Origin of the sequence: Thermogemmata fonticola, from assembly GCF_013694095.1 — a bacterium.
GTDB lineage: Bacteria > Planctomycetota > Planctomycetia > Gemmatales > Gemmataceae > Thermogemmata > Thermogemmata fonticola.
Window position 1 is genome coordinate 1 of the sequence record NZ_JACEFB010000009.1, and the last position, 57671, is coordinate 57671.

Sequence of the window (57671 nt, forward strand, 5' to 3'; positions counted from 1 at the left end):
TGGTTATTGCTGGGAGTGGCTTGTCCGCGTCCGGTCCAGTTTGTCCTGTGGGGCCGGTATTATCGCCAGCCGCTTTTGCGCTGGCTGCTTTCCTGGGGCCGCCATCACACGATTCGGATCGACGACGAAGTCCAGCGGCCGCATACAGTGGAAGCCTGCTTGCAGCAGATAGCCGCCGCGCTGCGGTCCGGTCAGGCGGTGGTTCTGTTTGCGGAGGGGAAGCTGACACGGTGCGTGGCCATGCGCCGCTTCGGGCGAGGGCTGGAACGGGTACTACGCTTGGCTCCGGAGGCGGTGGTGGTCCCGGCGGGGATTTACGGCCTGTGGGGGAGCTGGTGGGCGCCCAGCGGCGGGCGGGCCTTTGGCAAACTTCCGCGCTGGCGCCCCCGCGTCTGGATCGGCTTTGGTTCCCCCTTGCCCCCGACCCTCTCCGCGGCGGATTACCGCCAGGCTGTGCAGGAGGTGCTCTGCGAGCTAGCCATCCGGGACAGCGATTACCTCCTGGCCCTGCCGCGGGTTTTCGTGCGCCAGGCGGCCCGGCTCCGCTTGCTGGGGCGGCCCTGCATCATCGATCATGCCTCCGGCAGCCGCCGGGTCTTGAGCTGGGGGAAAACTTACGCCGCCGCCTGCTGTGTTGCCGACTATCTCCGGTCCCGCCTCGGCTCGGACCCGCATGTGGGTGTGTGGCTGCCGACCGGTCTGGGCAGCGCGCTGGCCAATCTGGCGATCGCTCTATTGCACCGCGCCGCGGTCAATCTGAATTACACCGCCGGGGCCGCCGCCGTGCACTCGGCCATCCGGCAAGCCGATCTCCGCCTGATCGTTACGGCCCGGCGCTTCCTCGAACGTTGCCCGCTGAGCATACCAGAGGGTGTCGCCCTCGTGACACTGGAGGAGATTCTCGACAGCGTGACGTCATGGCAGCGGCTGCGGCATTTCCTCGCCGCTCTACTCCTGCCGGGCTGGCTCCTGGAGCGCCGCCATCGCTTGCACCGCCTCCGCCTCGATGACGTCCTCACCATCGTTTTCTCCAGCGGCAGCACCGGGGAACCGAAAGGAGTGATTCTGACGCACCGGAACGTGGGATCGAATGTGTTCGCGGCCATCCAAACGATCGAGATTCAGCGGCAGGATCGGCTCTGCGGCGTGTTGCCTTTTTTCCACAGTTTCGGCTACACCGTCTGCCTCTGGGCGCCCCTGGCGGCAGGATGCCGAGCGATCTATTACCCCGATCCGCGAGCGGCTCAGGAAGTCGGGGCGATCGTGCGCCAGGAGCAAGCGACCATTCTCTTGAGCACCGCCACTTTCCTGCGGTTTTACCTGCGGCGCTGCGGTCCGGACGATTTTCGCAGTATCCGCATCCTCATCTGCGGCGCGGAGAAGCTGCCCGTGGCGCTGCAAAAGGAGTTCGAGGACAAATTCGGCGTCCGCCCACTGGAAGGGTACGGCTGCACGGAGCTGTCCCCGGTGGTCTCCACCAATCTGCACGACCTGATTGTGGGAGACGATGTGCAGGTGCGGAATCGGCCCGGCACGGTCGGCCAGCCGATTGTGGGCGTCGCGGTACGAGCCTGTGCGGTGGAGCTGCCGCATCGCCCGCTGCCTGTGGGAAGCGAAGGGGTGCTCTGGGTCAAGGGGCCTAACGTCATGGCCGGTTACTTGCATCAGCCCGCCAAGACGGCCGAGGTGATCCAGAACGGCTGGTACTGCACGGGAGACATCGGCTGCCTCGATGCCGACGGGTTCATCCGCATTACGGGCCGGCTGTCCCGCTTTGCCAAAATTGGCGGGGAAATGGTGCCTCTGGAGCGGCTGGACGAAGAGCTGCACGAGATTCTGGAGGCGCGCGGCGAACGCTATCTGGCGGTGGCGGCCATCCCGGATGCCCGGCGGGGGGAACGCCTCGTCGTCTTGTACCTGGCCAGCATCGCCGACCGGTTGGAAGCTACCCTCTCCGCCCTGGCACAGCGCGGCCTGCCGCCCCTGTGGATCCCCGACCGGCGGGATTGCTTCCTCGTGGACAGCATGCCCGTTCTGGGCAGCGGCAAGCTGGACCTCAAACGGCTCAGCGAAGTCGCCCAGGAACTGGCCAACCGCTGAGGGAAACCGCGGGAGCTTCGCCGCTCGGCTGTCCGCTCTGGACTGCCCGGATGGTTCCGATGGCTCTCCCGATGCTCCTGGCGGTGCCCCCCTCTCCCCTCGTTCCCCTCGCTGCCTCGAGCCGGGCATTTCCGGCACAATTTCCTGGGGCGACGAGTTCACCCATGCTAGCCGATTTGGCCAGGAGACTAGGTCATGGGAAACCTGCGCGACGATGAGCCGCCTGCCGCTTCGGAGAGGGCTGCTTCCCCGGAGTCGGAGAGGGCTGCTTTTCTGGAGCGTCTCCGCCGTTGCCGGGTGGTGCTGGTCCGGCCGCATTACGCCGGCAATCTGGGGGCCGTGGCGCGCATCCTGCGCAATTTCGACCTGCACGATCTGGTGCTGGTGGCTCCACGTGCCACACCGCAGGACCTGGAAGCCCGGCGCCTGGCGGTGCATGGCCTGCCGATCCTCGATGCCGCCCGGATCGTCCCGGACCTGGGGGCAGCGCTGAGCGATTGCGTCTACACGCTGGCCACCTCCGCCGAGACCGCTGGCTTACAACGCCGCGGGCGGATCGCACCCCCGCGCCAGCTCATGCCCGTGCTCTGTCAGGCTGCCGCTGCGGGACCCGTGGCCCTGGTCTTCGGCCCGGAACCCCACGGCCTGACGCTCGAAGAGGTCAATCGCTGCCACGGCCAGATTTTCATCCCCGCTTCCCCGGCCTATCCCGCTCTCAACCTGGCTCAAGCCGTCGCCATCTGTTGCTACGAATGGTACATCCACTGTCAGGAGCAGGTCGCCGTACCCTCCGCTCCTCATCCCGACCGCCAGGCGGCCACGCATGCCGAGTTGGAACGGATGTTCCGCCATCTCCGCCAGGGGTTGGAAGCGGTGGGTTATCTCTTCGGCGACCGGCAGGAGGTGTTGATGAGTGCGGTCCGCCATCTCTTGGGGCGTGCCCAGCCTACCAAGGCAGAAGTCCGCATGCTCCACGGCCTGGCGCGACAACTGCTCTGGATTGCCCGCCGAGCCGGACGGCCGTTACCGCCTGATCTGCCGGAGTCCTTTCCTCCCGACCCCCTGGCCGGCGAGCTGTCCCCCTCTCCTCCTTCGGACTCCGCTTCACCTCCGACCCCGCCTTCTTGATACCGCTCAGCGCATCCCGTTACTCACCGTGCATCTCTCTGCTTCGCCGATCTTCCTGCTTCCGCCTGACGCTGGAGGGAAGAAGATGCGCGAAGGGAGCCACTGAAGAAGAAGATCAGCGATGGAAACCACTGACGGAGGGCGCAGCGGCGGCAGAGGGTGGCGGGAGTTGGTCGTAGGCGTACCAGCCGAGGGCGGCACGCAAGCGGACGCGGGCTTGATGCCAGGCGGCCACCTGTTCGATCAGTTCGGCTTCGGCGAGGAGGCGTTGCCAGCGGATTTGGGCTTCGTACACCTCGGCGTTGGGTTGGCCCGCTTCCCGGCGGCGCAGCGCTTGCTCCAGCCGCTGGTCCCACAGTTGCAAGCGCTGACGGGCGGCTGCCACCCGGCGTGTCTGCTCCGGCAAAAGCAGGGCGGCGGTTCGGGCCTCATCGGCGATGGCCCGCTCCCGTTGTTCCAGCAGGAGGCGGACCTGTTCCCGCCAGCGCTCGACCTGGTTGGCCAGGTCAGGTTGGGGCCGCTTGTGCCGCAGGACGAGGGCGAGCCAGCCGCTTCCTCCGCCCTCTCTCCCCCGGCGCAGTCCGCCAAAGGGGCGCGGCTCCGCTGCCATCCCCCCCAGCTCCCGCCATTGGGCCGCCGTCTGGACCGTGAGATGATCCCGGACGAGCCGCCAGGCGCGCAATTCGGGCCGATCCGCCAGAGCCAGGACCGCCGCCTGGTCCGGAGGCAGGCTTTCCTCACTTACGGCAAAGTCATCCACTGGCCAAAATTGCTCGCTCAACGGTTCCGCCGGCCAGTCCAGGCGCCGCTTCAACTCGATGTTCAACAGCCGAATGCCCAGCTCCAGTTGTTCCACCTGATCGCGTAACTGGCTGCGTTGCAAGAGGAGGTCTTCCGGTTCCAGAGGGTAAGGGATTTTCTCGGCGCGGGCGATTTGGGCTTTGGCCAACAGGGACTCCACCACGGCCAGGCTCTGGCGCAGAAGGGGCCGGCGCGCCTCGGCGGCCGCAAGCTGATAGTAGAGGCTCAGGGCGTCGGCCACCGCTTGATTGCGGCTTTCCAGAGCAGCCAGGTAGCGGAAGCGCGCATCGAGGCGATCTCCCGCGATGGTGCGGTTGGCCGCATCCCAGGAGTTGGCCAAGGCTGCGGCTGCTGCCGCCCGCTGCTGGCACTCCCGGACGCTGAGCAAGCGGTAACTGGAGGCGGGGCGCTCCTCGGCTGCCGCTGCTTCTCGTTCTGGCAAGCCGCGGCCATCCAGCACAGGCGGGGCGGGGCGGGTCAGCACGCGGGGCAGTTCGCGGCTGACGGGTAAGGCCGTCGCCGGCAGCGGAGCGGTGGGCAGCATGTCCCCTTGGGGCGTCCAGCATCCCCCCAGCGCGATCAGCCACCAGCCGCTCCAGCCTCTGGCGCGCATCGACCATCCATGCCTTCTCGGACCGCTCGGCGCAGTCGATCCCCGTGTTCTTCTTTTCGGCCAGTATTACGCGACGATTTGAACTGTTTTGCCCAACACTCCGCTTCTACCGCCTTTGCGGAAACGAGAACCTGTTCTGGAGCGGCGGTTTTGTGCTGGCGAGCGGGTGGAAAAGGGTGTACAAAGAAGGGGGAATGAGGGATGGGATGCCGCCACCGTTTAGCACTGTGGCATTACACCTGGGGCCATGATGCCGCTTCGATCCGCGCTCTTTCCAACTCCAGCCAGCGGGGAAACGGCGGGGTCGCAATGCCATAATCTGATCCTGTGCTGGCAACGAGGTACTCTGTCATGACGACTCCGGATGCCTATGATGATGCGGGCCGCTCCAGCGGCCTGTCGGCGGATTTTCGCGCTGCGGTCACGGCGGAATTGCTAGAGCGCGACTACACGGTGGTGGAATGGGAAACGGAAGGGGTCCATGTGCGGGGACCCGACGACGAGGGGGAACAGTACCTGGGACTGTCCAATCTCTATCGCCGGGCGCAGGGGGTCGCACGGGCGGACTGGCCTCAACTCATCGGCGATTTCCTCGACCACCTGGCCAGTATCAGCGAAGGCCCCAAGCTCCCGCAGTCGCTCGATACCTTGACCGCGCAACTCCGCCCCCGCTTAGGTCCCCCCTTCACCCGCGAGCTGAAGGCCCAGCCCTGGAGCATCCCGCTGCCCGGCACGCCGCTGGTCATCTCCTTGGTCATCGACTTTCCCCATGCTATGGCTTACGCCACCGAGGAGATGGTGCAGAACTCCCAAGCGTCCGCCGAGGAACTGCTCGAGTGCGCCCTGGACAATCTCCGCCAGGATACACCGGAAGATTTCCTGCAACCGCTGAGTGAAAACCTGGAGCTGTTGCTCGGCCACACCGGCGATGGATACGATGCCAGCCGTGCTCTGATCGTCGAGGAGCTGCTCCCGCAGGACGCCCCCGCGGGTCTGTGGCTGGCCCTGCCGAGCCGCGATGAACTCTACGTCTGGCCCGTCAGCCCCCAAGGCCTTCAGCACCTTCCCTATCTCAAACTCTTCGCCCAGGACAACTACCATAAGCATCCCTACCCCATCAGCGATGAGATTTTCTGGCTCTACGAGGGACGCTGGCATACCTTTACCATCCGCTTCCAGGCACCGGACACGGTCTCGATCAGTCCGCCGCCGGAATTCATCGAACTGCTGGAAGACTGGGCCGGTTCCGACGACTTGGAGAACAACCCCTAGCCGCCGCTTCTCCTCGGTTTCTGACCTTTTGGGTCTCTGGTTCCACGCCAGTGTAGCTGCGGGGCTAGTCGCGGTGGGTCCTTGACGGGGCATCAAGAGTCCGCTTTGTCACCCTGAAGTCCGCGGAACCTTGCTACCTCCCCTGCGGTGTGAGATACCTTCCGCTGGCCGGGTAACTTGTGACACGCCGGCCCTTTATTGCTTAGCGACCGGCTGATATAATGAGGCTGCTTTGTCAGGTTTGCCGGAACAAGGGAGGCAGGACCATGCACAGGCCAGGCGACTCTCCCCCCCCTCGCCGTTATTGGTTCTGGATGATTGCCCTGCTGGCCGGAGGCAGCGGCCTGGGCAGCTCCGGGGCGTGGGCAGCGGCGGAGCCTTCCCCGACGCCGAAGGCCCTGGAGGTTCAGCCGGAGGACCTGCAACGGGCGCGGGCCTTGGTGCAACAGCTCGGCAGCGACAGCTACACCCAACGGGAGCAAGCCCAGGCGGAACTGGCAAAAATGGGCCGCCTGGCCCGCACCGCTCTTCAGGAGGCTTTGGCGGCGCATCCAAGCCCGGAAGTGCGCCAGCGGTGTGCTAGCTTGCTGCCCGCCGCCATCGAGGACGACATCAAAGCCCGCCTCGAAGTTTTCCTGGCCGACACCGCTGGCCGCTATCAGCATCAGCTTCCCGCCTGGGACCAATTCCGGGCCGTGGTGTGTGACGAGTGGCGTTGGTGCGGCTGGACCCTCGGACGGCGGGCAGACCTCGAACCGGCCGCACGCAAACTCTACGCTGACATGCTCCGCTCACCCGCCAATCGCCAGCTTCTCTTTTTATGGGATGATTCTCACGGCAGCCTTAGGAGCGCTTTGGCGGAGCGCCGCCTGGAGTTGATCAATCGGCGAAACGCTCCGGGGGTCATTATCAACAGCCAACTGGTGAGCATGCCCCGGTGTTCGCCCGGACTGGTGGACTGGCTCACGGTGCTGTTTCTGGACTATCTCCATCCCACTCCCCCAGGGGGGCGTTCCTCCCTGGCGGCAACGATGATGAATAGTCCTGTGCGTGACGCATTGCGCCAGAATGACGCGATTGGGGAGGCCGTGCGCCACCTCACGCTGGCCTGGGCTGTGAACCAACGCGATCCCCAGGAGCTGTATTACCTGGTGCTCAATGCGGACAATCTGGGGTTCCCCGCCTGGACTGTTCCGCTGGCCCAACGCCTGCTCCGTCATCCGGCCGCGCCAGTCGGCTACAAGCTCCAGGCGTTCAACCGCCTCCTCCAGCAGCCCCACCCGCGGCTCCTGCCCTTGCTCGAATCCCTCTTCCGAGATGAAACCGTCGTGGCCAATATGACTATCATCCGCACGGTCAATGGCCAACAACTGCGGGAGAATATCCTGGTGCAAATGCGCGATGCGGCCCTGGCCGCCGCCTTGCAAATCTGCCAAATCTCCCCGACCGATTATGGCTTCATCGACCGCCTGCCGCAGCAACAGAAGACGGCCTTTGTGCAAAGCCGTTTCTACTTCCCGGATGACAAGGTCCGGCAGCAAGCTTTCGCGCGCTGGCAACGGGAACGGCCCCAACCTCCGCCGTCCCCCTGAAGGTCCGCCGCTCTGAAAGTCCGCCCTGGGATCGTAGGGTCTCCTTGGAATGCCACAAACGTGTCCGGCTGGGCTAACCGATGCTGACGGGTAAAACTTCTCAAAACTCTCCACATCCTGCACCTTTGGAAAGGATGAGTCTTCCCATGAACTGGCGTTACGGTGCTCTTGTGCTGGCTGGGGCGTTGGCCCTGAACCTGGCTGGAATTGGCGGGCTGGGCCGCGCTGCTTCCCCGGACCCGAAAGATTTGGCCGTTCCCCCCGAAGTGCTGTCGAAGGCGCGGCTGCTGATCCAGCAATTGGGCAGCGACTCCTATCGGGAACGGGAGCAAGCCCAGGCGGAACTGGCGAAGATGGGCCGCCTGGCTCGACCTGCCCTGCTAGAAGCGATGGACCAGCATCCCAATCCGGAGGTCCGCTTCCGAGCTTCCCTGCTCCTGCCGCGCGCTAGTGCGGAGGACCTCAAGGCCCGCCTGGAGGCCTTCCTGGCCGACACCGAGGCCCGCTATGAACATGCCCTGCCGGGTCTGAGCCGCTTCCGCAAGCTGGTCGGGACCGATGTCAAGGCCCGCAATCTCTTCGCGGAGTTTGTCAAGTCCCCGTCCAATCTCGAATTGCTCACGACGCTGGAACAAGGGGATGCCGCTGCGGGGCGCGCCGTCGCAGACCGCCGCTATCTTCTCTTTGCCCAGATGCAAGGCCAGCGCATCCTGCCGAACGGCCAGATCATCCACGAACCGCGGCAAGTCAGCTTTGCGGACATCGCCTGCCTGCTCTTTGTCGAAGCGCTGGTACCGAGCAAGTACATTCCCTCCACGCCGGTGTTCGGCCACGTCGGCGGCTCGATGTTCTTGCAGCAACCGGCTTCCCATGCTGTGCTCAACAACCCCTCCGCCGCTCATCACGAAGCCTACCGTCGCCTCGTGGGAGCCTGGCTGGCCAGCCGCGACGATCCGAACGAATGGAACAATCTCGTCCACATGCTGGGACCGGGCGGCGTGCTCCAGAACTTTCCCCAGGCCCAGGTGCTCCTGCGCCGCATTGCGAACAGTGACACCGTCCCCGGCTGGTCCAAAGCTCAGGCTTTGATCCACCTGGTCCGGCGCAATGGCCGGGCGGAAATCCCCACGCTGCTGGCGTTGTTCCAGGACGACACCACCATCACGCAGGTCTGGTTCGGTAATCCGGGCCTGCCGAATCAACCGCCGATCCAACACGAATTGCGGCTGCGTGACTTCGCCCTGGCCTGCATGCTGTATCTGACCAATCAGAGGCTGGCCGACTACGGCTTCCGCTTCCCGCCGGGGCAGGCCCTACCGGCCAATCAGCTCTCTTACGGCAACTATGCGTTTGACAGTGAGCAGGCGCGGCAGGCCGCCTTTGTCAAATTCGGCTTCTGGCTGCTGAAAAACGGGATGCCCGAGGCGAACACGCCGCCAACTCCGCCGTCCGGCTCCGGGAGAGAAACTCCGCCGGCTCCGAGCGTGCCGCCCCGCATCAAGGTGCCCCCCGGTGGCATCAATCCACCCCCCGTCATCAAGCCGGAGCGCTGATCTCGGCCCAACCCTCGGCCTGTCCTCCGCTTGATCTCTGGCTGGCCTTCCCTCTGAAGTGGCTCCCCTGATTGCCGATCACGGGGCCTTGCCGGAGCTTACCCGCGCTCGGAGGGGGAGCGTTAGGGCTGGCCTAGGGGAGCGTTAGTGGCTGGTGTTAGGCCAGGGGACTGTCAGGGGCCGGTGCTGGCTCAGGGGAGCGTCAGTGACCGATGTTGGTCCAGGCGGGAGGAACCACCTGGCCGCTGGCGGCTAAGGCCCGAGCGCTGACCTGGAGCACGCGGACAAACCCTTCGCTATCGGCGTGGTCGAATTCCCCTACTGCTTCCATGCTGGCGTTGCTTTCCGAGTACAACTGGTGGGGCACATCCTCGGCGGCGAGGAACTCCACGCGGCCTTTATAGAGCTGGACGGTGATGGTGCCGGTGGCCAGGCGGGTGAGCGGGGCGAGGGCGGCGCGGGCCATGTGTGAGGCCAAATCGAAGCCGTAACCCTGGTAAATCTGCCGGGCCATAAACAGGGACAATGGATCGAACAGTTCCCGTCCCCGGCGGTCCAGGATCAACTGCAACAGGAAGGCATAGGCGCTGCCGAGCAACTCCATGCCGGGAGCCTCGTACACGCCGCGGGACTTGATCCCGACAAAGCGGTTCTCGACGACATGGGTGCAGATACCCACGCCATGCCGTCCTGCTAGGGCGTTCGCCCGGCGGATCGCCTGGAAGGGACTGAGCAACTGGCCGTTGATCGCCGTGGGCACCCCCTGGACGAAGCGGATAGTGACGGCTTCCGGTTCCGCCGGTCCCTGGGACGGCAGCACGCCCATGCCCGGCTGCACAAACCAGGGGCTAGTCGTCAGATGTTCCAGTTTTCCCGCTTCGTGGGTCAGGCCGAGGAGGTTGGCATCCGTCGAGTAGGGGGCCTCCTTGCTGGCTTTGATGGGCAGCTTGCGAGCGAGGCAGTAGTCGATCATTTCGGCCCGTCCGCGGAACTGCTGGAGGAAGGCGGGGTCGCGCCAGGGGGCATAGACGGTCAGCTCCGGGGCGAGCATGTTGGTGCACAATTGGAAGCGGACCTGGTCGTTCCCGCGGCCCGTCGCACCGTGTGCCAGCACGCGGATGCCTCGGCGGCGCAGCTCCGGCACCATCCCGGCCACGATGACGTGCCGGCCGATCCCGGTCGTGTTCCAGTACGCCCCCTCGTACTTGGCCTGGAACTGGATCACCTCGATCCCCGCGGCGGCGATCATGTCATGCAACGGTAGAGCGACGAAGTCCGCGGCTCCGCACGCCCGCATCCGCTCCTCGATCGCCCGGAAATCCGTCTCGTCCGGCTGGGCCATATCCGCCGTGAAGCACACCACGCGCACGCCTTGCTCCGTCAGCCAGCGGGTGATCGTGCAGGAATCCAACCCGCCGGACGCGGCAAACCCCACCGTCTGGCCCTTCAAATCGGCTACACTGGTCATGACTCGGCTACCCTCACCTTCGGACTCTTACGGTAGCGGACCGCCTCCTGAACGCGGACCGCCCCGGCTTGTCCTGTTTCCCACCATCTCCGCTTCCACGGGACCCAGGCCACCCCGTAGCACCGCGGCGCTCCGTCACGATATGATTACATAAACCGCCGCTTCTGGCATCACACGCCCCGCTCCTTTCCTTCGAGGAACCGCTGTCCACCACCGTCCATGAACCGCTGTCCATCACGAACCATTTTCTTCCAGGAACCGTCATCGTCCATGAACCATCCCTTCTCCCCCGATCCTTTCCCCTCCTATCCTTTTGACCAACTGCTGGTACCGCAAGGGCTTCACTTCCAACTGATCCATCACGCTCGGCTTGCTCTGCCCCACGAATGCTGTGGCCTGCTGGCGGGGCGCATCCACCGCGGCCAGGCATTTGTCACCCATGTTTTCCCCTTGGGTAATGCTTTGGCCAGTCCCACGGCGTATCTGACCGATCCCCGCGATCTGCTGCACGCCTTCCGAAGCCTGCGGCAACTCCGCTGCGATTTACTCGCCTTCTACCACTCGCATCCGACCAGTCCGCCTTGGCCGAGCCGGCGGGACCTGGAGCAGAACACCTACGGCTCGGAAGTGCTGCATGTCATCGTCAGCCTGGCGGAGGAAGAACCGGAGATCGCAGCTTGGCGGCTGTTTCCGGCGAGCTATCAGGCCGTACCCTACCACCGCCTGGCTAGCTGATCAGGCACACGGTTCGTCCTCTGCTGGGGAAGAAGGCGCTGGACTCGTCGGTCCCTCTGGCTCAAGCAGCCATTCCCAGCGCTGTTGTTTCCGGCCCCGACTCTGGCTGATTCGGCACATGGTCGCAAAGGGGCAGAAGCGGGTGCATTCGCGTTCCCGCGGCGCCAAGGGGAAGCAACCCTGACGGATGGCGGTCACCACTTGTCGCAGGCGTTGCACGGTCCGTTCCCGGAAGCGTTCCCAATTCGGGCTTCCCGCGTCGGTGGATGAGCGTCCTCGGTACGGCGGCCACATGATCTTTGGACCGGCCCCCGTGACGAACCAGTAGATCAATCCCCGCACCGGCGGCGACGTTCCTCCACCTTGGGCCAGCTTCTCCCAAGCGAGGGCGTACACCGGCAATTGCAGTCGCTCCAGGCGCTCCACCTCCGCCGCCGTGTAGCCAGATCCCCGCCCCGTCTTGTAATCGATGATCCAGATGCCGGACCCGGCCAGGTCCTGATCCACGCGGTCGATCCGCCCGCTCACGCGGATACTCAGGCCGGCCGCCTCCACCTGGCAATCTCGCTCGCCGGTGCCGAACCCTTCCTCAAACGCCACGGGTTGGGGAACCAGTCCGGCCTTGTGGCATCGCCCCATCAGTTGCCGCCATTGCCGCCAGTACCGCCGGGCATAGCTTCGCAACCGCACTCCCTCCCACCGCCAGATTTCCCGGACCAGGCGGCTATGCCCTTGCGGCAGTTGCCGCTCCACCTCCTCCGCGATCAACTCGGCCAAGCGGCGGACCCAGGGCGGCTCCGCCTCGTTCCCTTCCGCTGTCTGGGCGGTGTCATTCTCGCTATCGGCAGCCTTCCCGGCCTTGTCCCGCCTCGCTGCCGCTTCCGCGGCAGCCTCCGCCGCCAGTTCCTGGATCAGCGCGCGGTCCTGCCCGTGCTCCGCCAGTTCCCGGTGGAAGCGGGCCAAAGCCTCATGCAGCACCACGCCCCGGCGGGTGTGTTCGATCTCTTCCGCAGGGTCCGGCAGCCTCTGCAAACCGAGCACATGCTGGGCGAAGAAGCGGAAGGGGCAGGATAAGTACGTCTCCAGCGCTGTCGGATTGAAGAGGCACTGGTCGTCAAAGAGCTGCTGGACCATGCGCACGGCGGTGGGGTTCTGCAATCGGCCGTCATACGGCGTGTACTCCGGTCTGGCCCAGCGGGCCTCCACCATCTGTCGGGCACGCTCCAGGACCTGCTCGATCTCCTCCGTCACAGCCGGATAGGAGCGGCGATCCGCCTTCCGCCCCCGTGCCCAGGCGTGGGCGTATTGCACCCGCTGTTCCGCCGCACTCAACGGTTTTTGGGTCCAGTAGCCATCGAGCAGCATTTTTTGTTGCAGGACGGTCAGCGGCTGCGTGCCGAGCTGTTCCCGCCACTGCTGAACGAAGGCCGCCGGAAGCAAGGACTCGCCATTGGCATCGAAGGCGGCATAGCTGAGGACCAGTTCCTGGCGGGGTGCAGCGGTCAGAGTGGCAAAGAGCAACTGCTCGCTGGCGAAGCGCTGCTCCGCGGTTTCCAGAGGCAGACCGGCTTGCCGCAGGCGCTGGCGCTGGCCGTCCGCGAGCAGGGTCTCCCGCCGGTTCAACCTTGGCCAGCTTCCCTCGCCCATATTCAGCAGCACCAGGTAATCACACTCCAGCCCCGCCGCTTCTTCCGCTTCGACCAGGCGGACCGCCCCGGTTGCTCCGCTGCTACCGGCGGGTGTGTATTCCCTCAGCGTTACGACACGTTCCACGTATGCCGCCAACTCCGCCCAGCTCTGCACCCTCTGCCGCTGGAGTCCGCCCGCCAGGCTTTGCCACAATAGCTCCACCACCACCTTTTCGTCCGCGTCCAGCACTTCGGGGCGCAAACCCAAACTCTCGGCAAACCCACGCAGGCGTGCCAGCAACTCCCCTTCGGATCGGACGAGACTCACCTCCGGCTCTGTCGGGCCAGCCTCCCCCTCCGCGCTCTCTGCCACCTCGGCAGCGGCCAACTCCGCTTCCTCCTCCGAGACGGCGGTCTTTTGGTTCCCGATTCCCACGGCATCATAATGCCGGAATAACTCCCGCCAAAAATCTTGACACTGCAATGCCAGTTCCGGCAAGCGCTGCGACGGGCTTCCCTCTTCGTCGCTGTCTTCCGCGCTGGAATGGGGAAAGTTCTCGCGGGAGATTTTGGCGGAAGTTTGCGACTCGTTTTCTGCCTTGGCTGGGCTAACCTGCGGCTCACTTTCCTGGAGGATTTTTTGGGCCTGCTCGGTCCAATAGCGAATGGCGTTTTCCAGCGCCCGCCGCCCGCGGGGGATGCCGAGTCGCCGCAGAAATGCCTCCGCTGCGTAGCGCTGCTCGTCGTTCTCGTCCCAGGCGGGCCGGAAATAGCTGTGTCGCAGGAGGGCCGTCACGTCTCGAAAGCGCCAGTGCCGCGCCGCCACGTGCAGAGCGAGCAGGAAGAAACCGACCACGGGATGGCGGATCAGGGGCAGCCGCCTGTCCACCGCCAGAGGCACGGCATACTCCTGGGCGACCTCGTCGTACAACTCGGCCAGCCGCCCTTGGCTATCGCGGGTGGCCAGGAGGATCCGTTCCGCCGGCACCCCCTGGTCCAGCCAGTGCCGCACCTGCCGGGCGATCAGGCGTGCCTCTCCCAACGCACCCGCCGCTTCGATCAACCGGAGCTGTGCAGGGAAGGAAGGCGGCGGTGGTGCGGAACCGTCGGCTGGTAGAAGGATGGGCTGGAGTTTCTCCGCGGCGAGAAGGGACCAGCCGTGATAGTCCAGTCCCGGCCCCTGCTGGACTTGCGGCGCTTCTCCCCACACCTCGATGCCGCTTTCTGCCAGGGCTTCCAATAGCATCGCCGTCGAACGGGGCAATTCCACATAGCCGGTGACGATCACACCGCGTAATTCGGAGAACGGCTCGCGGCGGTTCTGATACCAGAGGTCCGCTGCCCGGAACTGCCGCTGGGCCTGGCTCAGCGCGTGGGCTTGCTGGCGCCGCCGGTCATACTCCCGGTACAGCAAGGCCAACTCCTGCAACGCCTGGCCCGCTCCACCTGCCAGATTCTGAAGCGTCTCTTCCCAGAGCTGCGGTGAGATGCCCGCTTCTTCCAGTTCCGCGACCGTTCCGGCCAGACGTTCGACAAACCCCCGCTTATCCCACACACGCTTGTAATAGTGCAAGGAGGACTGGCACTGCTGAAGGGTGTCCCACACCCATTGCCGCCGGTCCCCTTCGCTCAGCTCCGCGAAGCTCCCCGCATGGTGATGCACCAGGGCATCCGCAAAACTTTGCAGGTCTCGAATCTGATCCTGCGCTCTTTCCCCGCGGCGCTGGCGCCGCTGTTCCGCCTGCCTGCGGCTGGCTGTCAGCCACAATACCCTCGCTTTGCCGTAGCCGCGCTGGAGCCGTTCGTATTCCTCCTCCAGCCGCTGCCAGCGCGCCGCCCGCGAGGGGGACAAGACCAGCCGGATCATCTCCGCCATAACTTCCACCTCTGGGTTCTTTCCTTCTCCTGCAACTCCCGCGATTTCTGCACTTCCTCCGCATACGCATCCGTGCAGCAGCGAACGCCTCGGTTGGCCTTCCGCAAGCTGATCCCACCTCGGTTGGCCTTCCGCAAGCTGGCCCCACGCCCTGATTGTACCACGTGATCCCGGTCCGCACCTTTGTACCACACGACCCCGACCCGCACCTCCGGACTGACCACCGCCGCCCCCTCCACCCTCTTCCGCCTTCCTCCCGCGAGCCGGGAATGGCTCCGCCCTCTTTGCTCGAAGAGAGCTTGGCGGGAAGAGGGGGGTTTTTCTGCCGTTCTCATCATCCTCCCCCACTGCCGATTTTTTTGGATTTTTTCCTTGACAGGGCAATTTTTAGTGTGCATATTTCCATATATCGCAGCTTCCCGTTCAAGGAGGCTGTTTGACAATCTGGTATTCTATGATCATGTTTACAGATAATATGTGGACATGGTCACAGGCCCAGAACGGAGGAGGACGCCATGTTTTTGAGCAATCGCCAGCAACGGTGGGGGACGCAGCGGGCCGAAGGCGGGATAGGCCGGATCGGGGCCGGAGCGCAAAGAGGCCGGAGCGGGACCGGAGCGAGAAGGGTGTGGAGGACGTTGGGCGAAAAGGATCACAGGGTGATGAGGGCGCTGCTCCAGGTCAGGCCGCCGCCGAAGGCGACGAGTAGGAGAGTGTCGCCTGGCTGGCAGCGGCCAGTTTCCAGAGCTTCATCTAGGGCAATCGGGACGCTGGCGGCGGAGGTGTTGCCGTATTTGTCGAGATTGACCATGACTTTGGAGGGTGGAATATGCGTGGCTTCCAGGGCAGCATCGATGATGCGCTGATTGACCTGGTGGGGAATGAGGATGTCGAAGGTGGGCAAGCCGAGTTCCCGGCAGTCCAGCTCCGCTTGCTGGATCAATTCGATCATGCGGGTGACAGCGAAGCGGAAGACTTCCCGTCCGGCGAGGCGGAGGTAGTCCAGGCGCTGGGGAACGGTGGCACCGGGCGGGGGCTGGGGCGTGACCCGGCTGGGCACCTGGATCAGTTCCTGGCGGGAGCCGTCGGCGTAAAGACGGATGCGGCGAATGCCACGGGGGCCAGCCGGTTGAGCCGAGAGGACCACCGCGCCGGCCCCGTCCCCGAAGAGGATGCAGGAGTTGCGGTCCGTCAGGTCCATGGCCCGCGTGAGCACCTCAGTCCCAACGACCAGCACGTGGCGGGCTGCCCCGGTGTACACATACTGGCTGGCCACGGACAAAGCATACAGGAAGCCCGAACAGGCCGCCGACAGGTCAAAAGCGGGGATATGCCGGCATCCCAGGGCCGCCTGAATGAGGCAGGCAGTGGCGGGACACATCAGGTCCGGCGTGACGGTGGCGCAGACGATCAGGTCCAAGTCCTGGGGGGCCAGGCCGGCTTTTTCCAGAGCGTGCCGGGCGGCTGCCGTTCCCAGCGTGGCCGAAGTTTCTCCAGTGCCGGCAAAGCGGCGGGCGCGAATCCCCGTCCGCGTCCGAATCCACTCATCGGAAGTGTCCAAATTGAGGCTTTCCGCCAACTCATCGTTGGTGACACTGCGGGCCGGCAAGCAGCGGCCCGTCCCCGCAATGACCGCGCTGTAAGAAATACCCATCGAAATCAACCTGATCCTGAGCCACACCCGCGGTGCTCTAGCCACCGCCGCATCATTCCGAGCATTGCTATCGGTGTAGCAAATTGTCAGTACAACTTCCACAAGATAATTCCGGGCAACTGGATGGCGGGCGATGTAGGATAACGTCAGATTCGATACCGGGGGGTGTTCCATATGAGCCGGCAGCCTTCTGAACCATGGTACGCTGATGGCCTGGCCTTTACCTGCACGCGCTGTGGGGATTGCTGCCGGGGAGCGCCGGGGTATGTCTGGGTCAATGAGGAGGAGATCGCGGCGATCGCTGAGCATCTGGGGGAGGCGGCGGACCGAGTGCGGGCGATGTACACGCGAGCGGTGCGGGGCCAGCGCTCCTTGCGGGAACGGAGCAACGGCGACTGTATCTTTTGGGATGCGGCCAAAGGGTGCACCATCTACCCCGTGCGTCCGCGGCAATGCCGCACCTGGCCGTTCTGGGCCAGCAACGTGGCCAGCCCGCAAGCCTGGGAACGCACTTGCCAGGTCTGCCCCGGCTGCGGCCAGGGGGAAGTGATCCCGGCGGAAGAGATCACCCGGCGGGTTCAGGTCATCCGGTTATGACGGGCAGCGGCCCAGCTCTTCCCCGACCTCAACCCGGCGAGGTAGAGGGGGTTGCACCGCCAGCAGGTGAGGATGAAGCCGGTTGCTCCCGTTCGTAGTGGCAAGTCACGGTCGTAGTGATCCCCCCGCGCGGGGTCCACTTGGACACCACGGTGCAACGGCGGGGTTGGCAAGCCGCCACGAAGTCATCGAGCAAGCGGTTGGTGACCTGCTCGTAAAAGATGCCCATGTTGCGGTAGCGCTGCAAATAGAGCTTGAGCGATTTCAGCTCCACGCACCATTGGTCCGGGACATACGTAAAGATGATGGTGCCGAAATCGGGCTGGCCGGTTTTCGGGCAGACACTGGTGAACTCCGGGCAGACAATCTCGATCGTGTAATCCCGTCCTGGCCGCGGGTTGGGAAAGGTCTCCAGTTGATCCGCACTCGGCGTGGCTGTCGGTTCCATAGGGCACTCCCCAGAGGGAATGGAGCAGGTTATGATGATACACTGCGGTTTATCGTAGGCTGTGGCGGCGAGGGCGGAAGGCGGATGTTCTCCAAGCGGAAGGCGGATGTTCTCCAAGTGGTGGAGGCGATGAGCCGATGGCGGGCAAAGCGGTGGTCCTTCTGAGCGGCGGATTGGACAGTGCCACCACCTGCGCCCTGGCACGGGAGGAGGGGTACACGGTTTATGCCTTGTCCGTGGATTATGGCCAGCGGCATCGGATTGAGCTGGAGCGCGCCCGGCAATTGGCCCGCCGCTTGGGAGTGGCCGAGCATCGCATCGTAGCCGTGGATTTGCGTGCTATCGGCGGCTCCGCCCTGACGGCCGACATTCCTGTGCCCAAGGACCGCCCGGCAGAAGCCCTGGCCCAGGGCATTCCGATCACCTATGTACCGGCCCGCAATACCCTGCTTTTGGCTCTGGCCCTGGGGTATGCGGAAACCCTCGGGGCATTCGACATCTTCATCGGAGCGAATGTGCTCGACTATTCGGGCTATCCCGACTGCCGGCCCGAATTTCTGCGCGCCTTCGAGACCCTGGCCCAACTGGCCACCCAAGCGGGCGTCGAAGGGCGCGGGCGTTTCCGCATCCATGCTCCCCTGCTGTACCTGACCAAGGCCGAGATCATTCGCCAGGGACAGCGGCTGGGTGTGGATTACGCCTTGACCCTCAGTTGCTACGATCCCGATCCGCAAGGGCGTCCCTGCGGGCATTGCGACGCCTGCCAGTTGCGGAAGAAAGGGTTCGCCGAAGCGGGCATTGCTGACCCTGCCGAAGCCGGATTGGCTAGCGCTTCCCCTGCCGTGCTGGAACAGTCCGCCGGTGCACTCCCTTGAACTTCGTCTGGGGCAGGAAGACAGCGAGGCAGAGGAGGCGCAAGTTCGCGCCGTCAGGCCGCTGCCGACACCGAGGAGATCGCCATGATGCGCTATCTGCCAGCCCAGACTCTGGGGATTGCCGCCCTGATAGCGGGGGGCGTGTTAGCAGGGTGCGGCTTATGTGCTGGAGCTGATTGGCCGCAATTCCTTGGCCCCAACCGGGACAATAGCACTCCCGAAAAGGTCCAACCTTGGAAGGGGGAACTCAAAGCACTCTGGCGGCAGCCGCTGGGTCCCGCCCATAGTTCGCCGGTGGTAGTCCAGGGAGTGGTCTACGCTTTTTACGAACCCGCGGGGAAAAACGCCGATGCCCTGGCGGCCTTCGAGGCCCGCACGGGCAAACGCCTGTGGGAGAACAGTTACGAACGTGCGGAATTCAAGCCGCTCTTTGGGGCTGGTCCTCGCTCCACGCCGCTGGTCCATCAAGGCCGCATCTACACCTACGGCGGCACTGGCATCCTCGCCTGCTGGAAGGCACAAGATGGCAGCCTCCTCTGGAAGGTCGATACTTTAGCGGAGTTCCAGGCCCGCAACCTTTTCTTTGGCGTGTCTACCTCGCCGATCCTGGTCGAGGGAGACAAAGTGGTAGTGATGGTAGGCGGTCCGCAAGCCGGCATCGTGGCTTTCGACGCCCGCACAGGCCAAACCGTCTGGAAGGCCACTCAGGAACCAGCCAGTTATGCCTCGCCCATCTTCGCCCGGCAACAGCTCATCTTTCTGGGAGGTTCCCACCTCCTGGGACTGTCGCCGCAGGGACAGTTGCTCTGGAAGTTCCCCTGGGAGGGCCGCGTTGGAGGGCTGGTCGAATCCTCCACCACTCCGGTTTGGACTCACGATCTGGTGATCGGCAGCACCGTCACTTCAGGAACCGTAGCATTGCGCCTGAATAACAAGGAGAAGCAAATCCAGCCGGAGAAGGTGTGGGAAAACAAGCACCTGACCTGCTATTTCTCGACACCGGTTGTGGTCGGCGATTACCTGTACATGATCAACGGAGCGGCCAGCCTGCTCAATCCGAGCATTACCCTGCGTTGTGTCGAGGTGAAGAGCGGCAAAATTGTCTGGGAACGCAAGGATGTGGGGCGCTACCATGCCGCCCTGTTGCGTTGCGGACCGCCGGGAGAAGAACATCTGCTGATGCTCGATGACAACGGCCATCTGATTCTCCTGGCGCCGGATCCCAAAGGGTACAAGGAACTGGCCCGGAGTAAGGTCTGCGGTCCCACCTGGGCCCATCCCGCCCTGGTGGATGGCCGCCTGTATTTGCGCGATGAACAGGAGCTGCTCTGCATTCCTCTGTCTCTGCACTAAGCGGGCTAGCAAGGAATGCCGGAATCTTTCCTTCGCCTGGATCGAGAGCCACGATCGTGATCATCGGACTGCTGTTGTCCGCCGGTTTGATCCTTCTGGGAGTTGGGGCCGGTTGGGGCCAGATACGGCTCTATCGGCGTCTGCGGGAGCAACCCTTTTTACCGGCGGAGGATCAACGGCACTATCGCGCTCAGGGGCGGCGGCGGCTGGTGATTTCCGCCCTGCTCACGATCATCGGCAGCATGATCGGCGGCTACTACCTCAGCGGCATGGATGAGCGGCTGGTGGCTATCCCGGAGCGGCAGCGCCAGGCCGCGGCTCAGGCCGGTGAGCATCCTCCCAATCCGGCTCAGGAAGCGGAGGCCGCCGCCGATCGCCGCTTCACTCGCCTGGTTGGCTATTACTGGATTGCGGTTATCGTGCTGCTGGGGGTTGTGGTGATGCTGGCCAGTATCGATGTCATCGCCACGCGCCGCTATTGGATGGCTCGTTATCGCGAGTTGCAGGCCGACCATCAGGCCAAACTCCATCGGGACCTGATCATCTACCGTCAGCGGCGGCTGGAAAAGCGCTTTCGCCCCTTGCCCCGCTCGCCATCTCCGGGAGACCCCCCGCCGGATGACGCTGGCACTCCGCCTGCCTGATCCGGTTCTAACCCAAGCCTTCGCTTCTTTCGATTTTCGAGAGTTGGCGGCATCCGTATCCGACGGTATGGAACGAGTGTCCGACGGTATGGAACGAGGCTGGCCGTGCTTCCGCACTAGCGCCGTGCTTAGGCCCCTGACTTCCATGAGGCATCGGCTGGGCAGAAGGGAAGAGTCGGTCCGGTCGGGTCAGGAGGAGAAGCGTGAGACGATCAGGGCGATATTCTGGCCGCCGAAGCCGAAACTGTTGCTGAGAGCATGCTGGAAGCGGGCCTCCCGCGCCGTGTTGGGGACGTAGTCCAGGTCGCAGGCGGGGTCCGGGGTCTGGTAATTGATGGTGGGGGGAATGACTCCGTGGCGCAGGGCCATGATGGTGATGATCAGTTCCACGGCTCCGGCGGCGGCGATGAGGTGGCCGAGCATGCTTTTGCTGCTGGAAATCGGGATGCGATACGCTTGGGGGCCGAAGACGGCTTTGATTGCAGCGGTTTCCGTGGCGTCGTTGGCTTGGGTGCTGGTACCGTGGGCGTTGATGTAGCCGATGTCGGCGGGTTGGAGAGCTGCATCCGCCAGGGCTTGGGCCATAGCCTGGCTAGCCCCGCGTCCTTCGGGGTGGGGATCAGTCATGCGGAAGGCATCCGCGGTAGAGCCGTAACCGGTCAGTTCGGCATAGATGGTTGCCTTGCGAGCCTTGGCGTGTTCGAGTTCTTCGAGCACGAGGAGGCCCGCCCCTTCACCGAGGACAAAGCCGTCGCGGTCCCGATCGAAGGGTCGGCTGGCGGTCTGCGGGCTGTCATTGCGCTGGGACAAGGCCGTCAGGCGATTGAAGCCCGTCACTCCCAGGGGATGGATCATGCTATGGGAGCCGCCAGCGAGCATGACATCGGCGGCGCCGGAACGGATCAGGTCCATCGCCTCTCCGATCGCCTGGGAGCTGGCGGCGCAGGCGGTCTGGCACGCCAGATTGGGACCTTCCAGGGCGAATTCCACGGCGAGGTGGGCCGCCGGCGTGTACATCTCCTGCTCGCTTTCGCGGGGACCATTCATCCACTGCAACATGAACTGGGTGAAGCGGGCGGGATCGACGGGACCGGGCGACTCCGGCGGCGGCGAAGCATGAGCCAAACCGCGCACCAGGACCGGAAACTCATCGCTGCCTTCCCCGGACCCCAGATAGACCCCCATACGGGAACGATCCCCCCGCGCCGGATCGAGCAGGCCGGCGTCTTCGAGGGCTTGCCGGGCCGCCGCCAAGGCAAACTGTGTATTCAGGCCGCAGTTGCGGTAGCGCTGAGGGTCGCGGAGGAACCGGCCTAGATCGAATCCTTTGACTTCTGAAGCGAAGGTCGTCGGAAAGGTGCGGGCATCGAAGCGGGTGATGGGGCCGACGGCGGTGCGCCCCTCGACTTGTGCCGCGAACAACTCGGCCACGCTCTGCCCCAAGGGTGTAATCACCCCCATCCCGGTGACGACAACACGCCTGCGCATGCTCAAGACCTTCACCTCAATCCACGGAACAGGTCGCAATCACTGGCCGGTCCAGCGGATGCCGCGGCGGCACATCGCCCGGTGATATTCCGTGATATTCCATTCCGCTGGTCGGGAGAAACTTTCCCCCGTCCGAGGGGTTGCTGTCCCCCTCAGTTGTCCGGGCGCCGGATGACAATCGCGGCACACTGGCCCAGGTCGGTGTAGGTGGTTTTGACCACGTAAGGTCGGCGGACAGGGCGGGGTTCGCCGACGTGTACGTGGATGGGGCATTCGGGGTCCGGATGCTGGTGGTTGAGGGTGGGCGGCAGCCAGCCGTGGCGCAGGGCCAGGACGCTGCACGCCAGTTCCAGCAGGGCGGAAGCCGCACCAAGGTTGCCAAACCGGCTCAGGGGTGCGAAGACAGGCGTCCGCGTACCGAAAACTTCCGCAATGCCGCGGGCCTCGAAACGGTCGCCGGCACGCGTTCCCAGGCCGTGGGCATTGACGTGATCCACCTCCTCCGGCGTGATGCCGGCCAGGGCCAGCGCCTGGCGAATGACGCGGGCTAGTCCTTGCCCCGTGTACTGCCGGTCCACGCCGCTGGCCACTGCCATCACCTCGGCGTAGACGCTGGCTCCCCGCTGCCGGGCATGCTCCAGATTCTCCAGGACGAACACCGCCGCACCTTCCCCCAGTGCCGTGCCATCTCGGTCGCGATCAAAAGGCCGGACCGCCCCTGCGGGGTCCTCATTGCGCCGCGAAAATTCAGCGAAGAGATTGAAGCGGCTCAAACTCAAGGGATGAACCTTGGCTTCGCTTCCTCCCACCAGCATGATGTCCGCCGCTTGCCGCCGCAGGATGCGCAGTGCCTCCTCCAAGGCGGACGCCCCAGCTACATCTCCGATGATCTGCGTATTGCTCGGCCCTTGAATGTCGTAAAGGATGGTGGCGTGGCAGGCCGGCATGTTAGGCAGATACTTGAGCATCCACAACGGCGGCACTTCTGGGATGCCGTGCTCTCCCCAGGCCCGCATGTCCGGGCCGCTCCGATCCGGGCGAATGGAACGCACCGCTGCCGGTCCCAGATCGTCTAGCTCTGTGGCACCCATGACCGAGGCGAACTCGATGCCGCACCGCTGCGGGTCAAAGCTGCCGCGGGACAAACCGGCGTCCGCCATCGCCCACTGACAGCCCACCACGCCCAGCGAAACGGTCCGGGCCATAGCATTGAGCGTGCGGCGATAGGACTTGTCGATCATTTGCCGCGGCTGAAAATCCTTGACTTCGCCGGCGATCTGCGAGGGAAGATGGGACGGATCGAAGAGGGTAATCCGGCCTACGCCGGCTGTGCCAGCCAACAGCGCCGACCAGAGCGCCTCCGGAGCATTGCCTATCGGACTGAGCACGCCGAAGCCAGTAACGACAGCCCGGCGGGACAACATCGTCATCGGTCAACCCACTGGCGGATCGTCTCTCCGCTCCCCACCCCAGGACTCCTTTCCTCTGCCTGGACTCGATCCGAAGATCCGAATGTGGAGAAGGATAGGCCGCCGTCTTGGTTCCTCATCCCGTGTCGTCCTCCCCTGTGCTGAGCGCGAGGCCGGCTGAGCAGGGGGCCGAGACCGTTCAAGTCCTGGGGATGAGGTTTGGCATCCTTCCCTCCTCCACCGCACCACGCTTAGTATAGGAAATTGCTCCGCTGGTGGAATCACCCGCTCCATACTTGTCCTGCCGATCCCGGTTCGTTACCCTGGGACTGGCGGCCCTGGCAGAAGCCACAGGACTCCACCCTCGGCAAAGCCGGGGCAAGCCGCCGCCGGCTTTTAGGAGCGGGCCGGGGAAAAGGCCGCCGCCAGCGTCTCTTTCCACTTGCGGACGCGATGGGGATCGATCAGGGCCGTCCGCTTGCTACCGGCGCAGGCGGAGGCGCGCACCGCAAAGTAATCCGGGCGCAAGCCGCGGAGAGCCTTCACATGTTCCGGGCGTAAGCCGCCGCCCAAGGCCACCGTGATCCCGGCGTTCTGAAGCGGCTCGATCAAGCCCGCAATCGCTTCCGGTTTGAGGAAATCCAGGAGGCATTTGCCGTCCTTAACGCAGGTATCCAGGAGGAACGCGGCGAAGCGGTAGCGGCGGGCGAAGCGGGCCACTTCCAGCGGCGGAATCGCCTTGGCCCGCCCCCAGTCGGCGTAGGCTACCAGGACCATGTCGATATGGGCGGGGAGTTGGCGGCGGGCTTCCAGGAGGTCTTCCCCCCAGCCGGGTGTGTGCGGATAACCGGATAACCCCCATTTGACGTAACGCAGGGGCAATTCCAGGTGCCAATGGGCGTGCACCAGAGCGTGCTCGGACCACTCTCCCAGGGCAGCACTGACCGGGACGCGGCCCGCAACGGCATCCACCACCGCCGCCACCACGTCGGCCTCGGCTGCCCCCAGAGCACCGCGGCTCGGCTCCTTGACATCGATCAGATCGGCCCCGCCTTCCAAAGCAGCGGCCACCTCACTGGCATGACGCACGCTGACCAGCAGTTGCGGCGTATTCTTTGGATTACTCATGGGTGTGGAATCCTTCCACCGGAAAGAAAAAGGTCTGACCCTTACAAGCATAATAGGGAAGAGGGCGGGGCTGGCGGAAGAGGAAACCATACAGGCCGGGATGGAAAGCCTCCGGCGGCTGCAAGTGGCGGGAACTATCCGCCGCAAACTGCCCCGCTTGAGTATAGCGGACGCACTCCACCAATTCCGCCATGCCGATGATGCCGCCGCGCAAGGTGCACAATTCCCAGAGGCGGGGATAACGGACCGCCGCTTCCGCCACGTAGCGCCAGCCGAGAGCCTCACCCGCGGGCCACTGGGCAGCATGGATCAGGGTCCAGCCGCGATGGCGGGCCGCCCAGCGGCGCAGCTCGATCGTTTTGACTCCCGCGACTAGCAAGCCGGCCCACGGCTGACGCACGGACAGTGCCCAGCTCACCGCGGAGGAATGACGGGATGGACTGCGGCTCATGGATCGCCCCCTGGCCCCTGCCTTCCCCTACCGGCTGGCGCCGGACGCTCACTTCCGCCCAAAGCACAATTCTCCACATTGAGAGTGAAGAGGTACAGCACGGACGGCCGGGAAGGCCCCTCTCCGCTTCGGTTTCCAGGAATTTTAGTCCGCCGGCGGCGTCGAATTGTTGCGTCCGTGGAAATTGCAAGCTAAGGAATAAGTGGATCGCCCCCGAAAAAGTCGAGTAGATCGCCCCCTGGATTGCAGCGTCGCCCAGATTTTCCTGGACTGGAGGAGGTTTCCGGCCTGTCGGCGATTCTGCTCGCTGCAAGGAATCGCCTGGCGGAAGAGAACAGCCGATCGATTCGGTAGCTAGGACGAACGAGACGATTATGCCACTGCGTCTGGTCAGTCAGGAAGAGTTGCCCGCGCCTTTGTCGGGGTACCGGCTGATCGAGCGTTTGGGGCGCGGCGGCTTCGGAGAGGTCTGGAAAGTCGAGGCGCCCGGCGGCCTGTACAAGGCGGCCAAGTTCGTCTTTGGCGATCTCCAGGGGTCGGACGAACAGAGCCGACCGGCGGAGCAGGAACTCAAAGCCTTGCGCCGCGTCCGGGAAATCCGCCATCCCTACGTCCTGTCCTTAGAACGCTTCGACACTATCGAAGGCCAGTTGATCATTGTCATGGAACTGGCCGACCGCAATCTGTGGGACCGATTCCGGGAGTGCCGGGCCCGTGGCCTGGGCGGCATCCCCCGCGGCGAACTCCTCCGCTACATGGAAGAGGCTGCCGAAGCCATTGACCTGATGAATATCCACTACCAGATCCAACATCTGGACATCAAGCCGCAAAACCTCTTCCTGGTGGCCAATCACGTCAAGGTGGGAGACTTCGGCCTGGCCAAGTTGCTCGACGGCATGTCCGCGACGGTCACGGGGGGAGTCACGCCGGTATATGCGGCACCGGAAACTTTCGAGGGGCGCGTCACTCGCTTCTGCGATCAATACAGCCTGGCCATTGTGTATCAAGAGCTGCTGACCGGCACACGGCCCTTCCACGGCACCAACACCCGGCAACTGCTGATGCAGCATCTCTCCGGCACGCCGGATGTCGAACCTTTACCAGAGGGGGACCGCGAGGTGATCCGGCGGGCCTTGCGTAAAGTGCCGGAAGAGCGCTGGCCGAGCTGTATGGAGATGGTGCAAGCCTTGCGGGCTTCGGGGGAAGGGCGGATCGTCGTAGCGACCGGCGCGGACGTGCCGGATGCCGAACAGGAAGCGCGCACCCGCCCCACACCGCCTCCCACTCATGCGGTCAGCAGTGTCGGAGCCGCCTCGGCTCTGGCCACGCGCATGGCTCCTCCTGGGGCCGGAGGAAATCCGCCAGAGGCGGTCCCGCCCGGCACCGTTCAGCCGCCGGCCTCCCCTGCTGGTCGTTCCGCCAGCGGCGTCCCCTCCGCCGCTTCCTCCGTGGGCGTCCCATCGCCTGTGGCTTCTCCGCGAGCACCCGGAAGCAGCACCGCGGCCCTCATTACCCCCCGCTTGGTGACGCCATCCACCCTGACCACGTCCCAGTCCGTTACCCGGCTGCGGCAAGACGGTCTCGGCAGCGGGCCGCCTTCCCAGCTCGTAAATGCCCCCCGCTCCGCCCCTCCGGAACGCACGGGGTCAGGCGTGCTGATCCCGGCGGGCATCATCGGCTTGGGAACCAACGGCCTGCGAGTGGTGGAAGCCTTCCAGAGTTTGCTCCAGCAACGTTACAGTGATCTGCGGCAACTGCCCCACCTGCGCTGGCTGGGCATCGACACGGACCCGCAGGCCATCTCCAGCACGCTCTCTTCCCCCGCGCTGCCCGTGGTCCCCACCCCTTCGCCAGGGACCACGGCCACGCCGACTCAGTCGGTGCTGATGGACAACCCCTGGTTTCTGGCTCGCCTGCAACGGCCGGCTCACTATCTCCAGCATCCGCACTTGCCATCTGTGGAGCAGTGGCTCCCTCCCGGAAGTCTGGCCCGCCTGGGGCGCCAACCCGCTGCCGCCCAAGGAATGCGGGCCTTCGGACGCCTCGCCCTCCTGGACCACTCCCGCCCCTTGCTCCTGCGCTTGCGCCGCGAACTGGACATTCTCCTGTCCGACCAGCCTCTGCAACAGGCAGCCGCCCACACCGGCCTGACGCTCCGTTCCAATCACCCGCATTTTTTCCTGATCGCCGATCTGGGCGGAGGAAGCGGCAGCGGCATGTTCCTGGAGTTGGCTTACTGGCTGCGGCGGGAATTGCGCCGCCTGGGCTGTCAGCCGCGCCTCCATGCCCTGCTTCTGTTACCCCCGGCCGATCCCCGTCTGCTCCGCTCACCGCAGACGTCCGCCGCTCTGGGCAACGCCTGCGCCGCGCTGCGGGAACTGGAGTATTGTCAGTCGGGCCGTGGCGTCTATGAGACGCATCTGGACAATGACGAGGGAAGCTGGCGCGATTCCGAACCGCCCTTTACCTCCCTCCATTTCCTGGTCCGCCCGCTGCACAGTTCCTCACCGCAGCAGCAGTCTTGGCTCACCGATGCTGCTTACCTTCTCTTCCTGCACCTGTTCACCCCTTTGGGCCGTTACCTCCAGGAGCTTCCCCGTCCGGCTTTTCCCTCGGCTCATCTGGCCGGGCTGTACCGCTTCGACTGGCCGCGGCGGGAACTGCTCGATGCGGCGGCTCACCGCCTGGCCCGCCTCTTGCTCCAACGCTGGAATGCCCAAGACTCCGCCACCTACGAAGCCCTCCGCCCCCTCGTCGCCGGCTGGCTGGAGCAACAATGGAGCCACCACGGCCTGACCACCGAGCAACTCGTGGCCGCCTTCCGCCACGACCTGACGCTCCACCTCGGCGACGACCCCGATCGCTATTGCGACGCCCTCCTCCAATCTCTGCGCACGCACACTCCCTCCGCTAGCAAGGTGGACGCTTTCGCCGTGTGTCAGGTGTTGGATCAGATTTTGCGTCTGGTGGGCAAACCGCAAGTGGACCCCCAACCGGAGGCGGACCTTCGTTTTCCCCAGCCGATCTGCGATTCAGTCTTTGCGGCCACCTATGAGCGCCTCCTGCGGGAATGCGACGCCGCTCTGTCCGTCCTGGCGGTTCAGATGCTGGAAATGCCCGGCTATCGCTTCGCTGGCGCGGAAGAAGCATTGCGCCAGATCGAGCAGCGCTGGGATGTACAAATCGCCGCCTTGGAACAAACCCATCAGGACCTGCAACGGCAAGTCCGCCAGCTCTATCAGCGTCTCTTGCATCTGATTGCTCAGTTGGAGCAGGGCGGGACCTTGGGCTTGGGGCTGCGCCGCTCCGCCCTGGTGCAGGAGATCCTGGAAAGCCTGCGGCTGCTCTCTCAGCGGCAATTGCAGTGCCGGATCGTCGAGCGGCTTCTGCCGTTACTGCGGCATCAGCGGGACGCCGCCCCAGAGTTTCTCCGGGACCTGGCTTTGTGCCGTCAAGCTCTCCGCCAGCTCGGCGAACAGTTGGACCGTCTCAGTCCGGCCTCCACCGCTCCTGCCATGACTGGCCGCCGCCTCCTGCCCTACGGTGCGACCGACGTCCCCACCGCCGCCGACCGCTTACTCCAGCAGTTGCTCACCCAGCAGCCGGCCCTTTTCGATTCGTGGGAACCGCGCCTCCAGCAGGCTCTGCAACGGAAGTTCCGCGGTTTGGGCAACGTGTGCTTGAAAGTCGCCGCCAAGGGGGCGGACTTCGCCGCTTGGCTGTTGGAACAATGCCGAGCGGTGATCGATCCTCACCTTCCTCGCCACGATCCCGCCGCCGCCTTCTTCGAGTGCTTCCCCCCGCCGGAAATGGCCGAAAACGCCTTACGCGAGGCCGTGGATGAAGCCGCCCCGGACCTCCCGGCGGCCCACTCCGAACTCGCCAGCACCCCTCGTGCTGTGGCCCTCCTTCCTTCGGGACAAGCAGGCGAACGCCTCCGCCAAATACTGACCGACCTCCGGCCCGACCTGCCTTGGCATCTCCTCACCGCTGCCGAGGACCTCTGCCTGTATCGGGAGGAAGAAATCCCTCTGACTGCTCTGCCCCACCTGGGTCCTCTCGGCCAGCAAGCCTACGAGCAACTCCTGGCTTCGGACCATCCACCCCACAGCCGGGCGGACGTCCCCTGGACGCAGCCTCCGAATGCCTTTGTTCCCACCGCCTGATCTTCCCCCGCGAGTCCATATCGTCCCCTTGTTCGTTCGGTTCCCTCATCATTTCGTCTCTAGTTCCAAGCCGTAAAGGCTGTCCGCTTGCCTTCGCCACCAGGCCCCTTTGCCTTCGCCACCAGGCCCCTTTCCTCCAGCTCCCCGAACTGGAAAAACCGCCGGCCAGGCTTTGCTCTTTCTCTCAGGTGGAAGGGAACCCCCCGGCTTGTTCTCTCAGGGGAAAAAGGAACCCCCAGGCTTGGACCTGGTGAAAAAGACCCACTGACGATTCCGCGTCACCCACCCCACGTCCAGAAGAGTACCAGCCGCCTCCCTTCGGGGGTTATGAGCAGGCTTTGCGCTGTCCGTTTTTTAAAGGCAGCAGATTGACCGATGATCTCCGGCAGATTATCCTCGAAACGATGCGAACGCAGCCTCGACCAAGACACCGCATACAAGCAAAAAACGAGATGGCTGAGGAGAAGATCGCAATCGCTGTAGACGAGACGGCTGGGGAGAGGATCGCAATCGTTGTTTCCCCCGAAGTATCCTCGCTGTGCGGAAAAGCTGCATGAAAAGCCAACTGAGGAAAGGGTGAGTTGGAAGTGCCCCAGGAGACCGCCTATGCCGAACGCTGACAATCGGTCCGCATCTGACCCCTCGGCGGTTCCCGCTTCCTCTGCGGACGCCTCTGGTGTGCCGTATCCTCACTCCGAAGAGTCCGCCGTGCCGTATCCCAAGACCGTGCAGGTAGCCGGTGCCGTCTGGATCATCTACGGTATCGTGGCCTTAGTCAATTTGGCATTCCTCATCCTGTTCATTGTGGGGGCAGGCGAGGAAAAACCCGACGCGGATCGGGAGGCTCAGAAGGCGGCGATTGCTCTGGCCACCTGCTTCGGCATGTTTCAGGCGTTGATTGGCTTGGTATTCATCCACGTCGGCATCCAGAGCATCCGAGGCACGGCGCGTGATACTTTGGGGAACGGCATCGGTTCGCTTCTGTTCGGCCTGATCAATTTGGCGCAAGGAGGCCGGTTGGGGATGGCAGGCGACTTCGTCCTGGCCGGGTTCTACTTCCTGTTCGGGGTGCTTCTGATTGGGGCGGGAGTGCTGGCGCTGGCAGGTCGCCGGGAATACCGCCAGTGGCGCGAGGCCAGTCAGGTCTATCAAGCCTGGCAGGAGGAGCAGAGGCAGGCTCCCCACGGGTCGAGCTAGATCAGGGACGGTGGCCTGAAGGTACCGAGCCAGGCTCCCCGTCGTGCTACTCCAGGTTTACCCAAGTCTCAAAACCCACATGGAAGGGCCTTCCAGGAAGCATCCCTCTGGGCGGGACAAACCATCGACTTGAAGAAAGGTTCTGCCAGGCGCTGGGACGCGCGTGTTATCCCGGCTGCTTCTTGCGACATCGCTCCAATGAAGGGATGGGGTGGACAGGGCATTCAGGTATCCGCCATGGCGGCAGGGACGGTGCGCGAGCTTGTCGTGCGAATCGAAACCTGGACTGAGTCAACGGAGCGAACCCAGGATTGGGGGGACGAGGCGGAGGAAGCGGCGGGCGAACCACTGGGCTTGTTCTTTCTGGAGGATGGCCCGCTCCTGCGGTTCGCACAGTTGGATGGCGGTGTGCCAATCGGCATCGGCCCGCTCGTAGCGTTGCAGCATTTCCCAAGCCATAGCTCGTCCCCAGTAGCAATTGCGCAGGAACAGTTGGGCACGCTGGCGATAAGGGGTGCCGTGGAGCAGGGGGGTGAGCAAAGCGATGGCACGGTGGTAGTCATCGAGGCTGTCCGCGGGGCATCCCCCTCGGCGGCGGAGGTGAGCACGATTGCAATGCATCCCGCCAAGCGAGAGGCGGTTGCCCAGGTCCTGGGGGTGATTGGCCAGGCGGCGGGAACGGAGAACAATACCTTCTTCGTAGAGCAGCCAGGCCTGGGGCGATTGGCCGAGTTGATCGTAGAGCAGAACGAGTTCTCCGATCAGGGTGAGGGTGCGGGGATGTTCAGAACCAAGATGGCGGCGGGTGATCTGGAGGTTTTCCTCGTAGAGAGCCGCCGCTTCCTGGTGGCGATGGAGTTGGTCGTAAATTTGAGCCAGTAAGCGGCGGGTTTCGAGAGTCAGGGGGTGTTCCCGGCCCAGGCGGCGGTTCATTGCGGGCAGCAGTTCCTCGACCTGAGCTTGGGCTTGGGGCAATTGCCGGTGCAGGAAGTGAGCGTGAGCGACTTTGAGGCGGATGGCGAAGGTGTCCGGGTGGTCCGGGCCGAAGTGCTGGAGGGCGGTGTCGAGGACACGCTGAGAGAGGGCGAAGGCATCCCCTGTGCGGTGCAAGGTGAAGAGTGTGCTGGCCCGGTCCGCCTGAGCGGTGAGGGTGTCGATGTGATGGGGGCCGAGGGTCTGCTCATAGCGGGCGGCCAGCTCTTCGAGAGCGTGCAGGGCTAGCTCGTGCTGCCCAAGTTTCTGCCAGGTGGCGATGAGGTTGTTGTAGTTGCGGAGAGTCTGGGGATGGTTGGCTCCCAGGGTGCGGAGTTGGCGGCGGCGGGTGTCGATTTGTAACTCCAGCGCTGGCAGAAGTTGTTCGAGATGGACGTACTGCACGGCGAGGTTGAGGGCCACTTGCAAGGTCGTGGGATGATCCGGTCCGAGATGCTGCCGGTGGTGGAGATAAAGAGGTTCGAGGATCGCCCGGGCTTCGCGATTGCGGCCCATGTCCGAGAGGGCCACGGCGAGGGTATTGAGGGATTGCAGGGTGAGCGGGTCAGTCGGCCCGCGGGTGCAGCAGTAGAGGGCATGAGCGGTGCGGAGGAGTTGTTCGGCTTTGGGCAGCTCGCCCAGGTAGAGATACGTTTTGCCGAGGGTGTCACGCAGGCGGGCTTCGACGAAGGGATGGTCCGGGAAGGTGGTGGAGAGGTAAGGGAGGGCGAAGTCCAGGGTCTGGCGGAGTGTGAGGTTATAGCCCCGCCCGCCTTCGATGCCTGCGGGCCGTCCTGCGGCCAGAATGTGCCGTTCGAGGAAGTCAAGCAGGGCCTGGGTTTCGGCCTGCCGTTGTTGGGCTTCGCGAGCGTGTCGTTCGGCACGCTGCTGAGCGCGTTCCGCTTCGCGTTGGCGGGATTCGGCCAGTTGCTGGGCCTGTTCGGCTTCGAGCCGGCGGGATTCGGCCAGTTGCTGGGCCGCGCGGGCCTCGGCGGCGGTCTGCTCCGCCCGCAGGTGGTTGTCTTCAGCGCGCTGCTTGGCCAGGCGCTCCGCTTCCACGGCGCGGCGAGCCTCGATCAGGGCCAGCGTGATCCCCGTGATCCCGAGAAGTAAAACGATTCCCAGAGCGCTGGCGGCATAACCGAGCAAGCGACGGCGTCGGCGGCGCTCGGCATCCCGAACGCGATTGGCTGCCCGTTCCGCTTCCGCAGCGCGCAGCCGCTGCTCGACTGTATAGCGATACGAGCTGAGGCGCTGGGCCACGGCTAGACCATCGGGCGGGCGCTGCTGCGGGTCAATCGCCAGGCAGTCGCAGGCCAGTTGCACCAGCTCCTCATCCGCCCCGCATTGACGCAGACGTGTCACAATTTCGTCCGTATCCCCTGTGGCCGCCCGGACAATCATCGTCATCAGGCTTTGGCCGCGGAAAACCTCCTGGCCCGTCAGGATTGCCGCCAGGATGCCGCCGAGAGCGAAGACGTCCGCACGGGCATCGATCTGTTCCCCCCGTGCTTGTTCCGGCGCCATGTAAGCCGGCGTGCCGACCACCTGTCCCGCGAGCGTGCGGCTATTCCCTTCCGCCGACACGGGAGCCTGAAGAATGGAGTCCCACTCTGGGCGTTCCGGCCTGCTGTCTCCCTCGCCCGAATCTGAGGCCGGCTTTCCCGCAGACCCAGGGGAGGGTCCGTCGGGCAGAGGCGAGGGCGAGGCTGGGGAGGAGCTGCCCCGGGGATTGGCAGGGGGACTGCCCTTGCTTGGGGGAGTGGGAGCGACCGGGGAACTGGAAGAAGCAGGGGCGGGCGGAGCCGAGGCGGGCAAGGCACCATCCGCGGGAGCCGAAGCCGGGAAGTCCCGCAAAACCTTGGCCACCCCCCAGTCCATGACTTGCACTTCGCCAAACGGGCCGACCATGATATTGCCCGGCTTAAGATCGCGGTGAACGATGCCGTGGGCATGTGCAAAGCCGATTGCCCGCGCCACCTGCTCAAAGACATCCAGCCAGCGTCCCAACTCTTCCAGAGGGTGGGAGCGCCGGGCCAGGATTTGCGCCAGCGTTTCGCCGCGGATCAGCTTCATAACCAGATACGGTGGGCCGTCCGCCAATTGCCCCAAAGCATAAACAGGGGGAATGGACGGGTGCGAGAGTTGAGCTGTGATGCGCGCCTCGGTGACAAACCGCTGGCGGTCGCCATTGGGCAGCAACACCTTGATTGCGACTTCCCGCTGGAATACCTCGTCCCACGCCCGGAAAATCTGTCCCATGCCTCCGCAGCCGATCAAATCGATGACGCGATACCCCGGAATCACGGGCATGGAGGGCGGCACCGGCTCTGAAGGCCGGGGCAGCGCGCCGGGCAGGCACGACACCGTCGCCGCTGCTGCTGTCCAGGAATCCGGCTGAGCACTCGCGGAGTTATCACATCCGGGCATAGAAAAGTTCCCAGAATCCGACCTCGTGGTCGTGGTCCAGCCGCTGTTTCCCAATCGCTAGAGGTTTGTCATCGATCGGGCTGCCGCCACTTTAGTGCATGATACGGGATCATTCCAGTTCCTCGTAGTTGCGGGATGGACGGAGAGGTTCACGCCGGGGATTCTGTTTCGGCAGCAGGGGCAAAATTGAGGCGCTGGTCGAGCACGAAGGTCGCGGCCCGATCCACGTGGGGCGGCTCGATGGAGTCCGAGTTGTCCAGATCGGCGATGGTGCGGGCGACGCGGGCCAGACGGTCGGTCAAGCGGGTGGAAATGTTGGCCTGGGCTACCCTTTGCTTGTAGTGTTCCAATCCTGCGGGGGAGAAGCGGCAGTAGTCCAGGATGCGACCGGCGGGGATGGCGGCGTTGCAGCCGATGGCGGTGCCTTGGAAGCGGGCCGTCTGGCGGGCGCGGGCAGCTTCCACCTTTTGCCGCAGGAGTTCCGTTTGACCGTCCGTCGTTTCGGAGAAGCGCTCCTCCAGGGTCAGCGGCTGCAATTCCACCACCAGATCGATGCGGTCGAGCAGCGGTCCGCTGAGGCGCTTCTGATATTTGGCCACAGCCGTGGGGGAACAGGTGCAGCGCTCCGTGCCCGCGTAGCCGCAGGGGCAGGGATTCATGGCTGCCACCAGGGTGAAGCGGCAGGGGAAGGTGAAGGCGGCGTGGGTGCGGCTGATGGTGATCTGCCCGCTTTCCAGCGGCTGGCGCAAGGCTTCCAGAGTATCCCGGCGGAACTCGGGCAGCTCATCAAGGAAGAGGATGCCGAGATGGGCGAGAGTGACTTCCCCCGGTTGCAGCTTCAAAGTGCCGCCCCCGACAAGGGCCTGCTTGCTGATGGTGTGATGCACCGCCCGGAAGGGACGCTGGGTGACAATTTGGCCGTCGCGTTCGAGTTGCCCGGCGGCGGAATAGATGCGGGTCAGTTCGATCTGTTCCTCGACGGTGAGCCGGGGCAGGATGCCGGCAATGGCGTTGGCCAACAGGGATTTGCCCTCCCCTGGCGGCCCAATGAACAAGAGGTTATGGCCCCCGGCGGCACAAAGCAGAGCGGCTTCCTTGGCCTGCTCCTGCCCCTTGATCCGCCCGAAATCGATCGGCTTTCTCCCGAACGGCTCCAGAGAAATCAACTGATTGAGAACGTTGTCGAAGGTGCGTTTCCCCTGGAAAAACTCGATGACTTCATCCAGCATGCTGACGGCGGCGATGCGGCCGTGCTGCCGGCCCGGGGAAGCGGCGATGAGTGCGCATTCCCGTTCGTTGCCCGTCGGCACAATCAGCGTCTGTTCAGGCCGGGTCGCTTCCGCGATGGCCAAAATCCCCGGCACCCGCCGCACTTCCCCGTGCAAACCCAGCTCGCCCACCAGCACGTAATCCCCCTCCACCGTGGGGGGCAGGTCCGGCAAGTAACCGGCACATTGTAACAGGATGATGGCCAGGGGGAGGTCCAGCCACGAACCGTACTTGGACATCATCGCCGGCGTGCAGTGAACCTGAATAATCACGGGGGACTTGCTCATGCCGTACTTGGTCAAAGCTGCGTTGATCCGTAACAGGGCTTGCTGGGCATCCCCCCGCTCCATGCCAGTGATGACCACGGCGTTCGGCCAGGACCGCGGAGTAGGCAGCACCTCCACTGCCCGCGCCTGAATCTCCACAATCTGCCCTTTCAAGCCGTGCAAAAAGCCAGCGTTGAGTGAATGCTCCTGGCGTAATAAGTGTCCGAATTCCTCTTCCCGCTGGCGTTTTTTGTCCTGGGGAGAACGGTCCGATGGCATCGCCGCAACTCCTCTTCATCCACCCCCTTCGGTCCCAATGGCCGCAAAATCATCCTCATTGTAACCCGCCTCCGCTTTCCTACCAGCCAGGAAGTCGGCCGAAATGTTCGGGACCGAATCGCGGAAAACGGACGGCATCCATGTTTGAAATTAATAAACAGATTTTTTTTGAGGGCAAATTTGACAATGTGTACCCGTCCGCGGTGAGGTCGGCGGAACACACCCTGCCGCCAGAAAAGAGCTGGCACCAGCCCCTTGTGTCGAGCGGACGGAATCGCTTGCCGGAGGCATAGCACTGAGACGGGAACGCCAGGGCACCTGGAGGGTCGGCTTCACCAGGGGGGTGGGGGGGTGGCGCTGGGAGAACGGATGGAGCGGGTGGCAGAGGATCAGGAGGAGGGAGGGGGAACCGGCAGGGAGCGCGCGCTGGCGAGGAAGTGACAGAGGGCGACGGCGAGGGCATCGGCCACGTCCGGGGGCTGGGGCAAGCGATCCAGGCGCAACTGGGCGGCGATGGCATACTGGATTTGGGTTTTGCTGGCGCGTCCGCTGCCGGTGATCAGCTTTTTGATCCGAGTGGCGGGATAACCGACGACGGGCAGTCCGCGAACGGCCCCGGCGAGCAGGAAGACGCCGCGGGCATGGGCCATGAGGATGGCCGTGCGAGGGTGGGCGTAATGGGCGTAGAGTTGCTCGACAGCCAGGGCCGCCGGTTGCCACTCCTCCAGGACCTCGACCAGGCCGTCGTGGAGGATGCGGAGGCGTTCGGCCAATGCCTCAGCGCGGCGGCGGGCGGGCGGCGCGCGCAAGACACCGGCTTCGCAAACCTGGGGTTGCCAGGCGTGCTGTTCGCGCACGGCCTCGAGCACCGCGTAGCCGGTCCGGTGCAGTCCAGGGTCCAAACCCACCACGCGCCAGGGTCCTGCGGGCGGCAGAGAGGCGGTCGGAGTTGGTAAGGTTCGCTCTTCGTGCGTCTGATCCGCCACGGAACAGGTCCGAGAAGACAGGGAAGACACAGGGGCGATCCCTCGCGTTGAGTCGGGCGAGAAAGCCAGCGGGGCTGGTCTCTCTCATTTGGCCCGTTGGCAAGCCTCCTACAGGGCCGGCAGGTCGCCGCTCATGCTTCCATATCGGCCCAGTTTTGCGGGATGAGCCAGTATTCGGTCAATTCCGCTTCCCGGCTGCCCGGCTCTGGCCGGTAATCATACACGTAGCGGACGACGGGGGGAAGGCTCATGAGGATGCTTTCCGTCCGCCCCTGCGTGCGCAGGCCAAAGACCGTGCCGCGGTCATAGATCAGATTGAACTCGACATAGCGTCCCCGGCGGTATTCCTGGAACCAGCGCTGCTGCGGGGTGTAAGGCAGGTCCTTGCGCCGCTGCACAATGGGCAGATAGGCCTCCAGGAAGGCATCGCCGGCGGCACGCACAAAGGCGAACATGGCCTCACTGGCTTCGGCGTAGTCGAAGAAGATGCCTCCCACCCCGCGGGCTTCCTGGCGGTGCTTGAGGTAAAAGTACTCATCGCACGCCTTCTTCATCTCCGCGTAGTTGGCGACAGCGGCATGCTGCTGGCAGACCCGCTTCCAGACCTTGTGGAAATGGATGACATCCTCGCGATAAGGATAGTACGGCGTCAGGTCCGCACCGCCGCCAAACCACCCTTTGCTCCCTTGGGTGAGGAAGCGGAAATTGGCATGCACCGTTGGCACTAGCGGACTGCGCGGATGGATCACCAGCGAAATCCCCACGGCGGTGAAATGCAGGCCATCTCCGGGAAGCTGCCGGGCAAAATCGGGGGGGAACTCCCCGAACACCTCCGAGAAATTCACCCCGCCTTTCTCGAAGACGTTCCCCTCCGCGATGACGCGGGTCCGCCCGCCGCCGCCTCCGGGCCGCTCCCAACGGTCCTCCCGAAAGCGTGCTCCGCCGTCCATCTCTTCCAACGCCGCACAAATCCGTTCCTGGAGGCTCAGAAAATACTCGCGTGCCGCCTGGTGTAACCCCGCGTACCTGGCGTCCAAGGTGGGAGGCAGTGCCGTGGTCATGGCTTTGGCCCTGGGAAGGTTTCAAAAAAGATATTATTGTCCTCAATTAGTGTAGCTGAGCTTGCCTTGCCATGCTAGCCCTTGGCGAAACTCACCGGACTCGACCTGGGGTCAGCACTTCCCCTGTAATCCCTCGAACCTGGCGTAACAGTCCCCTCGAAGTGGCGGGAAAGCCGAGCCCCACGGCCAGACCCCAAAATCCTTGGGGATTTTCTCTCCCTATAATGTCGAACGCTGGAAGTGAATGGTAGGGGTGATTATCGGTCGGGGGAAAGGGAGTCGGTTGGGGGAAAGGGAGTGGGCAGCCGAGGCGTGAGAACTCCGACGTTCCCACGCTCCCAGCCGCGAGAACGTGAGACGTGGACGAATCTGACGCTGGCCTGCGGGAGAGACCACTGATGGCTCGTATCTTGATCGCCGACGACAACGTGCAGAACGCGGAATTGTTGGAAGCCCATTTGGACGGCAGCGGGCATGAAATCCGCATCGCCCTCAATGGGGAAGAGACGCTCCAGTTGGCCCGCACCTGGCAGCCGGATGTCATCCTGCTGGACATCATGATGCCGAAGATCAGCGGATTTGAGGTCTGTCGGCGCTTGCGCGCGGATGCGGCCACGCGGGACATCGGCATTCTGATGATCACGGCCCTGGACCAAACGACGGATGTGGAAACGGCGGTGGAAGCCGGCACGGACGACTTTCTGACCAAGCCGATCAATAAGACGGAGCTGCTGCTGCGGGTGCAAGCGCTGCTCGCCAGCCGATCCATGAGCAGCGAAGTCGAGCGGACGCTGGTCTATCTGGGCACGGTCCAGGAAGGCCGGCTTACCCCTCCGCGTTCCTGAAGCGGCCTGGCTAGCTCTGGGCGAGCGGAACTCACCGTTTGGTCTTCCCACCCGTATCTGTCCCTTCCCCAGCTTGGATAGGACGAGCAGAAGCCATCATGGCGCGGATCATTTTGCAGCCTCGCAAGGCCCGGCCCTTTTTCCACCGCCATCCGTGGGTATTTGCCGGCGCGATCGCGCGCATCGAAGGCCATGTGGCGGACGGCGATCCGGTAGCCGTTTATTCCCACACCGGCCAGTTCATTGCCCACGGTCTGTACAACAGCCGCTCGAAGATTCGGGTACGGCTCTACAGTTGGGAGGAAGGGGTAGAGATTGGTCCGGCCCTCTTCCGCCAACGGCTAGCCCAAGCCGTCCGGCTACGGCAAGCCCTTTCGTACGGGGAGGCACCGGAGGGCGGCTGCCGCCTGGTGTTCAGCGAGGCGGATTTTCTCTCCGGCCTCGTCGTCGATCGTTATGGTCCGTGGCTGGTGATGCAACTGTCTGCCTTGGGGCTAGCTCAGCGACGGGAATGGCTCGTGGAAGCCTTACGCGATTTGGTACCCCTGCGCGGTCTCTACCTCCGGGCGGAAAAGGGGATTGGCTCCCTGGAAGGGATCGAGCTGGCGGAGGGCGTGCTGTGGGGTGAACCCCCGCCGGAGGACCTGACCATTGTGGAAGACGGCTTACGGTTCGTGGTGGACATAGCCGCAGGACAGAAGACGGGTTTTTATCTGGATCAGCGGGAGAACCGGCGGCGGGTGGGGGAATTGTGCCGGGGCCAGCGGGTACTGGATGCCTTCTGCTACAGCGGGGGGTTTGCTTTGCATGCGGCGCGGCACGGCGCGGCGGCTGTCCTGGGCATCGACGGGTCAGAAGCGGCTATCCGCCTGGCCCAGCGCAATGCGGTCCTCAACGGCCTGGAGGCTGCCGTGCGTTGGGAGTGTGCCGATGTCTTCGATCGCCTGACGGAACTCGTCCGAGCCGGGGAACGCTTCGACGTGGTCATCCTGGACCCGCCCAAATTCGCCCACCGCCGCCAAGCCGTTCCGGAAGCCCTGCGCGGCTATCACCGCCTCTATCGCCTGGCTCTGCGCCTGCTGGTCCCAGAGGGGCTGCTGGTTTGCTGCTGCTGTACCGGAGTTATCTTGCAGGAGGAACTGGAACAACTGTTGTTGGAAACGGCGGTGGCCGCCCGGCGCGATGTGCACATCCTGGAACGGCGCGGTCCAGCCCCCGATCACCCCATCGCCATGACCTGCCCGGAGACGGGGTATCTCAAATGCCTCATCTGCCGGGTGCTCTAAAACTTGATCCTGCTCCCCTCATCATCTCTTCGTCTGCTGGTGTCCTCTCGACGTCTCTTCTGCTCGTAACGCTTCTCCTATCTGCCGGTACCGGCTGCTTACCGGGTACTCTGAGGCCGGATGCACCACTTTGGTGCTGCTGGGTTCGGGGGAGACGTTGGATCATTTCGGTGTCCATGCCGAGAGGGTTTGGGTGTTGCGGGGAGAGGGATTTCCGGCGGCGGGGATTTCGGCGGTGGGAAGTCACCGGGAGGCGCGGTCGAGGCGGATTTGTTCCAGCACCTGGCGGACGGCTTCCGCGGGGGTGGTTCCCAGGCCGGTGTATTGGCGGCGGGCGCCGTCCCAGGGCAAGGTGGCCCGGAAGAGGTACTGGCTGCCTTCCCGTTGGAGCGAGAAGCTGTCGCGGGGCGCACCGAGGCGTTCCAGTTCCTGGTACAACTCCTGGAGCGGCGGCCCAGTGGTGGGGATGCTGTCGGGCTGGGGCGGCGGGGTGGAAGCCGGGGCTGGGGCAGGTGGCGCAGGACCAGCCGGGGTGCTGTCTGCCGCCGGGCGCAGGGGGACACGTTCCGGGGGGCCATCGGGGATTTTCAAGCCCTCGTCGTCCCAGCGGCCCGCGAGACCGGCCGGGGTGGTGGCGGGGCTGGGAATATGCACGCCGCGGAAGCGGGCGGGATCGTCGTTGTAGCCGCCGTCGGAGGAATCACGCGATCCGGTGCGCCCGGCGGGAGCGGCGATGAGCGGATCGGTCCGGCCTTGCCCAACGGCGCCCCGCTCAGGTAAGGGAACGTTCTGCCGCGGAATGCGGTCGGGGCCATACACCAGCGGATCGGACCCGCGCCCCAGGCTCCCTTCTCGGGACTTGCATCCGGCTAACGGGGCGAGCAGCAGGAGCAGCAACATGCCCAGCCCGCCGGGTTTCCTCCGGCATCGGTCGATTGTGGCCGCACTGGAACTTGCGAACCGTTCCACCCTGACGGTCCCTGCACTCCACCCCATGGCTGTCGGACATCCTGCCATGCGGTTCCCCCCTGAAACTGGAAGGGAACTTGCCGCCGACTCTATCCTTTGGCTATCTTCACTGTCCCCGATCTGCGGCGGTCCGTCTACACCCCCCTGTCACTTTCCCCCGGCAGGCGGGTCATACGCTGACCGATTGTAAGTATCGGGCAAACTTTACCGGCCTCGATCTTTGCTGGCCTATACCATCCTTGCGAGGACTCGACAATGGCGCTTGACTCTACCCCGGCGGCGGCTTCCTCCCCGACCCCTGTTTCCTCTCCATCGGCGGCTTCCTCCCCTTCTTCTCTGCGGATTGCCGTCATCGCAGGGGACGGAATCGGACCGGAGGTGATCGAACAAGCGATCCGGGCGGCGGAAGCCGCTGTGCAACGGTATAGTCCTGCGCGGCTAGAATGGAACCGCCTTCCCTGGTCCACGGCTTATTACAAGAAGCACGGGCACATGCTGCCGCCGGATGGCTGGGACCTGCTGCGCGAGCATGACGCCATCCTCTTTGGAGCGGTGGGGGATCCGAGTGTGCCGGACCGCATCACGGTCCATGAACTGCTCCTGCCCATGCGGCGGCGCTTCGATCAGTACGTCAATCTGCGCCCGGCGTATCTGTTCGCCGGTGTTCCTTGCCCGCTGGTGGGAAAAAAGCCCGGCGAGATCGACCTGCTGGTTTTCCGGGAAAACACGGAAGGGGAATATGCGCCCGTGGGCGGACGATTATATCCGGAGACGCCGGCGGAAGTGGCAGTGCAGACGGCCCTGTTCACCCGCCGGGGTTGCGAACGGATCATGCGGGCGGCGTTTGAAGCGGCCCGTCGCCGCCCCCGCAAAAAAGTCACCAGCATTACCAAGTCGAACGCTCTGATCTGGGGTATGGGACTGTGGGATGCGGTCTTCGAGGACGTTCGCCGGGATTATCCCGATGTTCAGAGCCACTCCCTGCTGGTCGATGCCGCCGCGATGGACCTGGTCCGCAAGCCAGAAACGTTCGACGTCATTGTGGCCAGCAATCTTTTTGGCGATATTCTGACCGATCTATCGGCGGCGGTGACGGGGAGCATCGGCTTGGCCAGCTCCGCCAACATCAATCCGACGCGGGAATATCCCAGCATGTTCGAGCCGGTCCACGGTTCGGCACCGGACATTGCGGGCCGGGGTATCGCCAACCCCTTAGCGGCCATTCTGTCGGCGGGCCTGATGCTGGATCATCTGGGCCTGAGTGCCGCTGCGGAAGCGATTCGCCAGGCCGTGGCTGCTGTTCTCGCGGAGGGGAAAGTCCGCACCCCTGACCTCGGCGGTTCGCACACCACCACGGATATGGGCAATGCGGTGGTCGCCGCTCTGCAAGGATGATCCGCCCTGGCCCCGACCTTCCAAGGGCTAGGCAGGGAACCTTGCAGGGGCTTTGCACGGGGCGGACAGGTCCAAAAGCCGGCTTGCCCCTGGAAATCGCGCCATCGCCAGGGGAAGGCAAGAGCCAGCCCTGGAGCGGAAAGAGGGGAGAACGAGTGGGAGACGGAAATCGGGTTTATTCCCGGAACGCGACTGGCCATGATTCCCGATGACGCTTTCGAGCCGGACCGCTCCCAGCAGCCGTCCGATTCCGCGCCGCCCCCGCCGTCCGGCGATCCTTCTCCAGCGCCGGCACTCGTCGAGTGGGAACTGGATGTGCAGGACTCTTTACCTTGGGCGGTAGAAGAACCTGGAGCGGTGGAAGAAGAGGTGGCTGGCGAGGCTAGCTCCTCCAGGACGGCGGCTAAAACCCCGGAGACCACTGCCCCTTCCGCTTCTCTGTCCGCTCCCGGCGCACCGTCTTCAGCCTTTTCTCCTCAGCCTTCCGCTTCGCAAAATCCCCCTTCTTCCTCCGAAAAAAAATGCGATGGTGGAAGCAAGGGGGATTCTCCTCCTCATCCCACGGTCGAGCAGATTCTGGAAGCGATGCTCTTTGTAGGGGGGCCGCCTCTGACTCCCGCGACCGCGGCCTCGGCGATCCGGGGACTGACGGAGGAACGGTTTCACCAGGCGCTCCACGCCCTAAATCGCCGCTATCGGCGGCAGAAGCGGCCGTATGCAATCGTTCCCCGCGAGGACGGTTTCGTCCTGACGCTATTGCCGGCGTATCAGCACCTGCGGGAGCGGCTCTATGGCGGGCCACGCACCGTGCGCCTATCCCAGGCGGCCCTGGATGTGCTGGCCATTGTCGCCTATCGCCAGCCGCTGACCAAAGCTGAAGTGGACGCCCTGCGCGGTCAGGAGAGCGGCCCCCAACTCCGCCAACTCCTCCGCCTCGGCCTGATCACGATGCTGCACCGTGGGGAAAGCCTCCCCTCCCCGGCGAGCGAAGCCCCCACGGCCTACTCCCCGTCCGCAGAATCCCCGGCGGCCGAAACTCCCACTGCCAACCCCCGAACGGCGAAACAGCTAGACTCCCCCGGACCGGAGTCTCCCGCCGCGGAGGTTCCCGCCCCCCAGCCTCATCCCAGCACTCTGACTCAGGCCGTCCGCTACGGGACTACCCCCCGTTTCCTCCGCTTCTTCGGCCTAACCTCCCTGGACGATCTTCCCCGCCTGGCCACTGACACCTGACCAATTTCTGATCGACCTGGGCAATTCCTCCGCCGACTTGCGCTTTCCCGCGGATACCGGATCGTCGGACCTTTGCCTCGTGTTCCGTCTCCTTGACCAGCCTGTCCCCTTGACCAGCCCCAATAGGGCTTGTCCCGGCGCAAGGATGGCTGACTCTCTCCGTTGTGTGGGTAGAAAAGTCGGTCCTGGCGACACCCAGGGATCGGGAGAGAGATGAAGGACTATCACTAGGGAAAGGGCAAAGGGAGGGGAAAGGGCAAAGGAGGGGAAAAAGGTGACGACGTGGGTTCGGCGGAAAAAAGGGGACCGAGGAAGAGGTCGGAGGGGAAAAGGGGAGCGGTGCGGGAAAAATTGCTGAGAAAAAAATTGAAGAGTTTGGGGATTTTTTTCTTGCCATCGAGGGGGATTTGTCGCATTACTAACGAAGTTACACGATGTGGCCAGCTTTTGGACAGCCGCCGAGAGACGGAGCAAGGCGAAGTCCAGCGACTGGCTCATCCCACCCAACCGGAGCGCAGCGACCGGTTCTGCGGATGGAAGGAGGCAAGGTGGAAAGGATGCCCCCTGTGCGAGGGAGGGGGTGTGGTACTGGGCGGCGGAGGCCAGGGCAGACCAATCTCCTGGCTGCCTTCGCCCCAGCAGGATACCCCTTCGGTCCGTGTGTGTCGCCCCACAGGAGTTCGCCAGCGGGAGTGTGATGCATGAGCCGTCCAATGAGTTGGAGTACGTGGTGGAAGTGGAAATGGTGGCAGCGTTCCGCAGGTTCGGTTGAGGGTGCGCGCTGGAGTCTAGGTGAGCCTCCCCCCCTTCCGCGTGGCGCGATTTGTCTGACGGCCCGGCATTTGACCCGCACCTTTGGCAACGGTCAGACGCGGGCCGTGGCGCTGGATCGCGTGAGCCTGGATCTGCGGCAGGGGGAAGTCCACCTGTTGATGGGGCCGAGCGGCTCGGGCAAATCCACCTTGCTGGCGGTCCTCTCCGGACTGCTGCGTCCCGACCGGGGCCAGGTCTTCGCCCTGGGCCGGGATATTTGGCGGCTTCCCGAAGAGGAACTGGAGCGTTTCCGTCTGCGCCACTGTTCTTACATCTTCCAGGGGTACAATCTTTTCCCGGCTTTGACGGCCCGCGAACAACTGGAAATTGTTTTGAAGTGGGGGGAAGGGTGTTCGCCGCGCGAGGCCCGGAAGCGGGCTGAGGCGGTCCTTGGGCAGCTCGGACTGACCCACCGCGCCCATCTGCGCCCGGCAGAGCTGTCCGGCGGGGAGAAGCAACGGGTGGCCATTGGCCGCGCCCTGGTGAAAAATCCCACCTTCATCTTCGCGGATGAACCGACCGCCGCCCTGGATTGGGACAACGGCCAACTCGCCATGCAACTCCTCTGCCAGTGCGCCCGCCAGCGGGGAGCAATGGTCCTGGTTGTCACCCATGATCCCCGCCTGATCCCCTTCGCCGATCGGGTCCTGGAACTGGCAGACGGCCGGCTGCGGAACGATGGCACCGCTCCTACCCGTTCCTCTTCCTCTGTCTACGAACACACCCCCCTGCCGCTTCACTACAAGAAAGGCCCGCGCCTGCACTTGCAATTTCCCCCCAAGCTGCCCCTCTCCAGTTGATCCTGTTGGTCCGGCCTCCTCTTGTGATTGGCGGTCTCCTTGTAGATGGCAGCCTCCTCTTGGTTTCGGCCTTGGAAACTGATGTTTCGGACTTCTCTGGAAGACCTTGCTTCTTTCGGAAAACCGTGAAGATTAGGGAGTGGGCTTCCCGTCCGCGGAAAACCGGTTTTATCCACCCGACAGAGTTACCGGGTCGGGCAAACCGGCTTCACCAGTAGGGTTGGACGGTGGGTTTGATGACCAGCTCCGGGATGGACACCCGCGGGGGCAAGCTGGCGACGAAGAGGATGGTTTGGGCCACGTCCTCCGGTTTGAGGATGACGGCGCGTTGTTCCGGCGTGACCGGTTTGGGGCGGTGTTCGAGGATGGGGGTGTCGATTTCGCCGGGGTAGATGTTGGAGACGCGGATGCCGCTGTCTTTTTCTTCGTTGGCGAGGACCAGGCCGAAGGCTCCCATGCCGAACTTGGCGGCCACGTAGGCGGCTCCGCCGAGGGGGTTGGCCCGCTTGCCCGCCACGGAAACCACGTTGATAATGAGGCCGTCGCGCCGGGCCAGCATCTGGGGCAGGACCGCCTGCGTGCAATAGAAAGCGCCGTTGAGGTTGGTGCGGATCATCATGTCCCAGACTTCGGGGGTCAATTCGCGGCAGGTGCGTGCCTTGATGTTGGCCCCGGCGTTGTTGACGAGGATATCGACCCGGCCGAAGTCTGCGGTGGCCCGCTCGATGAGGCGGCGGCATTGCTGCGGGTCGGTGACGTCCGTGGGCAGGAACAAGAGGGCATCCCCCCCTTGCAGCTCCTGAGCCGCGGCCGCCAACTTGGCCGCATCGCGCCCGGCGATGACCACCTGGGCGCCCGCTTGCAGGAACAGGGCGGCCGTCGCCTTGCCCACTCCCGAACCACCCCCCGTGATGACCACCACCCGATCCGTGAACTGACCCATAGGCTGTCTCCTGGGGCCGCAAGCCCCCCGTTCTGATTCCGGTGCTGGTGAGATGCGGTTACCCCGCGGTCTCCTGCTCCTGGGCCGCCTGCAATCCGTCCAGCAGCTACTCTGGTCCTGGACCGCTGGCCGACCGCCTCGCGGCAGTTGCTCTTGGGTGCCGCATCCCTTTTCGCTATGCTACACTCTAACCGTGGGAATGGCTCCGGATCGGGGCGGGATGGCCGCCGGACAAAATCCCGCCGCCCAGCATCCCCGCTTGTTTTTCCCTTGGAGGTTAGGACGTTACCATGATCGTTTCTCCCGAACTGCGCCGCAGGACCGAAGAACTGACTGCCCGCTTGCAGCAGTTACGGGACTCTCTTTGACCTGCCGGCCCGACTTGCCGAACGTGAACAGCTCGAAGCCCGGCAGAGCGAGCCGGATTTCTGGAGCCAACCGGAGAAAGCCCGCAGCGTGATTCAGCAGCTCAAGGCGATCAACGCCCTGCTCCGGCCCTACGAAGAGCTGCAAAGCAGCCTCGGCGACTTGCAGGCGATGATGGAGTTGGCCGCAGAAGACCCCTCCCTGGAGGCGGAATGGGCTGCCTTGCTCGACAAGGCCGAGAAACAATACGAAGCCTTTGAGTTGCAGACCATGATGAGCGGCAAACATGATGCGGCCAACGCTCTGGTGTCCATCAAGCCGGGAGCCGGAGGAACGGACGCCTGCGACTGGGCCGAGATGCTCTACCGCGCTTACGTCCGCTGGGCCCAACGCCACGGCTACACCATCGAAGATGTGGATGAGGAGCCGAACCTGGAAGGGGGCATCCAAAGCGTCTCCTTCAAGATCGTCGGACCGTATGCCTACGGCTACATGCAAAGCGAGATCGGCGTCCACCGCCTCGTCCGCATCAGTCCCTTCGGCAGTGGAGACACCCGCCAGACTTCCTTCGCCGCGGTAGATGTGCTGCCCGAATTGCCCGACGACATCGAGATTGTCATCCGGGATGAAGACCTCGAAGTCCAGACGTTTGCCTCCGGCGGCCCCGGCGGACAGCACCAGAACAAGACCCAATCCGGGGTGCGCCTGATCCACAAGCCAACGGGAATCCGGGCCGAAAGCCGCACCGCTCGCAGCCAACATCAGAACAAGGAAAACGCCCTGCGCCTCCTCAAAAGCCGCCTTTATGCCATCGAGGAACAGAAACGGCTGGGCGACCTGGTCAAACACTACGACGCCAAGGGGGAGATCGCCTTCGGCTCGCAAATCCGTAGCTACGTCCTGCATCCCTACACGCTCGTGCGGGATGAACGGGAGGGGATCGACGTCAAAACCCCCGCCGTCCAGGATGTCCTCGACGGCAACTTCGATCCCTTCATGCAGGCTTATTTGCGCCACAAAGCCACCCGGCAGAGCCGCTCGGCTCCTCTCGTGGGGGCGAAAAAATGATGAGCCGCGGTGAACTGGGAGCTGCCTGCCGCTTTCCTTGGAAAAAATGAGCCGCGGTGTCTCCACCGGGCCGGCCGCCGTCAGGAGAGGGTATGGAAGCCGTCGATGTTGTCGGAGCCGGGGCGATCGGCGTGACGGTCGGTTATGCCCTGCTGGCTGGGGGAGTCCCCGTCCGCTTCGTGGAAAAGGACGCACACAAAGTAGCCGCCGGGAACCGCCACGGTGTGCGCCTCGGAACGGAGCCGCCCCGTCCCGCGGAGTTCCTGCTCTTCGACCGCTGGCAGCCGCGGCCAGACCGCTGGGTCATCCTCTGCACCAAGTGCTACGACAATCCCGTTGTACTGGAACGCCTGAACCCGCGCATCCCCCTTCTACCCATCCAGAATGGCCTCGATCCGGCGCTCGAGGCGTTTCCCCACTCCTACGCAGGCATCGCGGCATTTGTCGCTCAAGCCCAGCAGGAGGAACCGGCTGCCCGGATCACCCGCCGGGGACCGCTGTATGTGGGCCGGCGGCATGGCCCAGAGGGAGACGGCCCAAGCCGCGGAAATGGTCCAGATCACGGGAATGGTATCCGCCGCGGGGATGGCTCAGACCGCGGGGAAAGTGCAGCAGCCCTGGTGACGGCCTTGCGGCGCTCCGGCCACTTGCACGTTCGCTGGAAGGACGACATCCGGCCCATTCAGGCCGCCAAGCTCTGGTACAACGCCGCCATCGCCCCGCTGGCCACTCTGGCAGGAGTCGATAATGCCGCCCTGCTGGAACACCCCGCCCTGCGCCGGCTGTTCATCGCCCTGCTCCGGGAGAACTACCGCATCTTGTGCCAGGCAGGAGTTCGTTTGGGTTGGCTCGGACCGCTTCCGCCCCCTCTCGTCGCCCGCGTGCTCCGCTGCCGCCCGCTGGTCGCCCTGCTCGCCCCGTTCTTTGCCCGTTCCCTCCGCGGCACCTACTGCTCCATGAGCGGCGATCTGACCCGCGGCCGAACTGAAGTCGATGCCTACACCGGCGCCTTGCTGCATCTGGCCCGACAGGCGGGCGTTCCCGCGCCTCTCAACACTGTCCTTTACGAGTTGCTGCAACAGGCTGCCGCCTGCCGCCTCCGTCCCCATCCCGTCCTCGTCGAACCGCTCCTGTCCCTGTTGTCCCAGAAAGGCGGCCACGCCGTACCCCATCCGCTCAGGAGCGTCCCAAACGCCTGACCCCCTGTGAACGGGGGTGAATGGTGTTCTCTCCAAACCCTGAACTGGGGTGAATGTTGTTCTCTTTGGCAGCCGCTTCAACAACAACGTGCAATTCTCACGATGTATCCATCGGTGTGCCACTGCCTGTGTCAGTCGGCGATTCACTCTCCTTGCAAGTTGGCGGAGGGTGATTCCTGCGAGTTGGCGGAAGGCGGCCCCGGCGGCTCGGATGAGGACAACCACCGCTCCAGCAAGGCGCTGTGGCGAGGCCCGTGGGGCACGAGGCGGACGCACCGACCTCCGGACGGGGTGGGATGCAATTCGATCCACAGGTGCTCCGCCGGGAGCAAGGCCGACACCTTGTCTGCCCATTCGATCAGGCAGACCCCCTCGCCGGAGAGAACCTCATCGATGCCGGCCTCCCAAAGCTCCTCGGCGCTCTGGAGGCGGTAGGCGTCGCAGTGGTGAATGGTCAGGCGAGCGGGATAATGTTGCAAAAGCACAAAGGTGGGACTGGTGACCCAGGCGGGATTAGGAATGTTCAGCCCTTCGGCAATGGCTCGTACCAGGGTGGTTTTGCCGGCACCCAGCGGCCCGACCAGAGCCACAACGGCCCCCGGAAACAGAAGCTGGCCCAGGCGGCGGCCCCAGGCCAGGGTGGCGGCCTCGTCGGGCCACTCCAGCGTCAAGCTCGGCTCAGACATGGCCAGCGTTGCCTGTGGACCAAAACCAAATAACACCCCTCATCGAGGCGGAACCAGCGGCAAATAAGGGGAAATTCCGCCGCCCCGCTGGACACGAGCGAGGGGACCGGCCAATCCTGGAGGCGGTGGCAAAATCGTACCGCCACGATCGGGAACTACTTCGTGTATTCCTTGAGGAACCCCTCGAATTGCTGGCGGTGGCTTTCCTCGTCGCCGAGGATGTCGATGGCTAGCTCCTGCGTCACGAAGTCCCGCCCTTTCTCGGAGAGATCGATGATCGCATTGTAGGTGCGGATGGCGTCATTTTCGGCTTCCAGCACGCCGCGGATGACGCTGATCACATCCGTGGTATCCTTGGGAGGTTGCAGGTAGGTTTGCTCCAGTTTCAAGCCCAGACTTCCGGGAATCTGGCCGCCCAGTTGCTTGATGCGGGCGCCGAGGCGGCGGGCATGATCCAGCTCCCCGGTGATGTCGGCGGCGAGCGCTTGTTTGATAAACTCGGCTCGCACTCCATCGAGATCGATGCTCAGCGAAAGATAGTTAATGATGGTTTCGACTTCCTTGTTGTAAGCATTCACGAGGGCTTGAATGATTTCCTGTTTGCTGGCCATGGGGATTTCCTCCTCTGGAAGCCAGTTCCGCCGGCAAGAAGGGCGCCGGAGCTGCCATCTGCTCCAACGAGGCCGCAGTTCTGCTTGCCCCCGGCGACTGGTACTGTTAGGGTACGATGTGGGACCGCCGTTTCCTAGAGTCTGGGGACATTTATGCCATTGACCTTGGAGCAGTATATCGAGCGGATTCACGAACGTCCGGACCTGGTCTGGCCGGCTGCCCCCCGGATCGAGCCGGTCAAGGCCCGCCCAGCGCTGCGCAAGCTGCCCATTCGTGGGGTGATGTGGACGGTGTACGGGACCCTCGTGGCGATTCCCCAGGGGGAGTTGCTGTTCGAGCATCCGCAGGACTTCGTCACCGAGGCTGCTCTGGACAAGGTGATCAAGGAGTTCAAGATGTGGCACTCCATGAGCCGCAAGCCAGGAGCGCCTTCGGCTTACCTGCGTGAGCTGTTCCGCAAGGCCCTGCAAATGCTGCAACTAAGCGGTACGGAGCGCTACCCGGAAGTGCCGGCGGAGCGCATCTGGGACGACATCGTCAAAAAACTCCAGCAGAAAGAGTACACCTTCGATGTGGCGATCTACGGCAGCCTGGGGGACTATGTGCAGAAGATCGCCTATTTCTATCACGCCAGCATTCAGGGAGTCGGGCCGTATCCCCAGGCGGCGGCAACCCTGCGGGAGCTGCACCGGCGCGGCCTGGCCCAGGGATTGCTCGCCGATGGCCAATGCTTCACGCCGGGGCAGTTGCAGCGCTGCTTGCGTCTGGAAGACCCCCAGGCGGCACTCGATGAGTGGGTCCCGCCGTCTCTGCGCATCCTCTCTGCGGAGAAACGGGCGAAGAAGCCCTCCGAGACGCTCTTCCGAGCCGCCCTGCAAGCCCTCGCCCGCCACGGCCTGGAGCCGTCCCAAGTGTTGCACGTGGGTTCCCATCTGACCCGCGACATCGCCCCGGCCAAACGCCTCGGCTTCCGCACCGCCCTCTTTGCTGGCGATCGCCACAGCCTGGTGGCCACACCAGAGCAGCTCAAAGACCCGGCCCTGCGGCCCGATGCCCTCATCACCGAGTTGCCCCAAGTGCTGGAATTGCTCCCTTGACCCCCAACGGCAGAACATTCCCTTGACCCTGGTATGGAGGAATGCTCCCTTGAACCACAACAGCGGAATGTTTCCCTGAACCATGACGGTTGAACGACGCTCATCGCGGCCTGACGCCTGTTTTGAACCCATCCGGCGGCCTCCTCCGTGTTCTCCCCGGAAAACCTTCCCTGACGCGGGATGGTTTCCCCCCTATCTTTCCGCTTTTTCTGGAGGAGCAACTTGTCTGGTGGACGACAGATGTTAGAAAGGAGTTCTTACCCATGACGGTGGATGTCCAGACTCTGGAGAGCGCCCTGGAGCTGATCCGCGGTTTGGACTTCGCGCATCCCATCGCGGACATCGAGGCGATCCGCGCCGTCAATCCTCACCGCTACGAGTTCGAGATGCTGACGGCGATTGTGTATGTGGATCGGCAGCGGCACCGGATCGTCGGCTACAAGGATGTCCGGGCGGATGAGTTCTGGGTACGGGGGCACATGCCGGGCTATCCGCTCTTTCCCGGCGTCTTGATGTGCGAAGCGGCGGCCCAACTGGCGGCTTACTATTACACGAGCCAAAAGATCGGCGATGCGGGAATGTTGGTCGCTCTCGGCGCTTTGGATGAGGCCCGCTTCGTGCGCCCCGTGCGGCCCGGCGAACGGCTCGTCCTCGTCGGTACGGGTCTGAAGGTCCACCGCCGCCTGACCCGCTTCCATGTGCTCGGCCTGGTCGGTAGTGAGCGGGCCTTTGAGACTCAGGTCAGCGGTATGCCGATCGGTCCCCTGGCCCAATTGCAAGGAACGTAAAGCGGAGCTGGCAGCCGGCGGGAGACTGGCAGAGGCCGACGCTGAACCTGGAGAGTTGAGAGCCGATATGCTGGTTCCGGCTGCTTCCGTCGCATTCCGGGAGCCTGGCCCGATCCGCAGGAAGGCCCAGAAACAGAGGCGGTATCGGTCCGGCGTTCAGTCGTACCACAGCGGGGTCACCAGCCACAGGAGCTGGCCGTTGCCGCGGCGCGGCTCTCCATCGCAGCGGATGCAAGCAGCCCCCGCTTTCTCCAGGGTTAAATTGCTCTTGTCAATACCGAGCAGCCAGTCGAGGTAATGGGCGAGTTGAGGCATGTGGCCGACGGCGGCGACGGCTTTTTCCCTCCGTTCCGGAAGGCGGGGGCCTAATGGCGGCAGGTTTGCCAGAAAGTCGGACAGCTTGCCGGGCTTCCAGACATCGATGGCCAGTTCATCACAGGTGACGGGGCGCAAGCCGGGAGCCAGCACTTCCAGCAGAGCCACCGCCGTTTGGTGAGCACGCACCAGCGGGCTAGAAGCTACGGCATCGAGCACAATTCCGCGCTTGTGCAAGGTGCGGGCCAAGGCACGGGCTTGCTCCTGGCCTTGGGCGGTCAGCGGGCGGTCAAAATCCCGCTGGGCCGTGCCGCTGCCCAATGCTTCTGCTTCCGCATGACGGATCAAATATATCCACATAGGCGTTCCCGTGGTGGGCGAACAAGCCTCTGTCTTCCAGGACGGCGCATCCCAGACCCCAGGATAGACCTCCGAGCATTCCGGCTTCCCGCCACGGCTGCGATGCTGCCTCCAGGGCCAGGCTACTCGCTTTCCCGCTTCAGCCCGCTATAATGCGATGTCCCGCGAAAAGGCAGCCGGAGTTCCCAGGGCTGGGACGGCCTCGGCGGAAAGTGCAGCCGAAGTTAGGTGCGGCCAGAGCAGAGCATAGGCCGGAACCAGCCGCCGGCTACACTAACTCCGAGGACTTCATTATAGCGACCGGACTGCTACGGCGACCGGACTGCTATAGCGACCGGACTGCGAGGAACTGGAGGGAAGTGCATCCAGACCATGATGATCACACGTCACGATTTGCGCAATGTGGCCGTCATCGCCCATGTGGACCACGGCAAAACCACGCTGGTGGATCAGATGCTGCGGCAGTGCGGACAATTCCGCCCGGAGGAACTGGACCGCCTGGTTGGAGGCCAGCACGGCTTGATCATGGATTCCTATGATCAGGAACGGGAGCGCGGCATCACGATCTTTGCGAAGAATTGCGGCATCCGTCTGGGCGGCGTGAAGGTGAACCTGATTGACACGCCGGGCCACGCCGACTTTGGCGGGGAAGTGGAGCGGGTGCTCAAAATGGCCGACGGGGCCTTTCTGCTCGTGGACGCTGCCGAAGGGCCGCTGCCTCAGACCCGCTTCGTGCTGCGCAAGGCATTTGCCGCCGGCCTCAAACCGATCGTGATCATCAACAAGATCGACCGGCCGGACGCCCGCATCGGCGAAGTGTATGCCCAGGTCTTCGACCTGTTCATCGAGTTGGGGGCCGATGACGAGCAGGCGAATTTCCCGGTGATCTATGCTAGCGGCCGCAATGGCGTGGCCACCGCCGACCTGTCCGTCCCTGCTGTGGACCTCAAGCCCCTCTTCCAAGCCCTGCTCGACTACGTGCCCGCGCCGGTAGTGGACGTGGACGCCCCCTTGCAGATGCAGGTGACCGCCCTGCAATACAGCGAGTATGTGGGCAAAATTGTCGTAGGACGCGTCTTTGCCGGGCGAGTACGGAAGAACCAAAAAGTGGCGATCGTCCGACAGGCCGATGGCCGCATCCTCAGCGATACCGTGGTCCAAGTGCTCGAATTCGATCGCCTCGGCCAGCGGGAAGTCGAGGAGATTCAGGCCGGCGATATCTGCGCCCTGGTCGGCCTGGAAGATGCAGAAATCGGCGATACCATCTGCGATCCCGAATCCCCCCGCCCCTTGCCCCCGCTGGCCATCGACGAACCGACGCTGGACATGCTCTTCCGCATCAACGACTCGCCCTTCGCCGGTCAGGAGGGCAAGCCGCTGACCAGCCGCGAATTGCGCGACCGCCTGGAAAAAGAATTGCACCACAATGTCGCCCTGCGGGTGCGCCCCGGCGAGCGGGAAAGCGAGTTTATCGTCTCCGGACGAGGTCTGTTGCATCTGGGCGTGCTGCTGGAGACCATCCGGCGGGAAGGGTCCGAACTAGCGGTGGGCAAGCCGCGGGTCATCCTCAAGGAAATCAACGGCCGCCAGTGCGAACCGTATGAAGACCTGGTCATCGAAGTGCCCAACGAGCACGTCGGCGCCGTCATGGCCCTGGTGCAACCGCGCGGGGGCGAATGCCAGAAGATGGAAAGTCACGGCAGCACGACTCAGTTGAGCTTCCACATCCCCGCCCGCGGCCTGATCGGCCTGCGCACCCGCCTCCTGACTGCCACCAACGGTACCGCCACTCTACACCACAACTTCCTGGAATATCGCCCCCTCAAGGGCACTATTCCCGGACGGCCCACCGGCGTCATGGTCAGCACGGAAACCGGCAAAGCCACCGCCTACGCCATCGAAAGCCTCCAGGAACGGGGCACCCTCTTCGTCGCACCTATGCAACCGGTCTACGAAGGGCAGATCGTCGGCGAACACTGCCGGGATAATGACCTGCCAGTCAACATCTGCCGTGAGAAGAAACTAACCAACATCCGCAGCTCCACGGCGGAGATCAAAACCGTGCTCAAACCGCCGCGCGTCTTCGCCCTGGAAGCCGCCCTGGAGTACATCGAAGAGGATGAATTGGTGGAAATCACTCCCAAGTCCATCCGCCTGCGCAAAATCCACCTCAAGGAATCCGAGCGCAAAAAATACGCCCGTCAGAAGACCGCGGTGGAAGGACATGCCTGACAGAGCACGAACTGCCTGCGGCGGTGGAGCGAGAGGCACTGCCGCACCAGGGGGATAGCATCATCACGCTGGGGGAATGGCGTCACCACGTCAATGAACTGTCACTTTCTGGATGCGTCTTTCCTTTCCGTCGGAAAAACGGCGAGTCGGGGAGAAACGGCAGGCACGGGATGGCCAGGCACCGGCGACCGGCGGAGAGGGCAGGGAATGCCACGATCACCCGGCTTCAGAGCAGGCGGATGCGCACGGACGGATCGCGGAGCTGTTGTAAAAGCCGACGCGGGAGATGGCAGTGCAGCCGCACCTCGTTGGCTTCGTCGTGGAACTCCTGGCGATATACCTCGGCGTGGGCGTTGAGGTAAGCCAGGACTTTGCCGTTGCCCGCGCTAGTGATGATCTCGGCCTCGGCGAAGTCTTCCGCCAGCATTTCCACGACCATGTCGGCCAGTTGATCGAGTCCCTCCCCAGTCAGAGCGCTGACCGCGACGCAGCGGGGATGCCGGCCTTCCAGCAGCCGCAAACGGGACCGATCCTCCAGGCGGTCGATCTTGTTGAGCACCAGGAGTGTTGGCTGATTGCTGCAACCCAGTTCCTTGAGCACCGCCGTGACCGCGTCGATCTGCTGCTCTGCCTGCGGGTTGCTGGCATCCACCACATGGAGCAGCAGACGGGCATGGCGGGCTTCCGCCAGGGTCGCCCGGAAGGAGGCCACGAGATGGTGCGGCAGGTCCCGGATGAAGCCGACCGTGTCGGAGAGCAGGACGCGGCCCCAATGGGGGATGTGCCAGCGCCGCGTGCGCGTGTCCAGCGTTGAGAACAACTGGTTTTTGACATACACGCCCGCGCCGGTCAAAGCGTTCATGAGATGGGATTTGCCCGCATTGGTGTAACCCACCAGCGAGACGGTGTATTCCCGCCGCCGGCTTTGCACCTCCCGCTCCTTGCGTGCCAGGACCACAGCCAGGCGGGCCTTGAGGTCGCGGATGCGTTCGGCCACCAGGCGCCGGTCGGTTTCCAACTGGGTTTCGCCCGGACCGCGCAAGCCGATCCCGCCGCCTGTCTGCCGGCTCAAGTGCGTCCACATCCGCTTCAGGCGGGGCAGGGAGTATTCCAACTGGGCCAGCTCCACCTGCAAGCGGGCCTCCACCGTGCGTGCCCGGCTGGCGAAAATGTCCAGGATCACCTCGCTGCGATCCAGAACCTTGACCCCCAGCTCCTTTTCCAGATTGCGCACCTGGGCGGGTGACAAGTCGTTGTCGAAAATGACCACATCCGCGTCGCGCGCCACCACCAGGTCCTTTAGCTCGCGGAGTTTACCAGCCCCGATGTAGGTGGAAACCTCGATCTCCTGGCGCTTCTGGGTCAGCTCGCCCACAATGACGGCCCCGGCTGTCTCAGCCAAACCGCGGATTTCATCGCACGGGTCCGAAGTCGGCCAAGGACGATGCGGCAGAGCCACGCTGACCAGAATGGCACGCTCCCCGGATGCTGTCCAACCGTTCCGTTGCGTCTCAAACGATTTGCTGATGGCGAGCGTCTCCTCGAAAAATCTTCCGTCGCTTCAGGCGGGATCGTTCTCCGGCAATGTGCTTCCTTATCGTCTAATCCATTCTATGCCATTCGCCGGCGACGATTGCAAGCAAAAAACCGGCGGAGGGAACCGCTCGCCTTGCCTGGCGGTGGGCAAAAACAAACCGCGCTGCACCTAAGCCGGTGGGAGCTAGGGCAGTGCGGGCTTGGGTGGAACGAGAGCGTCAGGACGGTCATTGGCAAGGCTGGCAGAGAAGGTGGCTCAGTCCTTTCGCCGTTCCTCGGCACCCGGCAGGAGGGACAGCGGGGGCAGTTGGACCTCGCTAGCCGAGGCGAAGACGGGGTTGACCTGGAAGCGGACGGCCCCACGCTGGGCATCATACTGCATGACGCCGCGGAAGTCTGCCAGGCCCATGCGACCCAGGCGCTTTTCGATATTGCCCAGTTCCGCGGGCAGATAGGGCTGTTGGGTTTGCAGGGTCGTGGTAGCCGACAGGCCGGCGCGGCCAGCGCCACCGGCAAAGCCATGAGCGGTCAACTGCGCGGGCAGGATCGGGCGCGGGGCATCGGCCACCACCGTGGTATCCGCCAGTTCCGTGCGCGTGCCGCGCTCCAGAGTGATCACCACCGGCTCGTTCCGCGTCAGGTCCACTTCATGGAGGCTGACGGTCTGCCGGGGCGTGCCCTGATATTGAGTGACCTTGAGGGTCGCCCGTTGTCCGAGCGCTTGGCCGTAGGCAGTGCGGACGCGGATGCGATACGTCCCGGAGAAGGCCGAGCTGGCGATGTAGATTTCCGAGCGGTCGCCGTCGAGGCTCTGCTCCAGGCGATCCCCGCGGAGGATGCCGCCTCCCGCCGAGCGCGGATGGAGCGGAGAACAGGTGGAACCGCTCGGTTCCTCCACGATCAGGTCCAGATCCGCCGGACCTTGCCAAAGCAGCTCGATGACTAGGTCACGCTGGGTTTGCTGCTGGAGCAGGCGGCGGAGTTGTTCGCGCCGCGGGTCCTGCTGCGGAATCTGCGCTAGCAGGGCTTCGAGTTGCTGCCGGGCTTGCTGGTGATAGTCGCGGTCATCGACGCCCCAATCCTGGCGGAGCAGTTGCCGGCTGGCCCACAGGACCGCGTCGGTGTCGATTTGGGGCGCCTGGCGGGCATAGGCCAGGGCGTTGGCGTAGGCCAGGGGTTCATGGGGGGCGATGTCCGCCGCCCGCTTGCAGAAGGCCACGGCTAGCTCGTATCTCTTGGCTTGGGCCAAGGCCTGGGCCGCCTGGAGCAAAGCCCGCGGTTCCTGGGGTTCCAGGTCCGCCGCCGAGAGGCTCGCCCGAAGCACTTCCTCTTCTGCAGCCTGGCTCAGTTGCAATGCGATGGCCAGGGCGTCGTGCGTCCAGGCTTCCGTGGTCAAACCTTTACGCAGGCCGGCCTTGAGCAGTTCCGCCGCCGCCTCGTACTCCTCTTGCTCCAGGAGGAATTCCGCGGAGGCCACGATCAGGCCGGGGTCTTCCACGGTCCACTCCACGGCCTGGTTCCACATGCGGCGGGGGTCTTTGCTGAGCTTGGGCTTGAGGACAGCGGGATCGTACCGCGGGTCGATGACGCGGGGTCGATCCGCCGCACGGGCTTGAGCCGCTCCTTCCCCGGTTGCCGCCGGTTGGCCCGCTCCCGGAGCGCCGGGATTACCCGCGGCGACTGCACCCC

Annotated in this window: 42 protein-coding genes (1 of these 42 running past the window's edge); 22 read left to right on the forward strand and 20 right to left on the reverse strand. The window is 64.1% G+C overall.

Translation table 11 applies throughout. The features are described from left to right. Together H0921_RS12005 and H0921_RS12010 are read left to right on the forward strand one after the other, a co-directional pair. Positions 1-2100, forward strand: a 2100-nt coding sequence (locus tag H0921_RS12005) for an AMP-binding protein (protein ID WP_194538381.1), incomplete at its 5' end; no start/stop codon positions are given. A 195-nt stretch (positions 2101-2295) separates the two neighbouring features. Continuing rightward, positions 2296-3228 (forward strand): RNA methyltransferase, encoded by a 933-nt coding sequence (locus tag H0921_RS12010; RefSeq protein WP_194538384.1) that lies wholly within the window; start codon positions 2296-2298, stop codon positions 3226-3228. Positions 3229-3343: 115 nt separating this feature from the next. Here the strand turns inward: H0921_RS12010 and H0921_RS12015 are convergent, their stop codons facing one another. After that, positions 3344-4642 carry a TolC family protein gene (locus H0921_RS12015; protein ID WP_194538386.1) on the reverse strand — a complete coding sequence of 433 codons (1299 nt, stop codon included), beginning with the start codon at positions 4640-4642 and terminating at the stop codon, positions 3344-3346. A gap of 351 nt (positions 4643-4993) precedes the next feature. On the opposite strand from H0921_RS12015, the gene H0921_RS12020 reads away from it, so the two are divergent. The 3 genes from H0921_RS12020 (at position 4994) to H0921_RS12030 (ending at position 9059) form a co-directional block, all read left to right on the forward strand. Further along, positions 4994-5914 (forward strand): hypothetical protein, encoded by a 921-nt coding sequence (locus tag H0921_RS12020; RefSeq protein WP_194538389.1) that lies wholly within the window; start codon positions 4994-4996, stop codon positions 5912-5914. Between the two features lie 266 nt (positions 5915-6180). Beyond that, positions 6181-7506, forward strand: a complete 1326-nt coding sequence (locus tag H0921_RS12025) for a hypothetical protein (protein ID WP_194538391.1) — start codon at positions 6181-6183, stop codon at positions 7504-7506. 146 nt (positions 7507-7652) lie between these two features. Beyond that, positions 7653-9059 (forward strand): hypothetical protein, encoded by a 1407-nt coding sequence (locus tag H0921_RS12030; protein WP_194538393.1) that lies wholly within the window; start codon positions 7653-7655, stop codon positions 9057-9059. Between the two features lie 202 nt (positions 9060-9261). Here the strand turns inward: H0921_RS12030 and argG are convergent, their stop codons facing one another. Beyond that, positions 9262-10527, reverse strand: coding sequence for an argininosuccinate synthase (gene argG / locus H0921_RS12035; protein ID WP_194538396.1), 1266 nt, complete (start codon positions 10525-10527; stop codon positions 9262-9264). A 270-nt stretch (positions 10528-10797) separates the two neighbouring features. Between argG and H0921_RS12040 the strand changes: the two genes are divergently transcribed. After that, on the forward strand, positions 10798-11262 hold the full coding sequence (locus H0921_RS12040) for a M67 family metallopeptidase (RefSeq protein WP_194538398.1): 465 nt from the start codon (positions 10798-10800) through the stop codon (positions 11260-11262). Here H0921_RS12040 and H0921_RS12045 read toward each other — a convergent pair whose 3' ends face one another. Further along, positions 11263-14766 carry a PD-(D/E)XK nuclease family protein gene (locus H0921_RS12045; protein ID WP_194538400.1) on the reverse strand — a complete coding sequence of 1168 codons (3504 nt, stop codon included), beginning with the start codon at positions 14764-14766 and terminating at the stop codon, positions 11263-11265. 652 nt (positions 14767-15418) lie between these two features. Further along, positions 15419-16420 carry a beta-ketoacyl-ACP synthase III gene (locus H0921_RS12050; protein ID WP_194538403.1) on the reverse strand — a complete coding sequence of 334 codons (1002 nt, stop codon included), beginning with the start codon at positions 16418-16420 and terminating at the stop codon, positions 15419-15421. 174 nt (positions 16421-16594) lie between these two features. On the opposite strand from H0921_RS12050, the gene H0921_RS12055 reads away from it, so the two are divergent. Then, the gene (locus tag H0921_RS12055) at positions 16595-17017 is read left to right on the forward strand and encodes a YkgJ family cysteine cluster protein (RefSeq protein WP_194538405.1); all 423 of its coding nucleotides are present in this window, start codon (positions 16595-16597) and stop codon (positions 17015-17017) included. Positions 17018-17045: 28 nt separating this feature from the next. Here H0921_RS12055 and queF read toward each other — a convergent pair whose 3' ends face one another. Then, a complete protein-coding gene (gene queF, locus H0921_RS12060) occupies positions 17046-17465 on the reverse strand; it encodes a preQ(1) synthase (RefSeq protein WP_194538407.1) in 420 nt (139 codons plus the stop codon). A gap of 137 nt (positions 17466-17602) precedes the next feature. On the opposite strand from queF, the gene queC reads away from it, so the two are divergent. From queC to H0921_RS12075, 3 genes are all read left to right on the forward strand, one after another. Then, the gene (gene queC, locus H0921_RS12065) at positions 17603-18340 is read left to right on the forward strand and encodes a 7-cyano-7-deazaguanine synthase QueC (RefSeq protein ID WP_194538410.1); all 738 of its coding nucleotides are present in this window, start codon (positions 17603-17605) and stop codon (positions 18338-18340) included. Positions 18341-18424: 84 nt separating this feature from the next. Next, the gene (locus H0921_RS12070; protein ID WP_194538414.1) at positions 18425-19693 is read left to right on the forward strand and encodes a PQQ-binding-like beta-propeller repeat protein; all 1269 of its coding nucleotides are present in this window, start codon (positions 18425-18427) and stop codon (positions 19691-19693) included. A 56-nt stretch (positions 19694-19749) separates the two neighbouring features. Next, entirely contained in the window at positions 19750-20337 is a 588-nt protein-coding gene (locus H0921_RS12075) for a hypothetical protein (protein WP_194538415.1), read from the forward strand. 189 nt (positions 20338-20526) lie between these two features. On the opposite strand, the gene H0921_RS12080 is transcribed toward H0921_RS12075, so the two are convergent. The 4 genes from H0921_RS12080 to H0921_RS12095 all read right to left on the reverse strand — a co-directional run bounded on the left by H0921_RS12080 (position 20527) and on the right by H0921_RS12095 (position 24813). Continuing rightward, entirely contained in the window at positions 20527-21825 is a 1299-nt protein-coding gene (locus H0921_RS12080; protein ID WP_194538417.1) for a beta-ketoacyl-[acyl-carrier-protein] synthase family protein, read from the reverse strand. Positions 21826-21977: 152 nt separating this feature from the next. After that, positions 21978-23255, reverse strand: a complete 1278-nt coding sequence (locus H0921_RS12085) for a beta-ketoacyl-[acyl-carrier-protein] synthase family protein (RefSeq protein ID WP_194538419.1) — start codon at positions 23253-23255, stop codon at positions 21978-21980. 375 nt (positions 23256-23630) lie between these two features. Next, complete coding sequence (locus tag H0921_RS12090) at positions 23631-24362, reverse strand: (5-formylfuran-3-yl)methyl phosphate synthase (protein ID WP_194538420.1); 732 nt, start codon at positions 24360-24362, stop codon at positions 23631-23633. Next, positions 24355-24813, reverse strand: coding sequence for an ASCH domain-containing protein (locus H0921_RS12095; RefSeq protein ID WP_194538422.1), 459 nt, complete (start codon positions 24811-24813; stop codon positions 24355-24357). Before H0921_RS12095 ends, H0921_RS12090 begins: the two co-directional genes overlap by 8 nt. A gap of 374 nt (positions 24814-25187) precedes the next feature. Here H0921_RS12095 and H0921_RS12100 point away from each other — a divergent pair, with 374 nt between their 5' ends. Continuing rightward, a complete protein-coding gene (locus tag H0921_RS12100; RefSeq protein ID WP_194538428.1) occupies positions 25188-28979 on the forward strand; it encodes a protein kinase domain-containing protein in 3792 nt (1263 codons plus the stop codon). 606 nt (positions 28980-29585) lie between these two features. After that, a complete protein-coding gene (locus tag H0921_RS12105) occupies positions 29586-30176 on the forward strand; it encodes a hypothetical protein (protein ID WP_194538430.1) in 591 nt (196 codons plus the stop codon). A 291-nt stretch (positions 30177-30467) separates the two neighbouring features. Here the strand turns inward: H0921_RS12105 and H0921_RS18340 are convergent, their stop codons facing one another. From H0921_RS18340 to hemF, 4 genes are all read right to left on the reverse strand, one after another. Next, positions 30468-33578 carry a protein kinase domain-containing protein gene (locus H0921_RS18340; RefSeq protein ID WP_194538432.1) on the reverse strand — a complete coding sequence of 1037 codons (3111 nt, stop codon included), beginning with the start codon at positions 33576-33578 and terminating at the stop codon, positions 30468-30470. A gap of 149 nt (positions 33579-33727) precedes the next feature. Beyond that, positions 33728-35392: a YifB family Mg chelatase-like AAA ATPase gene (locus tag H0921_RS12115; protein ID WP_194538434.1), complete on the reverse strand. Its 1665-nt coding sequence runs from the start codon at positions 35390-35392 to the stop codon at positions 33728-33730. 389 nt (positions 35393-35781) lie between these two features. Beyond that, positions 35782-36378 (reverse strand): crossover junction endodeoxyribonuclease RuvC, encoded by a 597-nt coding sequence (locus H0921_RS12120; RefSeq protein ID WP_315851892.1) that lies wholly within the window; start codon positions 36376-36378, stop codon positions 35782-35784. A gap of 131 nt (positions 36379-36509) precedes the next feature. After that, positions 36510-37439 carry an oxygen-dependent coproporphyrinogen oxidase gene (gene hemF / locus H0921_RS12125; RefSeq protein ID WP_194538436.1) on the reverse strand — a complete coding sequence of 310 codons (930 nt, stop codon included), beginning with the start codon at positions 37437-37439 and terminating at the stop codon, positions 36510-36512. Positions 37440-37837: 398 nt separating this feature from the next. On the opposite strand from hemF, the gene H0921_RS12130 reads away from it, so the two are divergent. Together H0921_RS12130 and H0921_RS12135 are read left to right on the forward strand one after the other, a co-directional pair. Then, complete coding sequence (locus tag H0921_RS12130; RefSeq protein ID WP_194538439.1) at positions 37838-38284, forward strand: response regulator; 447 nt, start codon at positions 37838-37840, stop codon at positions 38282-38284. A gap of 98 nt (positions 38285-38382) precedes the next feature. Further along, on the forward strand, positions 38383-39570 hold the full coding sequence (locus tag H0921_RS12135) for a class I SAM-dependent rRNA methyltransferase (RefSeq protein WP_194538442.1): 1188 nt from the start codon (positions 38383-38385) through the stop codon (positions 39568-39570). A gap of 243 nt (positions 39571-39813) precedes the next feature. Here the strand turns inward: H0921_RS12135 and H0921_RS12140 are convergent, their stop codons facing one another. Next, complete coding sequence (locus H0921_RS12140) at positions 39814-40470, reverse strand: hypothetical protein (protein ID WP_194538444.1); 657 nt, start codon at positions 40468-40470, stop codon at positions 39814-39816. 324 nt (positions 40471-40794) lie between these two features. Between H0921_RS12140 and H0921_RS12145 the strand changes: the two genes are divergently transcribed. From H0921_RS12145 to H0921_RS12155, 3 genes are all read left to right on the forward strand, one after another. After that, positions 40795-41934 (forward strand): tartrate dehydrogenase, encoded by a 1140-nt coding sequence (locus H0921_RS12145; RefSeq protein ID WP_194538455.1) that lies wholly within the window; start codon positions 40795-40797, stop codon positions 41932-41934. Positions 41935-42132: 198 nt separating this feature from the next. Beyond that, positions 42133-43167: an SMC-Scp complex subunit ScpB gene (locus H0921_RS17955; protein ID WP_228499537.1), complete on the forward strand. Its 1035-nt coding sequence runs from the start codon at positions 42133-42135 to the stop codon at positions 43165-43167. 701 nt (positions 43168-43868) lie between these two features. Then, positions 43869-44780 carry an ABC transporter ATP-binding protein gene (locus tag H0921_RS12155; RefSeq protein ID WP_228499540.1) on the forward strand — a complete coding sequence of 304 codons (912 nt, stop codon included), beginning with the start codon at positions 43869-43871 and terminating at the stop codon, positions 44778-44780. A gap of 208 nt (positions 44781-44988) precedes the next feature. Here the strand turns inward: H0921_RS12155 and H0921_RS12160 are convergent, their stop codons facing one another. After that, positions 44989-45723 carry an SDR family oxidoreductase gene (locus H0921_RS12160; protein ID WP_194538457.1) on the reverse strand — a complete coding sequence of 245 codons (735 nt, stop codon included), beginning with the start codon at positions 45721-45723 and terminating at the stop codon, positions 44989-44991. Positions 45724-46016: 293 nt separating this feature from the next. Here H0921_RS12160 and prfB point away from each other — a divergent pair. Both prfB and H0921_RS12170 read left to right on the forward strand, forming a co-directional pair. Continuing rightward, positions 46017-47157 (forward strand): peptide chain release factor 2 gene (gene prfB / locus H0921_RS12165; RefSeq protein ID WP_194538655.1). Its coding sequence is split into 2 segments (ribosomal slippage): positions 46017-46088 and positions 46090-47157, totalling 1140 coding nucleotides; the frame shifts between segments, so codons are not numbered across the junction. Positions 47158-47249: 92 nt separating this feature from the next. Further along, entirely contained in the window at positions 47250-48356 is a 1107-nt protein-coding gene (locus tag H0921_RS12170; protein WP_194538459.1) for a ketopantoate reductase family protein, read from the forward strand. A gap of 143 nt (positions 48357-48499) precedes the next feature. Here the strand turns inward: H0921_RS12170 and tsaE are convergent, their stop codons facing one another. Both tsaE and H0921_RS12180 read right to left on the reverse strand, forming a co-directional pair. Next, a complete protein-coding gene (gene tsaE, locus H0921_RS12175; RefSeq protein ID WP_194538470.1) occupies positions 48500-49042 on the reverse strand; it encodes a tRNA (adenosine(37)-N6)-threonylcarbamoyltransferase complex ATPase subunit type 1 TsaE in 543 nt (180 codons plus the stop codon). 155 nt (positions 49043-49197) lie between these two features. Continuing rightward, positions 49198-49653, reverse strand: a complete 456-nt coding sequence (locus H0921_RS12180; RefSeq protein ID WP_194538472.1) for a ferritin-like domain-containing protein — start codon at positions 49651-49653, stop codon at positions 49198-49200. 153 nt (positions 49654-49806) lie between these two features. Here H0921_RS12180 and H0921_RS12185 point away from each other — a divergent pair, with 153 nt between their 5' ends. Together H0921_RS12185 and H0921_RS12190 are read left to right on the forward strand one after the other, a co-directional pair. Beyond that, complete coding sequence (locus tag H0921_RS12185; RefSeq protein ID WP_194538473.1) at positions 49807-50751, forward strand: HAD family hydrolase; 945 nt, start codon at positions 49807-49809, stop codon at positions 50749-50751. A 263-nt stretch (positions 50752-51014) separates the two neighbouring features. Further along, positions 51015-51539, forward strand: coding sequence for a 3-hydroxyacyl-ACP dehydratase FabZ family protein (locus H0921_RS12190; protein ID WP_194538475.1), 525 nt, complete (start codon positions 51015-51017; stop codon positions 51537-51539). 156 nt (positions 51540-51695) lie between these two features. Here the strand turns inward: H0921_RS12190 and H0921_RS12195 are convergent, their stop codons facing one another. Beyond that, positions 51696-52214 carry a SixA phosphatase family protein gene (locus H0921_RS12195; protein ID WP_194538477.1) on the reverse strand — a complete coding sequence of 173 codons (519 nt, stop codon included), beginning with the start codon at positions 52212-52214 and terminating at the stop codon, positions 51696-51698. 375 nt (positions 52215-52589) lie between these two features. On the opposite strand from H0921_RS12195, the gene typA reads away from it, so the two are divergent. Beyond that, positions 52590-54446, forward strand: a complete 1857-nt coding sequence (typA, locus tag H0921_RS12200) for a translational GTPase TypA (protein WP_194538657.1) — start codon at positions 52590-52592, stop codon at positions 54444-54446. Positions 54447-54672: 226 nt separating this feature from the next. On the opposite strand, the gene hflX is transcribed toward typA, so the two are convergent. Both hflX and H0921_RS12210 read right to left on the reverse strand, forming a co-directional pair. After that, positions 54673-55974: a GTPase HflX gene (hflX, locus tag H0921_RS12205; protein ID WP_194538659.1), complete on the reverse strand. Its 1302-nt coding sequence runs from the start codon at positions 55972-55974 to the stop codon at positions 54673-54675. Positions 55975-56238: 264 nt separating this feature from the next. After that, positions 56239-57671, reverse strand: partial view of a hypothetical protein gene (locus tag H0921_RS12210; RefSeq protein WP_194538479.1) — the 3' end only. Its footprint extends 3118 nt past the window's final position; only the last 1433 of its 4551 coding nucleotides appear in the window; its start codon lies beyond the right edge, outside the window; the stop codon is at positions 56239-56241.

Excerpts from the sequence above, each read along its gene's own strand:
- H0921_RS12010 (WP_194538384.1), top strand. The coding sequence starts at position 2,296 with ATGGGAAACCTGCGCGACGATGAGCCGCCTGCCGCTTCGGAGAGGGCT.
- H0921_RS12015 (WP_194538386.1), bottom strand. The coding sequence starts at position 4,642 with ATGCGCGCCAGAGGCTGGAGCGGCTGGTGGCTGATCGCGCTGGGGGGA.
- H0921_RS12020 (WP_194538389.1), top strand. The coding sequence starts at position 4,994 with ATGACGACTCCGGATGCCTATGATGATGCGGGCCGCTCCAGCGGCCTG.
- H0921_RS12025 (WP_194538391.1), top strand. The coding sequence starts at position 6,181 with ATGCACAGGCCAGGCGACTCTCCCCCCCCTCGCCGTTATTGGTTCTGG.
- H0921_RS12030 (WP_194538393.1), top strand. The coding sequence starts at position 7,653 with ATGAACTGGCGTTACGGTGCTCTTGTGCTGGCTGGGGCGTTGGCCCTG.
- argG (WP_194538396.1), bottom strand. The coding sequence starts at position 10,527 with ATGACCAGTGTAGCCGATTTGAAGGGCCAGACGGTGGGGTTTGCCGCG.
- H0921_RS12040 (WP_194538398.1), top strand. The coding sequence starts at position 10,798 with ATGAACCATCCCTTCTCCCCCGATCCTTTCCCCTCCTATCCTTTTGAC.
- H0921_RS12045 (WP_194538400.1), bottom strand. The coding sequence starts at position 14,766 with ATGGCGGAGATGATCCGGCTGGTCTTGTCCCCCTCGCGGGCGGCGCGC.
- H0921_RS12050 (WP_194538403.1), bottom strand. The coding sequence starts at position 16,420 with ATGGGTATTTCTTACAGCGCGGTCATTGCGGGGACGGGCCGCTGCTTG.
- H0921_RS12055 (WP_194538405.1), top strand. The coding sequence starts at position 16,595 with ATGAGCCGGCAGCCTTCTGAACCATGGTACGCTGATGGCCTGGCCTTT.
- queF (WP_194538407.1), bottom strand. The coding sequence starts at position 17,465 with ATGGAACCGACAGCCACGCCGAGTGCGGATCAACTGGAGACCTTTCCC.
- queC (WP_194538410.1), top strand. The coding sequence starts at position 17,603 with ATGGCGGGCAAAGCGGTGGTCCTTCTGAGCGGCGGATTGGACAGTGCC.
- H0921_RS12070 (WP_194538414.1), top strand. The coding sequence starts at position 18,425 with ATGATGCGCTATCTGCCAGCCCAGACTCTGGGGATTGCCGCCCTGATA.
- H0921_RS12080 (WP_194538417.1), bottom strand. The coding sequence starts at position 21,825 with ATGCGCAGGCGTGTTGTCGTCACCGGGATGGGGGTGATTACACCCTTG.
- H0921_RS12085 (WP_194538419.1), bottom strand. The coding sequence starts at position 23,255 with ATGACGATGTTGTCCCGCCGGGCTGTCGTTACTGGCTTCGGCGTGCTC.
- H0921_RS12090 (WP_194538420.1), bottom strand. The coding sequence starts at position 24,362 with ATGAGTAATCCAAAGAATACGCCGCAACTGCTGGTCAGCGTGCGTCAT.
- H0921_RS12095 (WP_194538422.1), bottom strand. The coding sequence starts at position 24,813 with ATGAGCCGCAGTCCATCCCGTCATTCCTCCGCGGTGAGCTGGGCACTG.
- H0921_RS12100 (WP_194538428.1), top strand. The coding sequence starts at position 25,188 with ATGCCACTGCGTCTGGTCAGTCAGGAAGAGTTGCCCGCGCCTTTGTCG.
- H0921_RS12105 (WP_194538430.1), top strand. The coding sequence starts at position 29,586 with ATGCCGAACGCTGACAATCGGTCCGCATCTGACCCCTCGGCGGTTCCC.
- H0921_RS18340 (WP_194538432.1), bottom strand. The coding sequence starts at position 33,578 with ATGCCCGGATGTGATAACTCCGCGAGTGCTCAGCCGGATTCCTGGACA.
- H0921_RS12115 (WP_194538434.1), bottom strand. The coding sequence starts at position 35,392 with ATGCCATCGGACCGTTCTCCCCAGGACAAAAAACGCCAGCGGGAAGAG.
- hemF (WP_194538436.1), bottom strand. The coding sequence starts at position 37,439 with ATGACCACGGCACTGCCTCCCACCTTGGACGCCAGGTACGCGGGGTTA.
- H0921_RS12130 (WP_194538439.1), top strand. The coding sequence starts at position 37,838 with ATGGCTCGTATCTTGATCGCCGACGACAACGTGCAGAACGCGGAATTG.
- H0921_RS12135 (WP_194538442.1), top strand. The coding sequence starts at position 38,383 with ATGGCGCGGATCATTTTGCAGCCTCGCAAGGCCCGGCCCTTTTTCCAC.
- H0921_RS12140 (WP_194538444.1), bottom strand. The coding sequence starts at position 40,470 with ATGTTGCTGCTCCTGCTGCTCGCCCCGTTAGCCGGATGCAAGTCCCGA.
- H0921_RS12145 (WP_194538455.1), top strand. The coding sequence starts at position 40,795 with ATGGCGCTTGACTCTACCCCGGCGGCGGCTTCCTCCCCGACCCCTGTT.
- H0921_RS17955 (WP_228499537.1), top strand. The coding sequence starts at position 42,133 with ATGATTCCCGATGACGCTTTCGAGCCGGACCGCTCCCAGCAGCCGTCC.
- H0921_RS12155 (WP_228499540.1), top strand. The coding sequence starts at position 43,869 with ATGAGCCGTCCAATGAGTTGGAGTACGTGGTGGAAGTGGAAATGGTGG.
- H0921_RS12160 (WP_194538457.1), bottom strand. The coding sequence starts at position 45,723 with ATGGGTCAGTTCACGGATCGGGTGGTGGTCATCACGGGGGGTGGTTCG.
- H0921_RS12170 (WP_194538459.1), top strand. The coding sequence starts at position 47,250 with ATGGAAGCCGTCGATGTTGTCGGAGCCGGGGCGATCGGCGTGACGGTC.
- tsaE (WP_194538470.1), bottom strand. The coding sequence starts at position 49,042 with ATGTCTGAGCCGAGCTTGACGCTGGAGTGGCCCGACGAGGCCGCCACC.
- H0921_RS12180 (WP_194538472.1), bottom strand. The coding sequence starts at position 49,653 with ATGGCCAGCAAACAGGAAATCATTCAAGCCCTCGTGAATGCTTACAAC.
- H0921_RS12185 (WP_194538473.1), top strand. The coding sequence starts at position 49,807 with ATGCCATTGACCTTGGAGCAGTATATCGAGCGGATTCACGAACGTCCG.
- H0921_RS12190 (WP_194538475.1), top strand. The coding sequence starts at position 51,015 with ATGACGGTGGATGTCCAGACTCTGGAGAGCGCCCTGGAGCTGATCCGC.
- H0921_RS12195 (WP_194538477.1), bottom strand. The coding sequence starts at position 52,214 with ATGTGGATATATTTGATCCGTCATGCGGAAGCAGAAGCATTGGGCAGC.
- typA (WP_194538657.1), top strand. The coding sequence starts at position 52,590 with ATGATCACACGTCACGATTTGCGCAATGTGGCCGTCATCGCCCATGTG.